This is a genomic window from Streptomyces sp. NPDC012466 (assembly GCF_042955215.1).
GTDB lineage: Bacteria > Actinomycetota > Actinomycetes > Streptomycetales > Streptomycetaceae > Streptomyces.
In genome coordinates this window covers 1-56751 of record NZ_JBIBEQ010000010.1, presented here as the reverse complement: position 1 = coordinate 56751, position 56751 = coordinate 1, and the positions used below count along the sequence as shown (strand labels likewise).

The following is a 56751-nucleotide window of genomic DNA, read 5'->3' as shown; positions in this document are numbered from 1 at the left end:
TCGGCCCCCTGTGTGGACCGTGTCTCCGCCGGCGAGCACCGAGAACTGGCCGACGAGTTCTGCGATTTCATGACCGGCCGCACGAACACGTACATCCGCCGCCTGGAGAAGCAGATGGGCGAGGCGGCCGAGGACATGGAGTACGAGCGGGCGGCCCGGCTGCGTGACGACATCGAGGCCCTGAAGAAGGCCATGGAGAAGAACGCGGTCGTGCTCGCCGACGCGACCGACGCCGACCTGATCGCGGTCGCCGAGGACGAGCTGGAGGCGGCCGTCCAGATCTTCCACGTGCGCGGCGGGCGGGTGCGCGGCCAGCGCGGCTGGGTCACCGACAAGGTGGAGGAGATCACCACCGGTGCCCTCGTGGAGCACGCGCTGCAGCAGTTGTACGGCGAGGAGACGGGGGACGCCGTCCCCAAGGAAGTCCTGGTCCCGGCCCTGCCCGACCCCGTCGAGCCCGTCCAGGAGTGGCTCACGACGCGGCGCGGTTCGGGTGTCTCGCTGCGCATCCCGCAGCGTGGCGACAAGAAGGCCCTCATGGAGACCGTGCAGCGCAACGCGCAGCAGGCGCTCGTGCTGCACAAGACCAAGCGCGCCTCCGACCTGACCACGCGCTCACGCGCCCTGGAGGAGATCGCCGACGCCCTCGAGCTGGACAGCGCCCCGCTCAGGATCGAGTGCTACGACATCTCCCACCTCCAGGGTGACGACGTCGTGGCGTCCATGGTCGTCTTCGAGGACGGGCTCGCACGCAAGAGCGAGTACCGCCGCTTCCAGATCAAGGGCTTCGCCGGGCAGGATGACGTCCGCTCGATGCACGAGGTGATCACCCGCCGCTTCCGGCGCTATCTCGCCGAGAAGGAGAAGACGGGGGAGTGGGCCGACGGCGAGGCCGCGGGGAGCGCCGAGAACGGTGAGACCGCCGAGAGCCAGGGTCCCCTCACCAGTACGGACACTCTCACCGGCCCGGACGCCCTCGCCAGCGCGAACACCCTCACCGAGGACGACGGCCGTCCCAAGAAGTTCGCCTACCCGCCCCAGCTCGTGGTTGTGGACGGCGGCGCCCCCCAGGTCGCCGCCGCCCGGCGCGCCCTGGACGAGCTCGGCATCGACGACATCGCCGTGTGCGGCCTCGCCAAGCGCCTGGAGGAGGTCTGGCTGCCCGGCGACGACGACCCGGTGGTCCTGCCCCGCACCAGCGAGGGCCTGTATCTCCTCCAGCGGGTGCGGGACGAGGCCCACAGGTTCGCGATCAGCTACCAGCGCACGAAGCGGTCCAAGCGCTTCCGCTCCAGCCCCCTGGACGACGTCCCCGGTCTCGGGGACACGCGCAAGCAGGCACTGCTGAAGCACTTCGGCTCGTTGAAGAAATTGCGATCCGCCACCATCGACCAGATCTGCGAGGTCCCCGGCATAGGTCGCAAGACGGCCGAGACGATCGCCGTGGCACTCGCCCGGTCGGCCCCGGCCGCACCCGCCGTCAACACGGCGACTGGAGAGATCATGGAGGAGGAACCCGGCACCATGGGTTCCAGTGGGGAACCCGTGACGACGGGAGCCCCGGACGAACGACGGGGGCAGGAGACATGAATGTGAACGAGCACCACGGGCAGCAAGAACAGACCGGAGACGGAGCACAGGTGAGTACGGGCACGCCCAACGAGAAGGCCCCGGTCCCGGAAGCGGCCATCCCCGAGTTGGTGATCATCTCCGGCATGTCCGGAGCCGGGCGGTCCACGGCGGCGAAGTGCCTGGAAGACCTCGGCTGGTTCGTCGTCGACAACCTGCCGCCCGCGCTGATCCCCACCATGGTGGAGCTCGGCGCCCGCTCCCAGGGCAACGTGGCGCGGATCGCCGTCGTCGTCGACGTGCGCGGCCGCCGCTTCTTCGACAACCTCCGCGAGTCCCTCGCCGACCTGGAGGCGAAGAACGTCACCCGGAGGATCGTCTTCCTGGAGTCCTCCGACGAGGCCCTGGTCCGCCGCTTCGAGTCGGTGCGCCGCCCGCACCCCCTCCAGGGCGACGGCCGCATCGTCGACGGCATCGCCGCCGAACGCGAGCTGCTGCGCGAGCTGCGCGGCGACGCCGATCTGGTGATCGACACCTCCAGCCTGAACGTGCACGAGCTGCGCGCCAAGATGGACGCCCAGTTCGCCGGCGAGGAGGAGCCGGAGCTGCGGGCCACGGTGATGTCGTTCGGCTACAAGTACGGCCTGCCAGTCGACGCCGACCTCGTCGTCGACTGCCGCTTCCTGCCGAACCCGCACTGGGTCCCGGAGCTGCGCCCTTACACGGGCCTCAACGAGGAGGTGTCGGGCTACGTCTTCAACCAGCCCGGCGCCAAGGAGTTCCTCGACCGCTACACGGAGCTCCTCCAGCTCGTCGCCACCGGCTACCGCCGTGAGGGCAAGCGCTACGTGACCATCGCCGTGGGCTGCACGGGCGGCAAGCACCGCTCGGTCGCCATGTCGGAGAAGCTCGCCGCCCGGCTCGCCGCCGAGGGCGTGGAGACGGTGGTCGTACACCGGGACATGGGACGCGAATGACACGACGTACTCCGCGGCTGAGCCGGCTGCGCCGGGTGGTGCCCGAGGGCAACACGGGCGGCAAGGGCGGCCGGCCCGCCGAGGCCCGGGGCGGCAGACCGCGCCGCCGGGGCACCCAGCCCAAGGTCGTCGCCCTCGGCGGCGGCATGGGCCTGTCCGCCTCGCTCGCCGCGCTGCGCCGGATCACCGGTGACCTCACCGCCGTCGTCACCGTGGCCGACGACGGCGGCTCCAGCGGCCGGCTGCGCGACGAGCTGGGCGTGCTGCCGCCCGGCGACCTGCGCAAGGCGCTGGCCGCGCTGTGCGGTGACGACGACTGGGGCCAGACCTGGGCCCGGGTCATCCAGCACCGCTTCCAGTCCAAGGGCGACCTGCACGAGCACGCGGTCGGCAATCTGCTGATCGTCGCCCTGTGGGAGCAGCTCGGCGACCATGTCCAGGCCCTCGACCTGGTCGGACGGCTGCTGGGCGCCCAGGGGCGGGTGCTGCCGATGTCCGCCGTGCCGCTGGAGCTGCAGGCCCTGGTCAAGGGCCACGACCCGGCCCGCCCGGAGGAGGTCGACACGGTCCGTGGCCAGGCGACCGTCGCCCTCACCCCGGGCGAGGTGCAGTCCGTGCACCTGGTGCCGTGCGACCCGCCGGCCGTGCCCGAGGCGGTCGCGGCCGTCCTCGACGCGGACTGGGTGGTGCTCGGCCCCGGCTCCTGGTTCTCCTCGGTCATTCCGCACCTGCTCGTGCCCCAGTTGCTGGACGCGCTCTCGCAGACGAAGGCCCGCCGGGTACTCTCCCTGAACCTCGCGCCGCAGCCCGGAGAAACCGAGGGCTTCTCCCCGCAGCGTCATTTGGAGGTTTTGGGACGACACGCCCCTAAACTCGCCCTGGACGTGGTGCTGGCCGACGAGGCCGCCGTGCCCGACCGTGACTCCCTGACCGATGCCGCCAAGCGGTTCGGGGCCGCGGTCGAGCTGGCGCCGGTGGCCCGGCCCGACGGCACCCCGAGGCACGACCCGGAGCTGTTGGCCGCCGCGTACGACCGTATTTTTCGGATGCATGGAAGGATCGGCCCATGGCGATGACGGCAGCGGTGAAGGACGAGATCTCCCGGCTCCCCGTCACCCGGACCTGCTGCAGAAAGGCGGAGGTCTCCGCCATTCTGCGGTTCGCCGGCGGCCTTCACCTGGTGAGTGGTCGGATTGTGATCGAGGCGGAGCTGGACACGGCGATGGCGGCCCGCCGGCTCAAGCGGGACATCCTGGAGATCTTCGGGCACAGCTCCGAGCTGATCGTGATGGCTCCGGGCGGGCTGCGCCGCGGTTCGCGCTACGTGGTGCGTGTGGTGGCGGGCGGCGACCAGCTCGCTCGCCAGACCGGCCTGGTCGACGGGCGGGGCCGCCCGATCCGCGGCCTGCCCCCGCAGGTGGTCTCGGGGGCCACCTGCGACGCCGAGGCCGCCTGGCGCGGCGCGTTCCTGGCGCACGGCTCGCTCACCGAGCCCGGCCGCTCCTCCTCCCTGGAGGTGACCTGCCCGGGCCCCGAGGCCGCGCTCGCCCTGGTCGGCGCCGCCCGGCGCCTCCAGATCCCCGCGAAGGCCCGCGAGGTCCGCGGCGTGGACCGGGTGGTCGTCCGCGACGGTGACGCGATCGGCGCCCTGCTCACCCGCCTCGGCGCGCACGAGTCGGTGCTGGCCTGGGAGGAGCGCCGGATGCGCCGCGAGGTGCGTGCCACGGCGAACCGGCTCGCCAACTTCGACGACGCCAACCTGCGCCGCTCGGCCCGCGCGGCCGTCGCCGCCGGTGCCCGGGTGCAGCGCGCCCTGGAGATCCTCGCCGACGACGTGCCGGAGCACCTGGCCGCCGCCGGCCGGCTGCGGATGGAGCACAAGCAGGCCTCCCTGGAGGAGCTGGGCGCGCTCGCCGACCCGCCGCTGACCAAGGACGCCGTCGCCGGCCGGATCCGCCGCCTGCTGGCCATGGCCGACAAGCGAGCCTCCGACCTCGGCATCCCGGGCACGGAGGCCAACCTCAGCGAGGACCTGGCCGACCATCTCGTGGGCTGATGTCACCGACCTGATCCCACAGACCGTCATCACACCGGTGCCGACGCCCACTTGGGTGGTCGGCACCGGTGTTTGCGTGTCGGTGAGGCGCCCTTGACTCGATCATGGTCTGTCATGAGCCTGGCATCTGTTCGCTGCTGTGGCGGACCCACGCTAGGGGGGTTCATGAGACGTAGAGCGAGATCGATCCTCGCTGTCGGCGCGCTCCTGATCGGCGGAGCGAGCTTCGCACCCATTGCCCAGGCAGAACCGGGTGGTTCGACCCCGTCCGACCCGGACGAAGTCAAGGTCTTCCGCGCCGACGTCACCCGCAAGCAGGTACCCCTGCTGCTGGCGGCCGGCCAGGACGGTCACGAACTGAGCGAGCGAGTGCCCGAGAAGGGCACCGCGACCGTCGAGGTCTACCTGACGGACCAGCAGGCGAAGAAGCTGGAGAAGCAGGGCGTCGACCTCACCGTGCATGAACTCTCCACCCGGGCCGAGGCCCGCGTCGAGGACGCCGCCGAGGGTGTGTTCCGCCCGTACAGCGGCAAGGGCGGCCTGCGCGAGGAACTCCTGCGCACCGCACAGGAGAACCCGGACCTCACCAAGGTCGTCTCCATCGGCAAGACCATCAAGGGCCAGGACATCCTCGCGCTGAAGCTCACCAAGGGCGCGAAGAAGACGAAGGACGGCTCCAAGCCCTCCGTCCTCTACCTGTCCAACCAGCACGCGCGCGAGTGGATCACGCCGGAGATGACACGGCGTCTGATGCACCACTACCTGGACAACTACAAGAAGGACCGGCGCGTCAAGAAGATCGTCGACTCCACCGAACTGTGGTTCCTGCTGTCGGCCAACCCCGACGGCTACGACTACACCTTCGCGGACCCGGCGAACCGCCAGTGGCGCAAGAACCTGCGGGACGTCAACGGCGACGGCACCATCACCACCGGCGACGGCGTCGACCTCAACCGCAACTTCGCCTACAAGTGGGGCTACGACGACGAGGGGTCGTCCCCCAACCCCACCAGCCAGACCTACCGCGGCGGCGGCCCGAACTCCGAACCGGAGACCCAGGCCCTGGACGCCTTCCAGAAGCGGATCGGCTTCACCTACGGCATCAACTACCACTCCGCCGCCGAACTCATCCTCTACGGGGTCGGCTGGCAGGTGGCCACGCACACCCCGGACGACGTCCTGTACGAGGCGCTCGCCGGCACGCCCGACAACTCCGCGATCCCCGGCTACCACCCGCAGCTCTCCTCCGAGCTGTACACCACCAACGGCGAGGCGGACGGCCACGCGGCGAACGTCAACGGGCTGGCGATGTTCACCCCCGAGATGTCGACCTGCCAGACCGTCTCGGACCTCGACCCGAACGACGAGTGGAAGGCGGCCGACTGCCAGTCGGTCTTCACCTTCCCGGACGACGAGAGGCTGATCCAGCAGGAGTTCGCCAAGAACGTCCCGTTCGCGCTCTCCGTCGCCGAGTCCGCCGCCCGTCCCGACCGGCCGTCCTCGTCGGTCGGCCTGAACGCCGCCGACTTCACCCCGGCCGCGTTCACCACGTCGTACTCCCGCGGCGCCGACCAGGAGGTCTCCGTCGTCGTACGCAAGGCGGTGCGCGACAAGGAGCTCAAGTACCGCGTCAACGGCGGCCGCACCCTGGACATGGCGCTCAAGCCCTGGAAGGGCGGCGAGACCTACGGCGGTGAGGACAACCTCTACTTCGACGAGTACCGGGCCAAGGTCAAGGACGGCGAGCCGGGCGACAAGGTCGAGGTCTGGTTCACCGGCGAGGCGAAGGACGGCAAGAAGCTCTCCAGCGAGCGCTTCACCTACACCGTCGCCGAGCGGCCCCGGGCGAACACCCTCGTCGTCGCCGAGGAGGGCGCGGCCGCCACGCAGGCGCAGACGTACGTGGACGCGCTCAAGGCGAGCGGCCGCAAGGCGATCGTCTGGGACGTCTCGAAGCAGGGCGCACCCGACGCGCTGGGCGTGCTGAGCCACTTCGACACCGTCGTCCACTACACGGGCGCGAGCGTCCCGGGCATCGCCACCCAGCTCCAGCTGCGGGCCTTCCTCAACGAGGGCGGCCGGCTCATCGAGGCCGGTGAGCAGGCCGGCGGCAACGTGGACCTCGGCGGCGGCGCGCTGTCGAACGACTTCAGCCAGTACTACCTGGGCGCCTACACCCGTACCGCCACCCCCGGTGCGACCGGCTTCACCGGCACCGGCGAGCTGGGCGGCGTCACCAGCCCGCTCGGCGCGGCCCCCGGCAACCCGCTCGACAAGGCCGGCACCTACAGCGTGACCTCGGACGAGCTCGGCACCGACGAGTTCCCGCAGTTCGCGAGCAAGGGCGCCGGGCGGTTCGCCGGCACGGTCAACCCGTACGGCCCGTTCGCGGGCTCGTCGATGGCCGCCGCCGTCCACACCGACGACGCCTACAAGCGCCTCACCCGCACCGTGGACCTCACCGGTATCACCGCGGCCGACAAGCCCACCCTGCGTACCCAGCTGCTGTGGGACACGGAGTCCGGCTACGACCACGCCATCGTCGAGGCCCACACCCCGGGTGCCGACGACTGGACCACCCTTCCCGAGGCGGGCGGCGCCACCAGGAGCGCCGTGCCCACGGAGTGCCAGGGCGGGTTCTACGTCAACGAGCACCCCTGGCTCAAGCACTACCTGACCGTGGCGGCCGACGGCTGCACCGCGACCGGCACCACCGGCACGTGGAACAGCCTCACCGGCGCCTCCAGCGGCTGGCAGCAGGTGAACTTCGACCTGAGCGCCTACGCCGGCAGGACGGTGGAGGTCTCGATCGCTTACGTCACCGACCCGGGCAGCGGCGGGCACGGCGTCCTCGCCGACAACGCCTCGCTCGTCGTCGGCGGCACGGCGAAGGACACCGAGGGCTTCGAGTCCTCGCTCGGCGCCTGGAAGGTGGCCGGACCGCCCGAGGGCAGCCCGGCCGTCCTCAAGGACTGGGCACGCACCGGCGCCCTGTTCCAGACGTACGGCGCCGTCACCACGGACGACACCGTGCTGCTGGGCTTCGGCCTGGAGCACGTCGGCGGCGCTGCCGACCGGGCGGCACTGATGAGGAAGGCGCTCGCTTCCCTGGACGGGTGATTTCCCTGGTCAACAGGGAACACGTCCCCCGGCGACATCGAGTGGTCCCGCTCTCGGTGGTGGGCGGTCCGTACCCCTACTGGCGGGTACGGACCGCCCTGCCGTGTATGAGGCATCTGGATGTCACTACCAGGGCTTGCGAGAGGTAGGGTCGTAGGCGGTCGGGGACATCCCAAACAGAGCTCGCCGGCACCTCGTGGCCGGCGTACCAACGAGGAGATCGGTTCGTGACGATCCGCGTAGGCATCAACGGCTTCGGTCGTATCGGTCGCAACTACTTCCGCGCGCTGCTGGAGCAGGGTGCAGACATCGAGATCGTGGCTGTCAACGACCTGGGTGACACCGCGACCACCGCCCACCTGCTGAAGTACGACACCATCCTGGGCCGTCTCAAGCAGGAGGTCACGCACACCGCCGACACGATCACGGTCGACGGCAAGACCATCAAGGTGCTCGCCGAGCGCAACCCCGCCGACATCCCGTGGGGCGAGCTGGGCGTCGACATCGTCATCGAGTCGACCGGCATCTTCACCAAGAAGGCCGACGCCGAGAAGCACATCGCCGGTGGCGCGAAGAAGGTCCTCATCTCGGCTCCGGCCAAGGACGAGGACGTCACCATCGTGATGGGCGTCAACCAAGACACGTACGACCCGGCGAACCACCACGTCATCTCCAACGCCTCCTGCACCACCAACTGCGTGGCGCCGATGGCGAAGGTCCTCGACGAGAACTTCGGCATCGTCAAGGGCCTGATGACGACGGTGCACGCCTACACCAACGACCAGCGCATCCTGGACTTCCCGCACAAGGACCTGCGTCGCGCGCGTGCCGCCGCCGAGAACATCATTCCGACCACCACGGGTGCCGCCAAGGCGACCGCGCTGGTCCTGCCGCAGCTCAAGGGCAAGCTGGACGGCATGGCCATGCGCGTCCCGGTCCCGACCGGCTCGGTCACCGACCTGGTGCTGGAGCTCGGCCGCGAGGTCACCAAGGAAGAGGTCAACGCCGCCTTCCAGAAGGCCGCGGAGGGCGAGCTCAAGGGCATCCTCGAGTACACCGAGGACCCGATCGTCTCCTCCGACATCGTGAACGCCCCGGCGTCCTGCACCTTCGACTCCTCCCTGACCATGGTCCAGGAGGGCAAGAACGTGAAGGTCATCGGCTGGTACGACAACGAGTGGGGCTACTCCAACCGCCTCGTGGACCTTACGGTCTTCGTCGGCAACCAGCTCTGATCAACCGAGCAGGCACGGCCATGTGACAGCAGGGCTCGGGCGGCGCGAGGATGCGCCGTCCGAGCCCTGAGTCACGTACAGATCAGAGCTGTTCGATCAAGAGCGCTTTCGAGCGATCACGAGCTCTTTCAGGAGAGTCCCCTCATGAAGACGATCGACGAACTCCTCACCGAAGGGGTCGCAGGCAAGCGGGTCTTCGTCCGCGCCGACCTGAACGTGCCGCTGGACGGCACGCGCATCACCGACGACGGCCGCATCCGCGCCGTGCTGCCCACGGTCAAGGCCCTCGCCGACGCGGGCGCCCGGGTGGTCGTCGCCTCTCACCTGGGCCGCCCCAAGGGCGCCCCGGACCCGGCCTTCTCCCTCGCCCCGGCCGCCGCGCGCCTCGGCGAACTTCTCGAGGCGGACGTGGCCTTCGCGACCGACACGATCGGCGAGTCCGCCCGTGCCACCGTCGCCGGTCTCGCCGACGGCCGGGTCGCGGTCGTCGAGAACCTGCGCTTCAACGCCGGCGAGACGAGCAAGGACGACGCCGAGCGCGGCGCCTTCGCCGACGAGCTCGCCGCCCTCGCGGACGTCTACGTCGGTGACGGCTTCGGCGCGGTGCACCGCAAGCACGCGTCCGTGTACGACCTCCCGGCCCGCCTGCCGCACTACGCCGGCTACCTCATCGCCACCGAGGTCGGCGTCCTGAGGAAGCTCACCGACGACGTCAAGCGGCCCTACGCGGTCGTCCTCGGCGGCGCCAAGGTGTCCGACAAGCTCGCCGTCATCGACCAGCTGCTCGGCAAGGCCGACCGCCTGCTCATCGGCGGCGGCATGGTCTTCACCTTCCTCAAGGCCAAGGGCCACGAGATCGGCACGTCCCTGGTGCAGGAAGACCAGCTCCCCGTCGTCCGGGAGTACATCGAGCGCGCCGAGAAGAACGGCGTCGAACTGGTCCTGCCCGTGGACGTCGTGGTCGCGCCGGAGTTCCCGGACCTCAAGACCAAGGCTCCGGCCAGGCCCAGCACCGTCGCCGCGGACGCCATGCCGGCCGGCCAGATGGGGCTGGACATCGGCCCCGAGTCCCGCAAGCTGTACGCCTCGAAGATCGTCGACGCCGCCACCGTCTTCTGGAACGGCCCCATGGGCGTCTTCGAGCACCCCGATTTCGCCGAGGGCACCAAGGCGGTCGCCCAGGCCCTCCTCGACTCCCAGGCCTTCACGGTGGTCGGTGGTGGCGACTCCGCCGCGGCCGTGCGCATCCTGGGCTTCGACGAGAACGCATTCGGCCACATCTCGACCGGTGGCGGCGCCTCCCTCGAATACCTCGAGGGCAAGACGCTCCCCGGCCTCGCCGCACTGGAGGACTGACCTACATGAGCACGCGCACGCCGCTGATGGCGGGCAACTGGAAGATGAACCTCAACCACCTCGAGGCCATCGCCCACGTCCAGAAGCTCGCCTTCGCCCTGGCCGACAAGGACTACGAGGCCGTCGAGGTCGCCGTCCTGCCGCCCTTCACCGACCTGCGCTCCGTGCAGACCCTGGTCGACGGCGACAAGCTCAAGATCAAGTACGGTGCCCAGGACATCTCGGCGCACGACGGCGGTGCCTTCACCGGCGAGATCTCCGGCCCCATGCTGGCCAAGCTGAAGTGCACGTACGTCGCCATCGGCCACAGCGAGCGCCGCCAGTACCACGCCGAGACCGACGAGCTGGTCAATGCCAAGCTGAAGGCCGCCTACAAGCACGGCCTGACGCCGATCCTGTGCGTCGGTGAGGAGCTGGAGATCCGCGAGGCGGGCAACCACGTCTCCCACACCCTCGCCCAGGTCGAGGGCGGTCTGAAGGACCTCCCGGCCGAGCAGGCCGAGACCGTCGTGATCGCCTACGAGCCCGTCTGGGCCATCGGCACCGGCAAGGTCTGCGGCGCCGAGGACGCCCAGGAGGTCTGCGCGGCGATCCGCGGCAAGATCGCCGAGCTGTACTCGCAGGAGCTGGCCGACAAGGTCCGTATCCAGTACGGCGGCTCGGTCAAGGCCGGCAACGTCGCGGAGATCATGGCCCAGGCCGACATCGACGGTGCCCTGGTCGGCGGCGCCTCACTGGACGCCGACGAGTTCGTCAAGATCGTGCGCTTCCGCGACCAGTGAGTATGCGGTAGCGGCGATCCGTCGTACCCTTGCGGGGTCCAGCGCTGTGCTGGGCCCCGCGTCGTCCGTCCGAATCCGAGGAAGTTGGTCCAGCCGTGGTTTTGGGGTTCTCGATCGCCCTGATCGTCTTCAGCCTGCTGCTGATGCTGCTGGTGCTGATGCACAAGGGGAAGGGCGGCGGCCTCTCCGACATGTTCGGTGGCGGCATGCAGTCCTCCGTCGGCGGCTCCTCGGTCGCCGAGCGCAACCTCGACCGGATCACCGTCGTGATCGGTCTGCTGTGGTTCGCGTGCATCGTCGTGCTCGGCATCCTGATGAAGGTGAACAACTGACCGAGCCGCAATCCGCACGGAACTCGTACGTAAGGCCCCATGTTCGGTACGCGCAGCTGAGCGCGGCCTATCATGGGGCTTGCGTCTAGGTGTGAGGGTTGTAACTCCAATCACTGGACGCGCGTTGGGCCTTACGTAGACTGAGGCGCTCGCAGCGAAGCGGAACGCCGACTCGCTTCGCGGCACCATCACGCAGGGAGTTACGACCGTGGCAAGTGGCAACGCGATCCGGGGAAGCCGGGTCGGGGCGGGGCCGATGGGCGAGGCCGAGCGCGGCGAGTCCGCGCCGCGGCTGCGCATCTCCTTCTGGTGCTCCAACGGACACGAGACCCAGCCGAGCTTCGCCAGCGACGCGCAGGTGCCCGATACCTGGGACTGTCCCCGCTGCGGCTTTCCGGCAGGCCAGGACCGGGACAACCCGCCGGACCCGCCGCGCACCGAGCCCTACAAGACGCACCTGGCGTACGTACGGGAGCGGCGCAGCGACGCGGACGGCGAGGCGATCCTCGCCGAGGCGCTCGCCAAACTGCGGGGCGAGATCTAGACATCGAGACCGGCCGGGCACCAGCGGGTGCCCGGCCGGAGTCGCCTCCCCGCCTTCGCCGCCGACCGATTGTCAGTGGTGCCCCCTACGGTTTGTGCATCGGACGAACCACGAGGGGGAGCGGTGGCGGCGGTCGAGGTGGGGAGCAGGTGCGCGCCCGCGTGGCGCGGGGGCTTCGGACGGTTGTGGAGCGCCGCCGTGCTGTCCAGCTTCGGCGACGCGCTGCGGACGGCCGCGCTGCCCCTGCTGGCCGTCACCCTGACCGACGATCCGCTCCTCATCGCCTCCGTCACGGCCTGCGGCTATCTGCCCTGGATCGTCTTCGGCCTGCTCGGCGGGGCCGTCGCCGACCGGGTGGACCAGCGGCGGGCCATGTGGACGGTGGACGCATTACGCGGGCTGCTGGTCGCCGCCTTCGCGGTGGCCGTCGCGCTCGGACACGCCTCGATCGGCCTGCTCATCGTGCTGGCCGTCGCCCTCACCACCCTCCAGACCCTCTTCGACAACGCCGCCACGGCGCTGCTGCCCGCCCTGGTCGACCGGGACGCGCTCGGCAGCGCCAACGCCCGCCTGATGACCGGTCAGCGCATCGCCGGCGGACTCGTCGGCGGGCCCGTCGTGCCCCTGCTGCTGGCAGCCGGGACGGCCGTGCCGTTCGCGGCCGACGCCGTGACCTTCCTCGTCGCCGCCGCGCTGATCGCCTCCCTGCCGGCCGCCGGGCCCGACCGGAAGCCGAGACCTACGGGCAGCACGCTGCGCCGGGAGATCGCGGAGGGGCTGCGGACCCTGTGGCGCGACCGTGCCCTGCGCGCCCTGTGCGCCGCCACGGCCCTGTGCAACATCGGCATGGGCACCCAAATCGCCATGCTGGTCGTCCTCGTCACCGACTGGCTCCGAGCCGGCCCCGCCGGATACGCGGCGGCGGGCGCCGCCTTCACCCTGGGCAGCCTGGCCGGGGGAGTGGTGAACGGCCGGCTGGTGGCGCGGCTCGGCCGGCTGCGGTCGGTGCTGCTCGCCGGCTCGGTGCAGACGGCGCTCCTCGTCATCATGGGCACCGTACGCAGCCTGGCCGTGCTGGTGGGTGCTCTGGCCGTCTTCGGGCTCCTCGGCATGGTGTGGAACGTCAACACGACGACCCTCATGCAGGAGCGCAGCCCCGCCGGGCTCCTGGGCCGGGTCAGCTCGGCCTTCCGCACCCTGGCCTTCGCCGGAGTACCCCTCGGCGCGCTGCTGGGCGGAGCCGTCGCCGCCGCCTGGGGGCCGAACACCCCGCCCTTGCTGACGGCCGCCTTCTTCGTCCTCGCCGTCATCGCGCTGATACCCGTGCTCAAGGTGAACGTATCTGTTGTCGAGCCGGAGGACGGCGCCACGACAGCCGATGCCACGCGCTGATCAATTAGGTTGGGAGCGGCAGCGGGGCAAGGTACGCAGGCAGGACAGGAAAGAAGGCTGAAGTCCGAGATGAACGCAGACGGCCGCACCAGGCTCAACCAGACGTCCGAGTGGGCGGCACTGGCCAAGCACCGTGAGGAACTGGGCGAAGTCGGGTTGCGCGAGCTGTTCGCCGCCGACTCCGGCCGCGGCACCGCGTACACCCTCCGGGTGGGCGACCTGTACATCGACTACTCCAAGCACCTCGTCACCGACGACACCCTGCGGCTGCTGCGCGAACTGGCCGCCGCCACCGACGTCTTCGGGCTCCGGGACGCCATGTTCCGTGGCGAGAAGATCAACACCACCGAGAACCGGGCCGTGCTGCACACCGCGCTGCGCGCCCCGCGGGACGCCGTCATCGAGGTCGACGGCGAGAACGTGGTGCCGGATGTGCACGCCGTGCTCGACAAGATGGCGGACTTCGCGAACCGGGTGCGTTCGGGCGAGTGGACCGGCCACACCGGCAAGCGGATCCGGAACATCGTCAACGTCGGCATCGGCGGCTCCGACCTCGGTCCGGCGATGGCGTACGAGGTGCTGCGCGCCTTCACCGACCGCTCGCTGACGGTGCGTTTCGTGTCCAACGTGGACGGCGCCGACCTGCACGAGGCGATCCGGGACCTGGACCCGGCACAGACGCTGTTCGTCATCGCCTCCAAGACGTTCACCACCATCGAGACGGTCACCAACGCCACCTCCGCCCGCTCCTGGCTGCTGGACGCGCTCGGTGACGACGCCGCCGTCGCCAAGCACTTCGTCGCGCTGTCGACGAACGCCGAGAAGGTCGCCGACTTCGGCATCGACACGGCCAACATGTTCGAGTTCTGGGACTGGGTCGGCGGCCGCTACTCGTACGACTCCGCGATCGGGCTGTCCCTGATGATCGCGATCGGCCCGGACCGCTTCCGGGAGATGCTCGACGGGTTCCGGATCGTCGACGAGCACTTCCGCACCGCGCCCGCCGAGTCCAACGTGCCGTTGCTGCTGGGCCTGCTGGGCATCTGGTACGGCAACTTCCACGACGCCCAGTCGCACGCGGTGCTGCCCTACAGCCACTACCTCTCGAAGTTCACCGCCTACCTCCAGCAGCTCGACATGGAGTCCAACGGCAAGTACGTCGGCCGGGACGGGCGCGAGGTGGAGTGGCAGACCGGGCCGGTGGTGTGGGGCACGCCGGGCACCAACGGGCAGCACGCCTACTACCAGTTGATCCACCAGGGCACCAAGCTCATCCCGGCCGACTTCATCGGCTTCGCGCGGCCGGTCGGCGAGCTGAGCGGGCAGCTCAAGGCGCAGCACGACCTGCTGATGGCCAACTTCTTCGCCCAGACGCAGGCGCTCGCCTTCGGCAAGACCCCGGACGAGGTGCGGGCCGAGGGCGTGCCGGAGGAACTGGTGCCGCACAAGACGTTCCTGGGCAACCACCCGACGACGACGATCCTCGCTCCCGAGCTGACGCCGTCCGTCCTCGGCCAGTTGGTCGCCCTCTACGAGCACAAGGTGTTCGTGCAGGGCGCGGTGTGGAACATCGACTCCTTCGACCAGTGGGGCGTGGAGCTGGGCAAGGTCCTCGCCAAGCGCGTCGAGCCCGCGCTGACCGAGGGCGCGGAGGTCGAGGGCCTGGACGCCTCCACCGAGGCCCTGGTCGCCACATACCGGGAGCTGCGCGGACGGCAGTGACCATCGCGGACGGAAAGCGGGCGGCAACGCGCCGTCCGCTTCCCGTAGAATCCCGGTCGATCATCACGGCGAGTGCTCGGGGGAGCGCGAAGTGGCACGCACACGCGGAAGTTGGACCGGCGGCACGCTGACGGCCCGGTCCCTGCTCAAACCCCAGGACGTGGCGCGGGCGGTGTTCCACCCCGCGTGGATTCCGCAGCCGCTCGATCCGTCGGTGGAGCGGCTCAAGAGGCTCCGCGTCATCGCCGGGGCGGTCGCGTCCCTCGGGGTCTTCACTTTCATCGAGGGCGGCTTCGACTTCACGGAACTGCTGGAGAACGCGATGACGGCCTCCGTCGTCCTGCTCTTCCTCACCCCGCTGACGGTCGGGGCGATGCTCTGGGTCTGGCGGCGCGGCGGCACCGTAGGGCAGTTGCGGGTGCCGCTCCTCAACTCCCTCAAGTTGCTCCTGCTGTTCGTCGGCTGTGTCGCGGCGCTGCTGTTGCTGGTGCGGACGACGAACGCGGCCGGCAGCATGGTGATGATCCTGACGGTCGGCCTGACCATGATGTGGATGCTCATCTTCACGGCCTACGGAGCGGTGCGGGTCTCCGGCAACTTCTTCGGCACGGCTGCCGTGCACCGGTGCCTGCCGCCGCTGCTCGCCGTGGTGACCAGCTGGCTGATGGCCATCCCGGACCTCGTCACCGGCGATCTGCACGGTCTCAGCCTCACCCTCGGCATCGTCTTCATCCTGGGCGCGCCGGTGACGGTCACCGCCATCTCGCTGCTGGAGATGGGGCGGCTCAAGCGGCGCTACGGGATCCGGCTGAAAGCCCATCCCGCCACTCTGGCACCGGCGCCCGGGCCGGTCCCGCCGATGCCTCCGGGCATGCCTCCGGCGGGAGCGCCGTACCTGCCCCCGCAGGGGAACCCGTACGGCCACCCGTATGCGCCGGGCGCGCAGCACCCGTACGCCCCGCACCCGCAGCCGACGTACACCCCGCAGCACCCCTACGGCGGCTGACCGGCGCGAGGTCAGGCCACGGCGCTCAGCGTGTCCGCGAGCCGCCGCCGTGCCGCCCGCGCGGCGGGCACGGCGGCCAGGGCCGCCGCGCAGAGCACCGCTGCCGCGCCGAGCAGCAGCATGAGCACGGGGGACGGGCCCTGGGCGATTCCGGCGCCGATGCCGCTGGATCTTCCCTGGGCGTCGATCAGCCAGTGGGCGAGCGGCAGCCCCAGGGCGGTGGCGGCGAGGACGGCCGCCAGGGCGGTGAGGCCGGTGGCCGTGACCGTGATCGCCGTGATCTGCCGGGGAGACAGGCCGATCGCCTTCAGGGCCAGCAGATCCCGTTCGCTCTCGCGGACGGTGCCGCCGATCGCGGTCAGCAGCTCGATGAGCCCGATGAGGGCGAGCACGGCGATCAGCCCGGCCACGACCGCGCGCAGCGGGGACAGCCCGTCCGCCGGATTGGTCACCGTGTGCACGTCGAGGTGGCCGCGCCCGGCCGTGGTGAGCCGGTCGGCGACCTCCCGCGGGTCGGCGCCGGGGTCCAGGCGGAGCTCGTAGAGGGTGGGGCCGAGTGCGGGGTCGTTCGCGCGGAGCGTGTCGAGGGACGTGGAGATGACCCGGCCGGCGTTCTCCGGCTCGATGCTGCGGCCCACGATGTGCAGGATCTGCGGCTGGTCGCCGACGGTCATCCGGACCCAGTCGCCGACCCGTACGTCCAGCAGGTCGAGCAGCCCCTGCCCGGCCACGGCCTCGTCGGCGCCGCGGGCGGGGCGGCCCTCGGCGAGGGTGTACGGGTAGGGGTCCTGGTCGGTGCCGAGGCCACGCAGTGCGATGGTCGCCGTCTGGCCGGGCACCAGGGCGGCCGTCTCGACGCCCGGGTAGGCGGCGGCCACCTCCGGGTCGCGTTCCAGCAGTGTACGGGTCTGCTCCTCGCCGCGGCCGGTGTCGGCGCGGACGCTGAGCGTGGTGGGCAGGCCGATGCGCTCGGGCTCGCTGTGGAAGCGGTCGATAGTGGTCCAGGCGCTCATCGCCACCACGATCAGCAGCAGCGGCAGCGCCAGGCGGGCGACGGTGGCCAGGGACCGGGGGCGGCGGGTGAACGCCTTGTGCCAGCCCAGCACCAGCGCGGGCGGGACGCGCACTCCCAGGGCCCGGCGTGCCACGCCGGACAGCCGCCCGCCCGAGGTCGCGGCCGGCCTCGGCACCGGCACCGGCGGCACGCGCCCGGCCCGCCAGGCGGCCAGCCCGGTGGTCGCGCCGATGAACAGCACCGCGCCCGCGGGGACCACGAGCAGCGCCACGGTGTGTCCGGGCAGCCCCTGCCACACGCCCACCGCGTCCCCGAGCCGCCCGGGGATCCGGCTGCCCAGGGCCTCGGCGAGACCGGCGGCGGCCACGGCGCCCAGCAGGGCGTACGCGAGGTGCTGGAGCAGGAAGATCCGGACCACCTGGCCGGGGGTGAAGCCGATGGCCTTCAGGACGGAGAGGTCCCTCAGGTGGCCGCGGATACGGGTGCCGATCGCCCCGTGCACGGCGAACCCGGCCGCGACCAGCGCGCCCAGCCCGAACAGGCCCAGCACCTGACCGAGCAGCCGGTTGTCGCCCTGCGCCTCGGCGCGAGCCTGCTGCCAGGTGGAGACCTCGCCGATCGCCCCGGACCCCAGCACGGTCACGGCACGCTGGACGAGGTAGGAGGTGTCGCCCGGGTCCGTCAGCCGCAGCCCGATCACCTGGCCGCCGGGGTCCGGCACGGCCGACGGCAGTGCCCAGACCAGGCCCGGCTGCTCACCGGGCCGGTAGCGCGGCTCGGCGCTGTCGGCGAGGCCCACGACGGTCAGCTCGCGGGCGGTTCCGGGCACCGTGAGGGTGTCGCCGGGCTCGGCCAGCAGGGCGCGGGCGAGGCGGCTCTCCAGGACCACGCCGTTCGGGGCCGAGGGGTCGAGCCAGTGGCCGGAGACGATCGGGGGGCGGCCGACGGAGGGCCGCTCGGGGGTGGCGCGCAGCTCGACGGAGGCGCGGCTGCCGCGCGAGGAGACCGTGGTGGAGGCGGTGGGGTAGGGACCGGCAACAGAGTCGACGCCGTCCAGCGCGGCCAGCCTCCCGGTGTCGGCCGCCGCGTCGGTGTGCAGCCACACATGTGCGCCGTGCGACTGTGTGAAGACGCGCTGCCAGGGGTTGGTCGCGTAGCCGAACAGGGCCGTGGCCAGCAGCAGCGAGGCGACGATGCCCGCGGTGGCGAGGACGAGGAACAGTGCCTCGCCGCGGTGCGTGCGCAGATCGGAGTGGGCCCAGCGCAGGGTGGCTCGCATACGGGTCAGCCCTTCCGGGGATCGTCGTACACCCGCATGTCAGTCCTTCAGCTCCAAAACACCGGATATCCCGGAGCGGCGCGGGGGAGTGGCGGTGCCGTCGAGTTCCGCGTCGTCGGCGATCCGGCCGTCGAAGAAGCTGATCACCCGGTCCGCTGCGCTCGCCAGCCGGGCGTCATGCGTGACCAGCACGATCGTCTGCCCGCGCTGGTGGAAGCGGGTCAGCAACCGCATCACCTCGCGGGTGCCCTTGCTGTCGAGGCTGCCGGCGGGCTCGTCCGCCAGCAGCAGCGGCGGGTGGTTGACCAGGGCCCGGGCCAGGGCGACGCGCTGCTGCTCACCACCGGACAGCTCGCCCGGCATGCTGCGCTCCTTGCCCGTCAGGCCCAGCTCGGCCAGCAGCGCCTCCCGCTCGGCGCGCGCCTGCTTCGGCGGGGTCCCGGCGAGGAGGGCGGGCAGCTCCACGTTGTCGGCGACGGACAGGTTCGAGACGAGGTTGAAGAACTGGAAGACGATCCCGATCCGCTTCCTGCGCTCGATCGCCCAGCGGGCCTCGCTGTAGGTGTCGGTGGACTCGCCGTCGAGCCAGATGTGGCCCGCGTCCGGCCGCTGGAGCCCGCCCAGCAGATGCAGCAGTGTCGACTTGCCGGCGCCGGACGGGCCGGTGATCGCCACGAACTCGCCGGGCCGGACGCACAGGTCGACCCCGCGTACGGCGTGGGCGGGCGCGCCCTCGCCGTGGTGGGTCTTCACCAGCCCCTCGGCGCGCAGCACAGGAGCGGGGCGGTCGTCGCTCACTCCAGCTCCTCCAGCTCTTCCTGGCACCGTTCCAGCCAGTCGAGGTCGGCCTGCAGGTGCAGCATCGCGCCTTCGATCAGCAGGTGGGCGATGCGGTTGTCGCGGTCTTCGGCGGCGGCCAGCCTCGACAGCTGCCGCATGGTGTTCAGGTACTGGCGCCGCTGCTGGTTGATCAGGGTGATCTGCTCGGCGAGGCCGGTCTGCGGGGCGAGCGCCAGTTTCATGAAGAACTCGTCCCGTACCCGCGGCTCGTCCTCGGGCGCCTCGAACCAGGCGCGCAGCGCCTCCCGCCCGGCCTCGGTGAGGTGGTAGACCTTTTTGTTGGGCCGGCTGGACTGTGCCACGTCCTCGCCCTCGATCAGTCCCGACTTCTCGAGGCGGCCGAGGGTCACATAGATCTGGCCGACGTTCGGCTGAGGGTACGCGGAGCCCAGCAGTTGCTCAAGGTCCTGCTTGAGCTCGTAGCCGTGGGCGGGCCCGCGGGCGAGGAGGGCCAGGAGGGGCAGGCGCACGCGTGCAGTCCTCCTGTCTGGTCCAATGTGCTCCAGGCCCTAGTATCGCCCATACCTAACAGGTATACATGGCCTCGGATTCCGGGCAAGGGTGCCCAGCGCCGGTGTACAGGGAGGAACCTATGCGGTGGATCCATGCCGCGGGTAGGGGCCTTCTCGTTCTCGTCGTGGTCCTGACCGGGTATGTCGCCGCCGGAGCGCAGGCGGGCGAGCCCTCCGGGGGCGCCCGGGGGCCGCTCACCCTGGCCACCGCCGGAGACCTCACCGGGTACCTCGGCCCCCTCCTGGAGGGCTGGAACCGTACGCACCCCGGGGAGAAGGTCGATCTCGTCGAGCTGCCGGACTCGGCCGACGAGACGCAGGCCCAGATGGCCACCGATCTGCGCGACGGCGACCGCAGCCGGTTCGACGTGCTCAACATCGACGTCAACTGGACGCCGGAGTTCGCCGCGGCGGGCTGGATCCGCCCCCTGCCCCGGGACCGCTTCCCGCTGAAGACCTTCCTCCAGCCGGTCGTGGACACGGCGACCTACGACGGGCAGCTCTACGCCGTCCCGTACGTCACCAACGCCGGCCTGCTCCTGTACCGCAAGGACGTCCTGGCGAAGGAGGGCGTCGAGCCGCCGCGCACCTGGGCGGAGCTGGAGCGGTACGCGAAGACGATCGCCCCGAAGCACGGCCTCGACGGGTACGCCGGACAGTTCCTGCCCTACGAGGGCCTCACCGTGAACGCGGCCGAGGCGGTCTACTCGGCGGGCGGCTCGATCCTCGGCGACGAGGGCGAGCGCGTCACCGTCGACTCGGCGGCGGCTCGCAGGGGCATCGGATTCCTGGCGCGCGGGGTGCGCGAGGGCTGGATCCCGAGGGAAGCGCTGACGTACAAGGAGGAGGAGTCCAAGCAGGCCTTCCAGGACGGCCGGCTGCTCTTCCTGCGGAACTGGCCGTACGCCTACGTCGGCGCCTCCGCCCCCGGCTCCAAGGTCGCCGGGAAGGTCGGCGCCGTGCCCCTGCCCGGGCCCGACGGGCCGGGGACGAGCGTCCTCGGCGGCTCCAACCTGGCCGTCAGCGCGCACACGCGGCACCCCGACTCGGCGGCCCGCCTGATCGCGTACCTCACCAGCGAGCGCGTCCAGCGCCAGGTCCTCACCCGCGGCGCGCTGCCGCCCGTACGGGCCGATCTCTACAAGGACCCCGCGCTCATCCGCCGGTTCCCGTACCTGCCGACCCTGCGCACGAGCGTCCTCGCGGCCGAGCCGCGCCCCAAGAGCCCGCGCTACGACCAGGTGAGTCTGGTCGTGCAGGCGGTCGTGCACGACGCGATGGCGGGGCACCAGACGCCCGCGGCGGCGGTGCGGCGGCTGGCGCGGGAGCTCGCGCTCGTCTCACGCCGGTAACGCAGACGCGCTCGGCGGCGGTCTCCCTACTTACTTGTTAGGTAACGCAGGGGTCTCATCTTGCTTGATTGTGCCCGGTAAGTCCTGATTAGGGCACCTCAACCTGCGGGTAGCTTCTGCCTTTTCATTGACACCCTCTCGACACGCCTACTTAACATGCATGCATAACCGCTGCCCTCCTCAGAGACAGGTCGATGGGTTGAACAGGCACCACTGGTGGCGTGACGCAGTGATCTATCAGGTGTACGTCCGCAGCTTCCTCGACAGCACCGGCGACGGCGTCGGCGACCTCGCCGGCGTCCGGGCCGGACTGCCGTACCTGAAGAAGCTCGGCGTCGACGGGATCTGGCTGAGCCCCTTCTATCCCTCGCCGCAGCACGACCACGGCTACGACGTGGCCGACTACTGCGACGTCGACCCGCTCTTCGGCGACCTCGGCGAGTTCGACCAGCTGGTGGGGGCCGCGCGGCGGCTCGGCGTCAAGGTGCTGCTCGACATCGTCCCGAACCACTGCTCCAGCGAGCACCCCTGGTTCCGCGAGGCGCTCACCTCGGCTCCCGGCAGCCCGGCCCGCGCCCGCTTCCACTTCGCCGACGGCCGCGGCCCGGACGGCTCCGAGCCGCCCAACAACTGGCACGCCATGTTCGGCGGCCCCGCCTGGAGCCGGGTGACGGAGCCCGACGGCCGGCCCGGGCAGTGGTACCTGCACATGTTCACGCCCGAGCAGCCCGACTGGAACTGGCGCAACCCCGAGATCACCGCGGAGTTCGACCGGATCCTGCGCTTCTGGCTGGAGCGGGGCGTCGACGGTTTCCGCATCGACGTCGCCGCCGGCCTCTTCAAGCACCCGCAGCTGCCCGACTCCGACGACCCGGAGGCCGACGCCCGCACCCGCGACTCGGTCAACCCGCTCGCCTGGAACCAGCCCGAGGTCCACGACGTGTGGCGCCGCTGGCGCTCCATATGCGAGGAGTACACCGAGCGCGACGGCTGCGAACGCCTCCTCGTCGGCGAGGTCTCCGTCCCCACCGCCCGCGAGCACGCGCGCTACGTCCGCCCCGACGAACTGCACCAGGCCTTCTTCTTCGACCTGCTCAGCGCGCCCTGGGACCCGGACGCCTTCCGCAAGGTCATCTCCGAGGCCATGCAGGACATCGCCGGCACCGGCTCGACGGTCACCTGGGTCCTCAACAACCACGACCAGGTCCGCACCGTGACCCGCTACGGCGAACCGGCCACGGACGGCAGCGGCCTCGGGGCCGCCCGCGCCCGCGCCGCCGCGCTGCTGATGCTGGCGCTGCCCGGCGCCGCGTACATCTACCAGGGCGAGGAGCTCGGCCTGCCCGAGGTCGTGGACCTGCCCGACGACGTCCTCACCGACCCGATCTTCCGCCGCACCGGCAGCCGGGCCCGCATCCGCGACGGCTGCCGGGTTCCGCTGCCCTGGTCGGGCCAGGCCTCGCCGTTCGGCTTCACCCCGGGCGCGGAGAGCGCCAAGCCGTGGCTGCCGCAGCCCGAGTACTTCGCCGAGTACGCCACCGACCGCGCCCTCGCCGACACCCGCTCCTTCTGGCACCTGTACCGCGACGGTCTCCAACTGCGCTCCGCCCTGCCCCAGTTGGGCGAGGGCACGCTGCGCTGGCTGGACACCCCGCCCGGCGTTCTGGCCTTCGAACGCGGCGACCTGGTGTGCGCCGTCAACTTCGGTACCGCCCCCACCCCCGCGCCGGTCCCCGGCTCCCCCCTGCTCGCCAGCGGCCCCTGCCCGCCCGGAGTGCTCTCCGGCTCGACGGCCGCCTGGTGGATCCGTACCTGAACGCCCCGCAAGTCAACTCCCCGAAGGGACATCAACGATGATGCGACGACGTACCACCCTGCTCACCGGCTGCACCACCCTCGTCCTGGCGCTCGGCGCGACCGCCTGTGGCGGCGGACCCGTCTCGGCCGGCGGCGGCGACAAGGCGCTCAGCGGCCAGTCGATCACCGTGGCCGGCGTCTGGTCCGGCACCGAGCAGAAGAACTTCCAGAAGGTGCTGGACGCCTTCACCGAGAAGACCGGCGCCAAGACGCAGTTCGTGTCCACCGGCGACAACGTCTCCACCGTCGTCGGCAGCAAGATCGAGGGCGGCAACGCCCCCGACGTCGTGATGGTTCCGCAGGTCGGCGTGCTCAAGCAGTTCGCGCAGAACGGCTGGCTCAAGCCGCTGTCGAAGAAGACCGAGCAGGCCGTCGACGCGGGGTTCGCCCCCGTGTGGAAGAAGTACGGCAGCGTCGACGGCACCCTGTACGGCCTGTACTTCAAGGCCGCCCACAAGTCGACCGTCTGGTACAGCCCCGAGGCACTCGAGCAGGCCGGGGTGAAGCCCCCGAAGAGCTACGACGAGATGCTGAAGGCCGGGCAGACCGTGTCCGACTCCGGTCTCGCCGCGTTCTCCGTCGCCGGTCAGGACGGCTGGACCCTCACCGACTGGTTCGAGAACGTCTACCTCTCCCAGGCCGGGCCCGAGAAGTACGACGCCCTCGCCGCCCACAAGCTGAAGTGGACCGACGCGTCCGTCGTCGACGCCCTCACCACGCTCGGCAAGCTCTTCAAGGACAAGCAGCTCATCGCCGGCGGCCAGAAGGGCGCCCTGAACACCGACTTCCCCGGCTCGGTGGAGAAGGTGTTCGGCCCGGAGCCCGATGCCGGCATGGTCTACGAGGGCGACTTCGTCGCGGGCGTCGCCAAGGACCAGTTCGGCAAGAAGGTCGGCGAGGACGCCGACTTCTTCCCGTTCCCGGCGGTCGGCGGCGGCGAGGCGCCGGTCGTCAGCGGCGGTGACGCCGCCGTCGTCCTCAAGGACGGCAAGAACCAGAAGGCCGCCCAGGCCCTCCTGGAGTACCTGGCGACCCCCGAGGCCTCGGCCGTCTGGGCCGAGGCGGGCGGCTTCCTCTCCCCGAACAAGAAGCTCGACCTCGCCTCCTACGGTGACGACGTCACCCGCGCCACCGCCAAGTCCCTCGTCGACGCCGGGGATTCGGTCCGCTTCGACATGTCCGACCAGGCCCCGGCCGCGTTCGGCGGCACGAAGGGCACCGGCGAGTGGAAGCTGCTCCAGGACTTCCTGCGCGACCCGTCCGACCCGAAGGGCACCGCGGCGAAGCTGGAGGCCGCGGCGGCCAAGGCGTACCAGGACTGATACGCCATGACAGCCACCCTCGTGAAGGACACGAGCTCCCCACCGCCCGGCCCGGTCGCCGACCGCACCCGGCGACTGCGCCGGCGCGGGAAGATCATCGCCCTGCTGTTCGTGCTGCCCGCACTGCTGCTGCTCGGCGCGCTCGTCGTCTACCCCGTGCTGTTCAGCATCGGCCGCAGCTTCTTCGACGCCTCCGGGACGAGCTTCGTCGGCGGCGACAACTACGCCGAGATGTTCCGCGACCCGGCGACCCTCAAGGCCGTCCGCAACACGGCCGTCTGGGTCGTCGTCGCCCCGGCCCTGCTCACCGGCCTCGGACTGATCCTCGCCGTGCTGGTGGAGAAGGTCCGCTGGGCCACGGCCTTCAAACTGCTCCTCTTCATGCCGATGGCGGTCTCCTTCCTCGCCGCCGGCATCATCTTCCGGCTCGCCTACGACGAGGACCCCGACAAGGGCGTGCTCAACGCCGCGGTGGTCTCCGTCCACGACGCCTTCAAGGGGGAGTCCTCCTACCCGACGGCCCGGGCGCGTGACGGCCAGGGCCTGACGAAGGACAAGGACGGTTCGTACCGCACGAGCGCGAGCGCGTCCCCCGGGGACGCGATGACGCTGGGCCTGGTCGGCGTCCAGCCCGCCGACCTGCCCGGCGGCGCCCGGCCCGCCTTCGCGGCGGCGGAGCGGAAGGCCGGCCCCGACGAACTGCGCGGGGTCGTCTACCTGGACTTCGTGCCCGGCGGGGGAGGGGAGCAGGGCAAGGTCGACCGGGGGGAGAAGGGACTGCCGGAGATGAAGGTCGAGGCGGTCCGCGACGGCGAGACGATCGCCACGACCACCACGGCCGCCGACGGTTCCTTCCGCTTCGAGGGCCTCGCATCGGGCTCCTACCAGGTGAAACTGCCGTCGTCGAACTTCGCCCAGCCCTACGAGGGCGTCTCCTGGCTCGGCCCGGCGCTGGTCACCCCGGCGATCATCGGCGCCTACCTGTGGATCTGGACCGGCTTCGCCATGGTGCTGATCGGCGCGGGACTGTCGACGCTGCCGCGGGACGCCCTGGAGGCGGCGCGGATGGACGGCGCGAACGAGTGGCAGATCTTCCGGCGGATCACGGTGCCACTGCTGGCCCCCGTCCTGTCGGTCGTGTTCATCACCCTCGTCATCAACGTGATGAAGGTCTTCGACCTCGTCTACATCATCGCCCCCGGGCCCGTGCAGGAGGACGCGACCGTGCTCGCGACGCAGATGTGGCTTGTGTCGTTCGGCGGCGGCAACAACCAGGGGCTCGGCAGCGCCCTCGGCGTGCTGCTCCTGCTGCTGGTCGTCCCGGCCATGGTGTTCAACGTCCGCCGTTTCCGAAGGGGGCAGCGATGAACGCGGTTCGGCGCGGACTGGGCAGCGGGGTCGTCCAGGCCTTCCTCGTCCTGGTGGGCCTCGTGTGGATGACGCCGCTGGCGGGGCTGTTCCTGTCCTCGCTGCGCTCCTCCGAGGACACGGCGAAGGGCGGCTGGTGGACGGTGTTCTCCAGCCCCGGGCAGCTGTCCCTCGACAACTACTCGTCGCTGCTCGGGAACGCCGGCATCACCCAGGCGTTCTGGAACACGGTGCTGATATCGGTTCCTACGACGGTGCTGGTCGTGGTGGTCGCGGCCCTCGCGGGGTACGCCTTCGCGTGGCTGGACTTCCCCGGGCGGGAGGCGATCTTCCTGGTCGTGGTCGCGCTGCTGGTGGTGCCGGTGCAGATCGGTCTGCTGCCGGTCGCCAAACTCTTCGGGCAGCTGGGCCTGTTCGGCACGATCCCCGGCGTCGTGCTCTTCCACGTGGCCTACGGTCTTCCCTTCGCGGTGTTCCTGCTGCGGAACTACTTCGCCGAGATGCCGAAGGAGATGCTGGAGGCGGCGCGCATGGACGGCGGCACCGAGTGGCGCATCTTCACGCGGCTCGTCCTGCCCGTGGGACGGCCCGCGATCGCCTCCCTGGCCATCTTCCAGTTCCTGTGGGTGTGGAACGACATGCTGGTGGCACTGCTGTTCGCGGACAGCGCGTCACAGCCGCTGACCGTGGAACTCCAGTCGCAGATCCGCCAGTTCGGCAGCAACATCGACGTCCTGGCACCCGGGGCGTTCGTGTCCCTGGTCGTCCCTGTCGTCGTGTTCTTCGCGTTCCAGAGGCACTTCGTGCAGGGCGTGATGGCGGGGTCGGTCAAGTAGCCGCCGCCCGTACACGACGAGAGGGCTCCGCCCCGAACCCCACCTGCCGGGGGTCGGGGCGGAGCCCTCTGCGCTGCCTAGGCCGAAGCCGGCGGGTACAGGGAACGCGGCAGCCCGGAAGCCGCGGCGGCGTCCAGCAGCCACAGCGTTCGGCTCCGGCCGTACGCGCCCGCCGCCGGGGCCTGGATCTCGCCCGCGCCCGAGAGGGCGATCGCCGCCGCCCCGGCCTTGTCCTCGCCGGCGGCCAGCAGCCACACCTCACGAGCCGCACGGATCGCCGGCAGGGTCAGCGTCACCCGGGTCGGCGGCGGCTTGGGCGCGCCGTGGACGCCGACCACCGTGCGGTCGGTCTCCCTGACCGCCGGCAGTTCCGGGAACAGCGACGCGACGTGCGTGTCCGGGCCCACGCCCAGCATCAGCACGTCGAACGTGGGCACGGGCCCGTGGTTCTCCGGGCCCGCCGCCGCTGCCAGCTCCTCCGCGTACGCGGCGGCCGCCGCGTCCACGTCGGTGCCGTAGGGGCCGTCCGACGCGGGCATCGCGTGCACCCGCTTCGGGTCGAGCGGCACCGAGTCGAGGAGAGCCTCCCTCGCCTGGGTGACGTTGCGGTCCGGGTCCCCCTCGGGCAGGAACCGCTCGTCACCCCACCAGAGGTCGAGCCGGCTCCAGTCGATCGCGTCCCGGGCGGGCGCCGCGGCCAGGGCGGCCAGCAGGCCGTTGCCGTTGCGGCCGCCCGTCAGGACCACGGACGCCGAGCCCCGGGAGGCCTGCGCGTCCACGATCCTGGTGATCAGCCGGGCCGCCGCGGCCTGCGCCATCAGCTCCTTGTCGCGGTGCACGACCAGCTGCGGTGCCGTACTCACTTCACCTCCGCCTTCCGGACCGGCTCCAGCGCGGGCGGTTCCTGCTTCACCGGTGCCTGCGCCGTCGCTTCCGCAGCGGGTGCTTTCGCAGCCGCTTCGACGGGAGCGGGGAGGGCGAGTCCTGCTCGCCCCTCACTTTTGGGCACCGAGCCCGAGGACTTCAGCCGGTCCACCCCGTAGCGCAGGGCGGACGCGTACGTGTCGTCCGGGTCCAGCCGCCGCAGCTCCTCCGCCATCAGCTCGGCGGTCTCCCGGCGCTTGAGCGCCACCGCCCGGTCCGGCTGGCCCTCGATGGAGAGCGTCGCGAGGGAGCCGTCGGCACGGTCCAGCTTGATGGGGCCGCAGTTGGTGTCCATCCGGACCGCCGTCAGGCCGGGGCCGCCGGACAGCGAGCGCTTCACGGGGACGTCCAGCCGGTCCGCGAGCCACATCGCCAGCAGCTCACAGCTCGGGTTGAACTCCTCGCCCTCCACCTCGACGGCCCGGACCTCGCAGGCCACCTGGTCCAGGGCCGCCGCCAGCATGGAGCGCCAGGGCGTGATGCGGGTCCAGGACAGGTCCGTGTCGCCGGGGGTGTAGGTCCCGGACCGGGTGGCCAGGTCCCGTACCGGCTGCTCGGAGGCGTACGTGTCGGTGACGCGGCGCTGGGCGAGGGCACCCAGGGGGTCCTTCGCCGGGTCGAGCGGCGCGTTCACCGGCCACCACACCACCACCGGGGCGTCCGGCAGCAGCAGCGGCAGCACCACCGACTGGGCGTGGTCGACGACCTCGCCGTACAGCCGGAGCACCACCGTCTCGCCGGAACCCGCGTCAGCGCCGACCCGGACCTCCGCGTCGAGACGGGACTGCGTACGGTCGCGGGGCGAACGGGAGACGCGCTTGATGACCACGAGCGTGCGGGCGGGATGCTCGTGCGAGGCGTCGTTCGCGGCCTTCAGCGCGTCGTAGGCGTTCTCCTCGTCCGTCACGATGACCAGCGTGAGCACCATGCCGACCGCCGGGGTGCCGATCGCCCGGCGGCCCTGCACCAGCGCCTTGTTGACCTTGCTGGCCGTGGTGTCCGTCAGGTCTATCTTCATGGCCGGCGCCAGCTCCGTCCGTGTCGCTCGAGCATTTCGTCCGCCTCGACGGGCCCCCAGGTACCGGCCTGGTACTGGGCGGGCTTGCCGTTCTTGTCCCAGTACTCCTCGATCGGGTCGAGGATCTTCCAGGACAGCTCGACCTCCTCGGTGCGCGGGAAGAGGTTCGAGTCACCGAGCAGAACATCCAGGATGAGACGCTCGTACGCCTCCGGGCTGGACTCCGTGAAGGACTCGCCGTAGGCGAAGTCCATCGACACGTCCCGGATCTCCATCGACGTGCCCGGCACCTTCGAGCCGAAGCGGACCGTCACGCCCTCGTCCGGCTGGACGCGGATGACGATCGCGTTGGAACCCAGCTCCTCGGTGGCGGTGGAGTCGAAGGGGGAGTGCGGGGCCCGCTGGAAGACGACCGCGATCTCCGTCACCCGGCGGCCCAGCCGCTTGCCGGTGCGCAGGTAGAAGGGGACGCCCGCCCAGCGGCGGTTGTCGATCTCCAGCTTGATCGCGGCGTACGTGTCGGTCTTCGACGAGGCGTTGATGCCGTCCTCGTCGAGATAGCCGATCACCTTCGCGCCGCCCTGCCAGCCGGCCGAGTACTGGCCGCGCACGGTGTCCCGGCCCATGTCCTTCGGCAGCTTCACGGCGCCGAGGACCTTGGTCTTCTCGGCGGCCAGCGCGTCCGCGTCGAAGGAGGCCGGCTCCTCCATGGCCGTCAGGGCCATCAGCTGGAGCAGGTGGTTCTGGATGACGTCACGGGCGGCGCCGATGCCGTCGTAGTAGCCGGCCCGGCCGCCGATGCCGATGTCCTCGGCCATGGTGATCTGCACGTGGTCCACGAAGGACCGGTTCCAGATCGGCTCGAACATGGTGTTGGCGAAGCGCAGCGCCAGGATGTTCTGGACGGTCTCCTTGCCCAGGTAGTGGTCGATGCGGAAGACCTGGTCCGGGGCGAAGACCTCGTGGACGACCTTGTTGAGCTCCTCGGCCGAGGCGAGGTTGTGGCCGAACGGCTTCTCGATGACCGCGCGGCGCCAGGAGCCGCCCGTCTGGTCGGCCAGCTGGTGCTTCTTCAGCTGCTGGATGACCACCGGGAAGGCCGACGGCGGAACCGAGAGGTAGAAGGCGAAGTTGCCGCCCGTGCCCTGTGCCTTGTCGAGCTCGTCGATCGTGGAGCGCAGCCGCTCGAACGCGTCGTCGTCGTCGAAGGTGCCCTGCACGAAGCGCATGCCCTGGATGAGCTGCTGCCAGACCTCCTCGCGGAAGGGCGTGCGGGCGTGCTCCTTGACCGCGTCGTGCACTTCCTGCGCGAAGTCCTCGTGCGCCCACTCGCGGCGGGCGAAGCCCACCAGCGAGAAGCCCGGCGGCAGCAGACCCCGGTTGGCGAGGTCGTACACGGCGGGCATGAGCTTCTTGCGGGACAGGTCGCCCGTGACGCCGAAGATGACCAGGCCCGACGGCCCCGCGATACGCGGGAGCCGTCGGTCCGCGGGGTCACGCAGCGGGTTGCTGCTCGACACCTGTTCAGCCCTCCGAAGGGGCGAGGCGCTTGAGCTCGGCCTCGGTCGACTTCAGCAGGTCGGTCCAGGACGCCTCGAACTTCTCGACGCCCTCCTCCTCCAGCAGCCGGACCACGTCGTCGTACTTGATCCCGAGCTTCTCGACCGCGTCGAGGTCGGCCCGGGCCTGCTCGTAGGTGCCGGCGACGGTGTTGCCGGTGATCTCGCCGTGGTCCTCGGTGGCGAACAGGGTCGCCTCGGGCATGGTGTTCACCGTGTTCGGCGCGACCAGGTCGGTGACGTACATGGTGTCGCTGTACGCCTTGTCCTTCACGCCGGTCGACGCCCACAGCGGACGCTGCTTGTTGGCGCCCGCCTTCTCCAGCGCGTTCCAGCGGTCCGAGGAGAAGACCTCCTCGTACGCCTGGTAGGCCAGACGGGCGTTGGCGACGGCGGCCTTGCCACGCAGCGCCTTGGCCTCGTCGGTGCCCAGCGCGTCGATCCGCTTGTCGATCTCGGTATCCACGCGGGACACGAAGAACGACGCCACGGAGTGGATCTGCGACAGGTCCAGGCCGCGCTCCTTGGCCTTCTCCAGGCCGGTCAGGAACGCGTCCATGACCAGGCGGTAGCGCTCCAGCGAGAAGATCAGCGTGACGTTGACGCTGATGCCCAGGCCGATGGTCTCGGCGATGGCCGGGATGCCCGCCTCGGTCGCCGGGATCTTGATGAGCGTGTTGGGCCGGTCCACCAGCCAGGCGAGCTGCTTGGCCTCGGCGACCGTCGCCCGCGTGTTGTGCGCCAGGCGGGGGTCGACCTCGATCGAGACCCGGCCGTCCTTGCCGCCGGTGGCGTCGAAGACCGGGCGCAGCACGTCGGCGGCGTCACGGACGTCCGCCGTCGTGATCATGCGGATGGCCTCTTCGACCGTGACCTCGCGGGCGGCGAGGTCGGTCAGCTGCGTGTCGTAGCCGTCACCCTGCGAGATCGCCTTCTGGAAGATCGACGGGTTGGTGGTGACGCCCACGACGTGCTGCTGGTCGATCAGCTCGGCGAGGTTGCCGGACGTGATCCGCTTGCGCGACAGGTCGTCCAGCCAGATCGCCACGCCTTCCTCGGAGAGGCGCTTGAGTGCGTCTGTCATGGAAATTCCATCTCCTACGTGTCGTATATGAGCGTCAGCGCTGGGCTGCGGCGATCGATTCCCGCGCGGCGGCGGCCACGTTCTCGGCGGTGAAGCCGAACTCGCGGAAGAGCACCTTGCCGTCGGCCGAAGCACCGAAGTGCTCCAGGGAAACGATGCGGCCGGCGTCCCCCACGTACTTGTGCCAGGTGAGGCCGATACCGGCCTCCACCGCGACACGGGCCCGGACGGACGGCGGCAGGACGCTGTCCCGGTACCCCTGGTCCTGCTGCTCGAACCACTCCACGGACGGCATGGACACGACGCGCGTGGGCACGCCGGCGCCCTGGAGCTGCTCGCGCGCCTCGACGGCGACGTGCACCTCCGAGCCGGTCCCGATGAGGATCACCTCGGGTTCGCCACCCTCGGCCTCGAACAGGACGTAACCGCCCTTGGCCGCGTCCTCGTTGGGCTCGTACGTCGGCACGCCCTGCCGGGTCAGCGCCAGGCCGTGCGGCTGGCCCTTGCCGAACTCCTTGGTCCAGCGCTTGAGGATCTCGCGCCAGGCGATGGCGGTCTCGTTCGCGTCGGCCGGGCGCACGACGTTCAGGCCCGGGATCGCGCGCAGCGAGGCGAGGTGCTCGACCGGCTGGTGGGTCGGGCCGTCCTCGCCGAGGCCGATGGAGTCGTGCGTCCACACGTACGTCACCGGCAGGTGCATCAGCGCCGACAGCCGCACCGCGTTGCGCATGTAGTCGGAGAAGACCAGGAACGTGCCACCGTAGATCCGGGTGTTGCCGTGCAGCGCGATGCCGTTCATCTCGGCGGCCATCGCGTGCTCGCGGATACCGAAGTGGATCGTGCGGCCGTACGGGTCCGCCTCCGGCAGCGGGTTGTCCGCCGGGAGGAAGGAGCTGGTCTTGTCGATGGTGGTGTTGTTGGAGCCGGCCAGGTCGGCCGAGCCGCCCCACAGCTCGGGGATGACTCCGCCGAGCGCCTGGAGGATCTTGCCGGAGGCGGCACGCGTGGCCACGCCCTTGCCGACCTCGAAGACCGGGATCTTCTCCTCCCAGCCGGTGGGCAGCTCACCCTTGGCGACGCGGTCGTACTCCGCGGCGCGCTCGGGGTTGTTGTCCCGCCACTGCTGGTACGCCTTCTCCCACACCGCGCGGGCCGCCTGGCCCCGCTCCAGCGCCCTGCGGGTGTGCGTGATGACCTCGTCGGAGACCTCGAAGCTCTGCTCCGGGTCGAAGCCCATGACCCGCTTGGTCGCCGCGACCTCGTCGTCGCCCAGCGCCGAGCCGTGCGCGGCCTCGGTGTTCTGCGCGTTCGGGGCCGGCCAGGCGATGATCGAGCGCATCGCGATGAACGACGGCCGGTCCGTGACGGCCTTGGCCTTCTGGACCGCCTCGAAGATCGCGGCCGGGTCCAGGTCGCCGTTCTCCTGCGGCTCCACGCGCTGCACGTGCCAGCCGTAGGCCTCGTACCGCTTCACCGTGTCCTCGGACACGGCCGTCTCGGTGTCACCCTCGATCGAGATGTGGTTGTCGTCCCACAGCAGGATCAGGTTGCCGAGCTTCTGGTGGCCCGCGAGGGAGGACGCCTCGGCGGAGATGCCCTCCTGGAGGCAGCCGTCACCGGCGATGCAGTAGATGAAGTGGTCGAAGGGGGACTCGCCCTCGGCGGCCTCCGGGTCGAACAGACCGCGCTCGTAGCGGGCGGCCATCGCCATGCCCACCGCGTTGGCGACACCCTGGCCGAGCGGGCCGGTCGTCGTCTCCACACCGGTCGTGTGCCCGTACTCGGGGTGACCGGGGGTCTTCGAGCCCCAGGTGCGGAAGGACTTCAGATCGTCCAGCTCCAGGCCGAAGCCGGCCAGGTACAGCTGGGTGTAGAGGGTCAGGGACGAGTGGCCGGCGGACAGCACGAAGCGGTCCCGCCCGACCCAGTCGGCGTCCGCCGGGTCGTGCCGCATCACCTTCTGGAAGAGGGTGTAGGCGGCAGGTGCCAGGCTCATCGCCGTACCCGGATGGCCGTTACCGACCTTCTGTACGGCATCGGCGGCCAGGACACGCGCGGTGTCGACGGCCCGCTGGTCCAACTCGGTCCACTCGAGGTCTGTGGTGGTCGGCTTGGTGCTCACCCTGGGTCAGGGCTCCTCTCCACATGTCGGATGCCGGTGTATCGGGGCGCCCACCGGCCGCAGTCGAGCCTACCCCCGTCGGACGTGCGTTTTTGCGGGTCACTCCAGAGTGCCGGGACTGATCCCGGTCCGCCTCCTGACTGGGCCGTACCGCATTCGACAGGTGAATACGGAGCCGCTCATCCGGGTGCTCAATCGAGCTTCGGCGCGCCCTTCGGAAGGTGCCCGCCAACACGAGTGGACCCCCGCGAATGTCCGAGTCTGGGCAACGTCTAAAGTGGCGTGGTACGCGCGAGCCTTTACCGGGACTTCACAGGGTGAGGCTTGCTGGGATGTCTCTGTAGGGGTGTGCGTGACGGCCGTTGAATCCCGTCCAGCGGGGATGATCGGGGCGGACCAGAGCCCGGCCCACCGGCCGTTCGGGGCCCGTGTCAAGGCGTTCGTGGCTCTCACCAAGCCGCGGATCATCGAGTTGCTGCTGATCACCACGGTGCCGGTGATGTTCCTGGCGCAGCAGGGCGTGCCCGACCTGACCCTGGTGCTGCTGACGTGCCTGGGCGGATACATGTCCGCGGGCGGCGCCAACGCGCTCAACATGTACATCGACCGCGACATCGACGCGCTCATGGACCGCACCTCGCAGCGCCCGCTGGTGACCGGCATGGTCAGTCCGCGCGAGTGCCTGGTCTTCGGCATCACGCTGGCCGTCGCCTCGACGCTGCTGTTCGGTCTCACGGTGAACTGGCTGAGCGCCTGGCTCGCCCTCGGCGCGCTCCTCTTCTACGTCGTCGTCTACACGATGATCCTCAAGCGCCGTACCTCGCAGAACATCGTGTGGGGCGGCATCGCGGGCTGCCTGCCGGTGCTGATCGGCTGGTCCTCGGTCACGAACTCGATGTCGTGGGCGCCGGTCATCCTCTTCCTCGTCATGTTCTTCTGGACGCCGCCGCACTACTGGCCGCTGTCCATGAAGGTGAGGGAGGACTACGCACGCGTGGGCGTGCCGATGTTGCCGGTGGTCGCCTCCAACAAGGTGGTCGCCAAGCAGATCGTGATCTACAGCTGGGTCATGGTCGCCGTCTCGCTGCTGCTGACCCCGCTCGGCTACACCGGCTGGTTCTACACGTCGGTGGCGCTGCTGGCGGGCGGCTTCTGGCTCTGGGAGGCGCACGGCCTGCAGAACCGCGCGAAGGCGGAGGTGACGGGCGCGAAGCTGAAGGAGATGCGCCTGTTCCACTGGTCGATCACGTACGTGTCGCTGCTGTTCGTGGCCGTCGCGGTCGACCCGTTCGTTCCCGCCCTGACCCACTGACACCCTGACGTACGTCACAGGCCCCTGGCCTCGCCAGTCGATCTACTCGTGAGTAGCATCCTGGCCATGGCAGACACGCAGCAGGTTGACCCGAAGGCCGAGCGCAAGGTGGCCCGGCTGGCCAAGCAGATCTCCTCCTTCTCCAAGGCCCACGGCGGCGCCGAGGGCCAGGTCGCCTACCTCGGCGAGCGCGGCGCCCGCATCGTCCTGGTCGGCGAGGACGGCAACTGGGGCGACCTGGTCGCCCCCTCGTACGAGATCGCCGAGAAGGCCGTGGAGAAGTCGGGCATCACGGCCCACGAGTCCTTCGACGGCGAATTCGCCGCCAAGGTCAAGACGGGCCGCTACGAGTGGTCGCGCATGGCGGGAATCCAGGTCGGCGGCCCCAAGAACGGCTGAGCAACCGGCCTTCTTGTGTCTGGGGGCGCGGGGCTGTGTCGATGTGCGGCTCCGCCGCACGGGCGCGATCAGCCACCGACAACCCGTGGCCGCCAGAACACCCGCACCCCCCGTCGCGACCGCGACCTGAACCCGGTTCACCCGTTAAGACCTCTGGAACAACAGGGTCCACACCGGGAGGCCCGGATGATCGAAACGCCGTCCCTAGTGGACCAGTACTGCCACGGAGTGCTGCGCACAGAGCTGGGCCTCGGCACCTTCGAGGCCCACCTCAGCCGCAGCGAGGGCCCACCCGCCCCCGGCACCACCCTCTTCGACACCCAGACCGGCTTCGCCGTCAGGCGCTGGTGCCCACCCCTGCTCGGCCTGGAACCCCACTGCACGCCCGCCCGCTATCTGGCCCGGCGCCGTGAACTGGGCGTCCTGGAGTCCGGCCGCCGGCTCCTGCGCGGCAGCGGCATCACCACGTACCTGGTCGACACGGGGCTTCCCGGCGACCTGACGGAACCGGGCGAGCTGGCCTCCGCGGGAGCCGCCGAGGCCCGCGAGATCGTGCGCCTGGAACTCCTCGCCGAGCAGGTCGCCGACACCTCCGGCACCGTCGAGTCCTTCCTCGCCAACCTCGCCGAGTCGGTGCACGCGGCCGCCGCCGACGCCGTCGCCTTCACCTCGGTCGCGGGCGTACGGCACGGCCTCGCGCTCGCACCGGAGCCGCCCGGCCCGGGGGAGGTGCGCGGGGCGGCCGGCCGCTGGCTCGCCGGGCGCGGCGTGGGCGGGGAGCTGAGCGACCCGGTACTGCTCCGGCATCTGCTGTGGAGCGCGGTCGCCTCGGGGCTGCCGCTCCAGCTGCACGCGGGGCTGGGCGCCCCCGGTCTGCGGATCGACCGTACGGACCCGGTGCTGCTGACGGACTTCGTGCGGGCCACGGCCGGCCTGGGCACGGACCTCGTCCTGCTGCACGGCTACCCGTACCACCGCCACGCCGCCCATCTCGCCGGTGTCTTCCCGCACGTCCACGTCGACTGCGGCGCCGCCCTGGTCCGCACGGGCGCCCGGGCCTCGACCGTCCTCGCGGAGATCCTGGAGCTGGCCCCCTTCGGCAAGATCCTGTTCTCCACCGGCGCGCAGGGGCTGCCCGAACTGCACGTGGTGGGCGCCCGGCTGTTCCGCGAGGCCCTGGGGCGGGTGCTCGGAACCTGGGTCGCCGAGGGGGCGTGGTCCCTGGCCGACGCCCAGCGGGTGGCGGGCCTGCTGGCGTCGGCAAACGCGCGGCGGGTCTACGGGCTCGACTAGGCCTTGGCGGACCGGGCCTTGCCAGGCTAGGCCTTCGTCAGGCTCGCCTCGGCGGCCGGGCCGGGCACGTCGGCCGTCGGCTCCGGCCGTTCGCGCAGCGACAGCACCACCCGCAGCACCCAGATCCACATCACGGCCGAGCCGAGCATGTGCAGGCCCACCAGGACCTCGGGCAGGTCCGTGAAGTACTGGACGTAGCCGATGACGCCCTGCGCGAGCAGGATCAGGAACAGCTCACGGGTGCGGTTCAGCGGGTGCCTCGGCGCGTCGACCGCCTTGAGGACGAACCACAGGGCGAACGTCAGCGTCACCACGATCCACGCCAGCACGGCGTGCAGCTTGCTCACCGTCTCCCAGTCGACCGGCATCCGTTCGACCTCGCTGGAGTCCCCCGCGTGCGGGCCCGCGCCGGTGACGACCGTGCCGACCAGGATGAGCAGGACGGCCGCCGCGATCAGGAACCACACCAGCTGCTGCACGGCCTTGCCGACCAGCGGGCGCGGGGCCGCGTCGCCCTCCCGGGTGCGCTGCCACATCACCGTGGCCACCGCGATGAGCGCGGACGTCGCCACGAAGTGGGCCGCGACCGTGTACGGGTTGAGACCGACCAGCACCACGATGCCGCCGAGCACCGCGTTGCTCATCACGATCCAGAACTGTGCCCAGCCCAGCCGGACCAGGCCGCGCCGGTACGGCTTCTGCGAGCGCGCGGCGATGATCGCCCAGCCGACGGCGGCGCACAGCACGTACGTCAGCATGCGGTTGCCGAACTCGATGGCACCGTGGAAGCCCATCGCGCTGGTGGCTGTGAGCGAGTCGGCGGTGCACTTGGGCCAGGTCGGGCAGCCCAGGCCCGAGCCCGTCAGCCGTACGGCGCCGCCGGTGACGACGATGATCACCGACATCAGGAGCGCGGAGAGCGCCGCGCGCCGGACCGTCCGGGGTTCCGGGGTCCAGCGCTCGGCGATGAAGGCGAGCGGGTTGCGCACCACCGCTCGGGAGTCGGCGCGGGTCAGCTTTGGCACGCGCACCATCGTAGGGGTCATGCTTGTGCACGAATTCACGTGGGGTCGTCAACGTACCGTTTCACCTGGTCAGCGCCCGCTGGGGGGAACCGTCAGGGCGTCCAGCCGTTCCCGCGCCGCGGCGGTGAGCGGGTGCCCGGGACCATACGCCCGCTCATAGCACGCCACGGCGGCACCGAGCATCTCGACGCCCCGCTCCCGATCGCCCTGCGCCACCAGGGTCTCCGCCAGGTCGCACTCGGCGTCGGCTACGTACGGGTGCTCCACGCCCATTGCGGCGGCCGCCATCCGGCGGGCCTCGACGAGACTCTCGCACGACTCCTCCAGCGCACCCGAGTCGCGGTGCAGCCGGCCCAGCCGGATCAGCGTGCCGACGACGTCCGGGTGGTCGCCGAGCGGGCCGCGAACCGCGAGGGCGTGCCGAAGCGCCGTGTGCGCCTCGCCGAGGCGGTCGAGTCGTCGCAGCGTCTCCCCGAGATGGTTGTCCACGTCGGCGACGGCCGGGTGCGTCTCGTCATGCGCGGCGGTGAGCAGGGCGCGGGCTTGCACCAGCCGGTCATGGGCCCTGCTCGGCTCGTCCTGGTCGAGGGCGATGAGCGCCAGATGCTTGTGGGCGGTGGCAAGGTCGATGGGGCGCGTGCCCTCGGTGCCCTCCCGAACCGTGAGGGCGCGGCGGTAGCAGTCCCGTGCCGCGTCGAGGTCCCCGCGGCGCCGCTGAGCGTCGCCCAGGACCATCAGGCAGTCGGCAGTGTCGGGGTGCTCCTCGCCGTGCGCGAGGACGGTCACCTCCAGAGCCCGGTGGGCGGTCTCCAGGGCCTGCCCGAACCGGCCCTGCTCCCGCTGGATACGGCTCAGCAACAGCAGCGGCCGGACCACCCGCGGATGGCCCGGGCCGTAGACGTCGGTGAGCAGCCGCACGGCCCGCTCGGCGGAGTGGTGTGCGTCTCCCAGGGCGGCGAGCGCGTACTGCGTACGGCCGAGTGCGGTCATCACGTCGGCGAGGCGGGCGCGGTCGCCGTTCCTCACCGCCTCATGGGCCTCCAGGGACTGGCGCAGCAGCTCCACAGCGTGGCCGTAGTCGCCGCGCACGTGCAGGTAGTTGCCCGCGCGGTGCAACAGGCGGCCGAGTGCGGCGGACTCGCCGGTACCGCTCGGGCCGCTGCCGTGCCGCACCGCCGACAGCACATGAGGGAGCAGCCGGGCACACTCGGGCCTGCTCTCCGGGTCGGTGGGATCGGCGGGGAAGGCGGACTCCACCAGCAGAACGGCCGCGTCTGCGTAACGCCGGTGCCCGGCCGGGTCCAGGGTGGAGCGCAGATAGTCCTGGACCTGCCGGGAGACGCCCAGGTCACCGTGGTCGTCGGCCCGGACCAGCGAGAAGGACAACAGGGGGCGCAGCAGTGCGTTGACCGTGAGGCCGCCGCTCAGCCGCTCGCCCAGAGGCGGCGGCAGGGCACCGGCGTGCTGCTCCGACAGCAGCGCGCGCGGAATGCGGTCGGCGGCGAGGAAAGCGAGCAGCAGCGCGAGCGAGCGGGCGTCCGGCTGCTGCTCGCACGCCCGCTCCAGGGACATGCCCCAGGTCGCCGTCATCTCGGGCCGGTACCAGGACTCCTGCGACAGCAGGGGCGCCGCGGAGGGCTGCCGGTGCAGCACCCGTTCGAACTCGGCGAGGGTGGTGCCGCTCTCCTGCGTGTAGGCGGCGGCCTGTTCCAGTACGAGGGGGAGGCGGCCGAGCGCGCGGGCGACGGTCCTGACGGTGGCCGCGGGAGTCCGGTGGTCGTTGCTGCGTCTGCGCAGGAACGCGACGGCGTCCGCCTCGTCGAACACGTCCAGAGCGAGGACGTCCGTGATGCGGCCCCCGTGCCAGGTGCGCACGTACGAAGTGAGCAGGACGTCCCCGTTGGTGAGAGGCGGCCAGCAGGCGTCCAGGTCGGCGGCGTCCACGGCGTTGTCGAACACCAACAGCCAGCGACTGCGAGCACCCAGCGCCCGCCACAGGGCGCCGAGGGTCACGCCGGGATCTTCGTCCACGGGCACGCCGAGGCGGCGGGCGAGCAGCGTCAGCGCGTCGATGACCTGCACTCGCGATTCCGCCCTGATCCACCAGATGACGTCATAGTGCGAGGCGTAGCGGTGTCCGTACTCGACTGCCACCTGCGTCTTGCCGATGCCGCCGACACCCACCACGGCGCAGGAGCGCGGCGCGGTCAGCGGGTGCGGCCCGAGAAACAGGGCGCCGATGTGGTCCATGACGTCGGCGCGGCTGGTGAACAGCACGTTGCGGGGCGGCAGGTTGGTGACGGCCGAGTCGAGGCCGGGGCACGGCGGCAGCTCCGGACGGTCCGCCGGCCCGTCGGCCGGAGCGAGCGCGTCAAGGCGGTCCAGTAGGCGGCCCGCGACGGCCTCCCGAGGGAGTCCGACGAGACTGAGCAGGCTTTCCTCCGCCGAGCCGTCCGGGACGGCACACTCCTCCACCTGTACATACAGGTGCGGACCGGACGGCGCGAGCAGCGTCGGCCAGGCGGCGGTGGCGGCGGAGACGATCACTATGATCAGCGCGGCCTGGCGCGGACCAGGCGGCCGCTCGTCCCACTGCTCCCACACCGCCTGACGTCCCGAGCGCTCCAGGACATCCGTCAGCCAGGCCGCCCAGGTCGTGTCACCGGCCGCGGCGCGCACCACCACGCGGGGGCGCGGTGCGGCGTTGGTGGCTGGCGGACGCGGCGCCTGCCGCGCGTCGTCCCGGGGCAGGGTGAACACGATGGCACCGGCCGCCGCAACGGCGGAGGCGGCGGCCGCCGGATAACGCCACCACTCTTCTCCGGGAAGGGTGGCGAGCGCGGTCGCGTAGCTGCCCAGTGCGGCCGGAAGACCGATCAGCCACGGCCACCCCCGCCGCCACAACCGGCTCCGCGACGGATCCCCGGCCGTGCCCGTCTCCCCCATGGCGCTCCCCTCAACGTCCCGACTGCACAGGGGGATTGTCCCGGATTCCGGTCAGTGCGCCACCCAGTGCCGAAGGTCGGGAAGCAGATCGGGATCGAGCGGAGCCGACACCCGGAACTCGCGAACCACGGCGGCCGAGCCCGCCGCTACCAGGCGCAGCAACGCGATGAGGCGGTGATTCCCGTCGAGCACCAGCCGCCGTTCCTCGCCGAGGTCGAGGGTGGGAAGACAGAGCGGCAGCGGACGTCCGGCGAGGGCCTGTTCGAACCGGCCGACCCGCAGGCGCTGCTCCTCGGTCAGGCCCCGGCCGGTCACGGCCAGCTCCGCGCTGTTCAGCGGGCGGGCGTCGAGGGCCCGGTAGTCGGTGGGCCGGCCGGCCGGGTCCGCGTACCAGGGGGCGTAGTAGGCGCGTGGCGGCGGCAGCCGGTCCAGGGTGACGTCCTCACGGACGACGCGTGCGGCATCGGCCTGGTGCAGCGCGGCCAGCCGCGGCCAGTCGAGGGCCACCCGGATGCCGCCCTGTCCGGGGGCGAACAACCGCCTGAAGGCCGGCCAGGAGACCGCGCGCGATGCCATGCCCTTCCCCCTCCGTACGTCAGCGCCGTTCGCCGACTCCGCTCACTCCCAGCGGAAGAACTTCCCGGCCGCCGCCAGCCCCACGACCGCCCAGACGGCCAGGATCCCCAGGTTGCCCCAGGGCATCCCGGCGCCGTGCTGGAGCACGTCCCGGAGTCCGTCGGACAAGGCCGAGATCGGCAGCAGGCCGAGCACGTCCTGCACGCCGGAGGGGAACTTGTCGAGCGGCACGATGACGCCGCCGCCGACGAGCAGCAGCAGGAACACCAGGTTGGCCGCCGCCAGCGTCGCCTCGGCCTTCAGCGTCCCGGCCATCAGCAGGCCCAGGCCCGAGAAGGCCGCCGTGCCGAGGACCAGGAGCAGCACGACGGCGACCGGGTTGCCCTGCGGCGACCAGCCGAGCGCGAAGGCGATCGCCGTCAGCAGGATCACCTGGAGCACCTCGGTGACCAGGACGGACAGGGTCTTCGCCGTCATCAGGCCCCAGCGGGGCAGGGGCGAGGAGGCCAGCCGCTTCAGCACGCCGTAGCGGCGCTCGAAGCCGGTCGCGATGGCCTGGCCGGTGAACGCCGTCGACATCACGGCGAGCGCGAGGATGCCGGGTGCGAGGAAGTCGACCGCCTCGCCGGCGCCGGTGTCGACGATGTCCACGGTGCTGAACAGCGCCAGCAGCAGGGTCGGGATCACCACCGTCAGCAGCAGCTGCTCCCCGTTGCGCAGCAGCATCTTGGTCTCGAGCGCGGCCTGGGCCGCGATCATGCGGTGGAGGGGCGCCGCGCCGGGCTTCGGCGTGTACATCCCCGTGCCGGTGGCGGTCACGAGCGCAACTCCTTGCCGGTGAGCTCCAGGAAGACGTCCTCCAGGGTGTGCCGTTCGACCGAGATCTTCTCCGGCATCACGCCGTGCTGGGCGCACCAGGAGGTGACCGTCGCGAGCAACTGGGGGTCGACCTTGCCGACGACCCGGTAGGAACCCGGTGTCAGCTCGGCGGCCGAGCAGTCGGCGGGCAGGGCCTTCAGCAGCGAGCCCACGTCCAGGCCGGGCCGGCCCGAGAAGCGCAGCGTGTTCTCCGCGCCGCCCCGGCACAGCTCCTCCGGGGAGCCCTGGGCGATGACCCGGCCCGCGTCGATGATCGCGACGTCGTCGGCGAGCTGCTCGGCCTCGTCCATGTAGTGGGTGGTGAGGATCACCGAGACGCCGTCGGCGCGCAGATCCCGGACCAGGTCCCAGGTGGCGCGGCGGGCCTGCGGATCGAGTCCGGCGGTCGGCTCGTCGAGGAAGACCAGTTCGGGTCGCCCGACCACGGCCATGGCCAGCGCCAGCCGCTGCTGCTGACCGCCCGACAGCCGCCGGTACGTCGTACGGCCGCAGGAGCCGAGCCCCAGTCGCTCGATCAGCGCGTCCACGTCCAGGGGGTGCGCGTGCAGCTTCGCCACGTGCCGGAGCATCTCGTCGGCGCGGGAGCCCGAGTAGACGCCGCCGGACTGGAGCATCACGCCGATGCGGGGCCGCAGGCCGGCGGAGTCCGCGACCGGGTCGAGACCCAGGACGCGCACCGTGCCGGAGTCCGGCTTCCGGTACCCCTCGCAGGTCTCGACCGTGGTCGTCTTGCCCGCCCCGTTGGGGCCGAGCACGGCGGTCACACCCGCCCGGGCCACCAGGTCGAGCCCGTCCACCGCGGTCTTCGGGCCGTACCGCTTCACCAGGGCCTGGACCTGGACCACGGGCTCACTTCGCATGGGTCCAGAGTCTAGGTACGCGCGCGGTGGCCCGGACCACGGGGTGCGGCTACTCCTCCTCACGCGGCCGGTGGACCGCCAGCCACCGCTCGGCGAAGGCGACCGCGTCCGCCACCGGGAACAGCCGCGCCTCGGCCGCGCCCACCTTGCCGCGGACGACGGGACGGTCCCGTTCGAAGTCGTAGCCCAGCTCGTCGAAACGGTCCGAGCTGATCGACACCTCGGTCACGGTCTCCCAGCCGTCCGGACCCGGTCGGCCCACCGCGACGCGCGGGGAGGGTATCCGGTACTCGGCCAGGTGGAAGCTCGTGCAGGAGGCGTAGCCGGCGCCGAGCAGCAGCACGCGGGCGCCCATCGCCTCCAGCTTCGCCAGCGGGCTGCGCTCGCCGAGACGGCAGTCGGGCGCATGCCCGTCGAGGATGTCCGCCGCGCGCGGGCCGAGCGCCGCGAACGAGGTCTGCGGATGCGCGCTGCGCAGCGCGCCGGGCCACGTGCGCACAGTCTCCGGGAGGACGCCGACCCCGCGGGCGGGCGTGATCCGCGGGTCGTAGGCGGGCATGGTGGCGCGGATGGCCGTCCACCACTGCGGGGGCACGGGCGGGTTGCTCCACAGGGCCGGGTCGGAGAGGTCGCCGGTCTGGGTGGGGACCACGAGGGTGCCCTCCGGGCCGAGGGCGTCGAGCAGTCCTTGTACCACCGCTACGGGGCCGCCGTTGACCCAGCCGAGGGCGCTGAGGGAGGAGTGCACGAGGAGGGTCTCGCCGGGGCGTACGCCGAGGTCGCCGAGCTGCGTCCGGAGCGTCTCGCGGGTGACAAGAGGGCCGGTCGGAGGGGGTGTGGGCATGGTTCCGGAGTGTCCCCGAAGCGGCTGCCCCATGCCACCGGTTTGATCGATCAGAGATCGTTTCCGCAGGTCAGATTAGGTATGCCTAAGTGACGTAGGGCACCGTCGGATGGACGCGGGCGGCTTGCCCGGTCCGGAGGAATTACGCAACAATGGCGTTGTGAAAAACGTCGGCGAGGCACCTCACGAGGAGCTGGCGACCGGGGAGCGGTCCACCCGCAACCGCGTCGCGCGGTCCATCCTGGACCACGGCCCCTCGACCGTCGCCGAGCTCGCCGAGCGGCTGGGCCTCACCCAGGCGGCCGTGCGCCGGCACCTCGACGCCCTCGCGGGTGACGGTGTCGTGGAGGCACGCGAGCAGCGGGTGTACGGCGCGCGCACCCGAGGCAGGCCGGCCAAGGTGTTCGCCCTGACGGACTGCGGCCGGGACGCCTTCGACCAGTCGTACGACAAGCTCGCGGCGGACGCCCTGCGCTGGATCGCCGACCGCGAGGGCGGCAACGAGGCGATCGCGGCCTTCGCCCGCGCCAGGATCGCCGCGCAGGCGGGCGCCTACCGCCGCGCGGTCGAGACCGCCCCGCCCGAGAAGCGGACCGAAGCGCTGGCCAAGGCCCTGAGCACCGACGGGTACGCTGCTACGGCGCGCAGTGCGCCCCACCCCCAGCTGGGTGAACAGCTCTGCCAGCACCACTGCCCGGTCGCCCACGTCGCCGAGCAGTTCCCGCAGCTGTGCGAGGCGGAGACGGAATTTTTCGCGGAGCTGCTCGGTACGCACGTTCAGCGGCTCGCCACCATCGCGCACGGCGACGGCGTCTGCACGACGTTCATCCCCAAGATTTCCCACAACGCATCTGCAAGCACGGCCGGGAGGAACCCCGCATGACTCTCCCCACGGAGACTGCCCACCCCGAGCTCGAGGGCCTGGGCAAGTACGAGTACGGCTGGGCCGACTCCGACACGGCCGGCGCCTCTGCCAAGCGCGGCATCAACGAGGACGTCGTCCGGGACATCTCCTCCAAGAAGAACGAGCCGGAGTGGATGACCAAGCTCCGCCTCAAGGGCCTGCGCCTGTTCGAGAAGAAGCCCATGCCGAACTGGGGCTCGGACCTCTCCGGCATCGACTTCGACAACATCAAGTACTTCGTGCGCTCCACGGAGAAGCAGGCGGAGTCCTGGGAGGACCTGCCCGAGGACATCAAGAACACGTACGACAAGCTCGGCATCCCCGAGGCGGAGAAGCAGCGCCTCGTCGCCGGTGTCGCCGCGCAGTACGAGTCGGAGGTCGTCTACCACCAGATCCGCGAGGACCTGGAGGAGCAGGGCGTCATCTTCCTCGACACCGACACCGCGCTGAAGGAGCACCCGGAGCTCTTCAAGGAGTACTTCGGGACCGTCATCCCCGTCGGCGACAACAAGTTCGCGTCGCTGAACTCCGCCGTGTGGTCGGGCGGCTCCTTCATCTACGTGCCGCCGGGCGTGCACGTGGAGATTCCGCTCCAGGCCTACTTCCGCATCAACACGGAGAACATGGGCCAGTTCGAGCGGACCCTGATCATCGTCGACGAAGGTGCCTACGTGCACTACGTCGAGGGCTGCACCGCCCCGATCTACAAGTCGGACTCGCTGCACTCCGCGGTCGTCGAGATCATCGTCAAGAAGAACGCCCGCTGCCGCTACACGACCATCCAGAACTGGTCGAACAACGTCTACAACCTGGTCACCAAGCGCGCCGTCGCCTACGAGGGCGCGACCATGGAGTGGATCGACGGCAACATCGGCTCCAAGGTGACGATGAAGTACCCGGCCGTCTACCTCATGGGCGAGCACGCCAAGGGTGAGACGCTGTCCATCGCCTTCGCGGGCGAGGGCCAGCACCAGGACGCGGGCTCCAAGATGGTCCACATGGCGCCGAACACGTCGTCGAACATCGTGTCGAAGTCCGTGGCGCGCGGCGGCGGCCGCACCTCCTACCGCGGTCTCGTCGAGATCGGCGAGGGTGCCCACGGCTCGAAGTCCAACGTCCTGTGCGACGCGCTGCTCGTCGACACCATCTCCCGCTCCGACACCTACCCCTACGTGGACGTCCGCGAGGACGACGTGTCCATGGGGCACGAGGCGACCGTCTCCAAGGTCTCCGAGGACCAGCTCTTCTACTTGATGAGCCGGGGGCTGAGCGAGTTCGAGGCGATGGCGATGATCGTGCGCGGCTTCGTCGAGCCCATCGCCAAGGAGCTCCCCATGGAGTACGCGCTGGAGCTCAACCGGCTGATCGAGCTGCAGATGGAGGGCGCGGTCGGCTGACCCGCCCCCTCGACAGCAGACGTCCCACTCAGGAAAGAGAGCACTACGACAGCCATGGCTGAGGCCCAGAACATCCCCGTGGGGTCGACGACCGCGGGTTCGATCGCGGTCGCCGCGGAGTCGACCGTCGCCACGCGCATGAGCGCGCCGCCGTCCTTCGACGTGGCGGACTTCCCCGTCCCGCACGGCCGCGAGGAGGAGTGGCGCTTCACCCCGCTGGAGCGCCTGCGCGGCCTGCACGACGGCACCGCCGTCGCCACCGGCAACGGCGTGAAGGTCGACGTCCAGGCCCCCGAGGGCGTCACCGTCGAGGCCGTCGGCCGCGACGACGCGCGGCTCGGCAAGGCCGGCGCCCCGGTGGACCGCGTCGCCGCCCAGGCCTACTCGGCCTTCGAGAAGGCCTCGGTCGTGACCGTCCCCAAGGAGACCGTCCTCACCGAGCCCATCCGCATCGCGGTGCACGGCGAGGGCGGCACGGCCTTCGGCCACCAGGTGATCGAACTGGGCGCCTTCGCCGAGGCCGTCGTGGTCATCGACCACACCGGTGACGCGGTGCTCGCCGCCAACGTCGACTACCTCCTGGGCGACGGCGCCAAGCTCACCGTCGTGTGCGTCCAGGACTGGGACGACAAGGCCGTCCACGTCGCCCAGCACAACGCGCTCGTCGGCCGCGACGCCTCCTTCAAGTCCGTCGTCGTCACCTTCGGCGGCGACGTCGTCCGGCTGCACCCGCGCGTGCGGTACGCCGGGCCCGGCGGTGAGGCCGAGCTGTTCGGCCTGTACTTCACCGACCGGGGCCAGCACCAGGAGCACCGCCTCCTGGTCGACCACAACGTCCCGCACTGCAAGTCCAACGTCGTCTACAAGGGCGCCCTCCAGGGCGACGACGCGCACGCGGTGTGGATCGGTGACGTGCTCATCGAGGCCGCGGCCGAGGGCACGGACACGTACGAGATGAACCGCAACCTGGTCCTCACGGACGGGGCGCGCGTGGACTCCGTACCGAACCTGGAGATCGAGACCGGCGAGATCGTCGGCGCCGGCCACGCCTCGGCGACCGGCCGCTTCGACGACGAGCAGCTCTTCTACCTCATGGCGCGCGGCATCCCGGAGTACGAGGCCCGCCGCTTGGTGGTCCGCGGATTCTTCGCCGAGCTGGTCCAGCAGATCGGCCTCCCCGACATCGAGGAGCGCCTGCTCGCCCGGATCGAGGAGGAGCTGGAGGCGGCCGTCGCATGACCTTCGTACGCGTCTGTGGACGGGGCGAGCTGGAGGAGGACACCCCCAAGCGGGTGGAACTCGACGGCACGCCCGTGTCCATCGTGCAGACCGAGGGCGAGGTGTTCGCGATCCACGACATCTGCTCGCACGCGAACGTCTCCCTGTCGGAGGGCGAGGTCGACGACTGCCACATCGAGTGCTGGCTGCACGGCTCGCGCTTCGATCTGCGCTCCGGCAAGCCCGACGCCCTCCCGGCGACGCGCCCCGTCCCCGTATACCCCGTAAAGATCGATGGGGACGACGTGCTCGTCTCCCTCACCCAGGAGTCCTGAGGCATCCATGGCAACGCTTGAAATCCGAGACCTGCACGTCACCGTCGAGGCCGACAACGCCACGAAGGAGATCCTCAAGGGCGTCGACCTCACCGTGAAGCAGGGCGAGACGCACGCCATCATGGGCCCCAACGGCTCCGGCAAGTCGACCCTCGCCTACTCCCTCGCGGGTCACCCGAAGTACACGATCACCGGCGGCACCGTCACCCTCGACGGCGAGGACGTCCTGGAGATGTCCGTCGACGAGCGCGCCCGCGCGGGCCTGTTCCTCGCCATGCAGTACCCGGTCGAGGTCCCGGGTGTCTCCGTGTCGAACTTCCTGCGCACCTCCGCCACCGCCGTCCGCGGCGAGGCCCCCAAGCTGCGCACCTGGGTGAAGGAGGTCAAGGAGGCCATGGAGCGCCTCAACATGGACCCCGCCTTCGCCGAGCGCAACGTCAACGAGGGCTTCTCCGGCGGTGAGAAGAAGCGCCACGAGATCCTCCAGCTGGAGCTCCTCAAGCCGAAGATGGCGATCCTCGACGAGACCGACTCCGGCCTCGACGTCGACGCCCTGCGCGTCGTGTCGGAGGGCGTGAACCGCGTCCGCGAGACGGGCGAGGTCGGCACCCTGCTGATCACCCACTACACGCGCATCCTGCGCTACATCAAGCCCGACTTCGTCCACGTGTTCTCCGCCGGCCGGATCGTCGAGTCCGGCGGCGCCGAGCTCGCCGACAAGCTGGAGAACGAGGGCTACGAGGGCTATGCGAAGCTCGACGGAGTCGACACGAAGGGTGGCGTATCCGCGTGACACTGCTGCCGGGCCTCCTCGACACCGAGGCGATCCGCAAGGACTTCCCCATCCTGGACCGCCAGGTCCACGAAGGCCGGAAGCTCGTGTACCTGGACAACGCGGCGACCAGCCAGAAGCCGCGCCAGGTGCTGGACGCCCTGAGCGAGTACTACGAGCGCTACAACGCCAACGTCCACCGCGGTGTGCATGTGCTCGCCGAGGAGGCCACGGCGCTGTACGAGGGCGCGCGCGACAAGGTCGCGGAGTTCATCAACGCGCCTTCGCGCGACGAGGTGATCTTCACCAAGAACGCCTCGGAGTCGCTCAACCTCGTGGCGAACATGCTGGGCTGGGCCGACGAGCCCTACCGCGTGGACTCCGAGACCGAGATCGTCATCACGGAGATGGAGCACCACTCCAACATCGTGCCGTGGCAGCTGCTCGCGCAGCGCACGGGCGCGAAGCTGAAGTGGTTCGGCCTCACCGACGACGGCCGCCTGGACCTGTCGAACATCGAGGAGGTCATCACCGAGAAGACGAAGATCGTCTCCTTCGTGCTGGTCTCCAACATCCTCGGCACCCAGAACCCCGTCGAGGCGATCGTGCGCCGCGCCCAGGAGGTCGGTGCGCTGGTGTGCATCGACGCCTCCCAGGCCGCGCCGCACATGCCGCTGGACGTCCAGGCCCTCCAGGCCGACTTCGTGGCCTTCACCGGCCACAAGATGTGCGCCCCGACCGGCATCGGCGTCCTCTGGGGCCGCCAGGAGCTGCTGGAGGACCTGCCCCCGTTCCTCGGCGGCGGCGAGATGATCGAGACGGTGTCGATGCACTCCTCGACCTACGCCCCGGCGCCCCACAAGTTCGAGGCGGGCACACCCCCGATCGCCCAGGCGGTCGGACTCGGCGCGGCGATCGACTACCTCAACTCGATCGGCATGGACAAGATCCTCGCCCACGAGCACGCCCTCACCGAGTACGCGGTCAAGCGGCTGCTGGAGGTGCCCGACCTGCGCATCATCGGCCCCACCACGGCCGAGGAGCGGGGCGCGGCGATCAGCTTCACCCTCGGGGACATCCACCCGCACGACGTGGGCCAGGTCCTCGACGAGCAGGGCATCGCGGTCCGGGTCGGACACCACTGCGCCCGGCCGGTCTGCCTGCGGTACGGAATTCCTGCGACCACGCGAGCGTCGTTCTATCTGTACTCCACGCCGGCCGAGATCGACGCACTGGTCGACGGCCTGGAGCACGTACGGAACTTCTTCGGCTGAGGGGCGTGCTGAACGGTGAAACTGGACTCCATGTACCAGGAAGTCATCCTGGACCACTACAAGAACCCGCACGGGCGGGGCTTGCGGGATGGCGACGCCGAGGTGCACCACGTCAACCCGACGTGCGGTGACGAGATCACACTGCGCGTGAAGTACGACGGCACCACGATCGAGGACGTCTCGTACGAGGGCCAGGGCTGTTCGATCAGCCAGGCGAGCGCGTCCGTACTGAACGACCTCCTCGTCGGCAAGGACCTCTCCGACGCGCGGAAGATCCAGGAGACCTTCCTGGAGCTGATGCAGTCCAAGGGGAAGCTCGAACCCGACGACGCGATGGAGGACATCCTGGAGGACGCGGTCGCGTTCGCCGGGGTGTCCAAGTACCCGGCCCGGGTGAAGTGCGCCCTGCTGAGCTGGATGGCCTGGAAGGACGCTACGGCCCAGGTGCTGGGCGGAGCCGACGCCGAGAAGGAGACGACGGCATGAGCGAGACCGTTGAGATGAAGCCGGCCTCGGAGGAAGAGGTCCGCGAGGCGCTGTACGACGTCGTCGACCCCGAGCTGGGCATCGACGTCGTCAACCTGGGCCTGATCTACGGCATCCACATCGACGACGCGAACATCGCGACGCTCGACATGACCCTGACGTCGGCGGCCTGCCCGCTGACGGACGTCATCGAGGACCAGGCGAAGTCCGCCACGGACGGCCTCGTGAACGAGCTGCGCATCAACTGGGTCTGGATGCCGCCGTGGGGCCCCGACAAGATCACGGACGACGGGCGCGAGCAGCTGCGGGCTCTCGGGTTCAACGTCTGAGATCCACGGACACACAGGAGGGCGGCACCCTTTGCGGGGTGCCGCCCTCCTGTGTGTGTCAGCTCAGCCCGGCCACCATCCGGAACGACACGTCCGAGCGGTACTGGTGGCTGTTCTCGTAGGGGTCCAGGCGGAGCTGGAAATCACGGTGGCGCAGGAAACGGCCCGGGTAGTTGACCGATTCCAGCGCGAGCGCGCCCGACGGGGACCAGGAGCGGGGGCAGAACGTGGCGTCCTGGCGGAAGAGGGACGAGCCGTCGTTCGTGTTCGCGACCAGGACGAAGCTGCGGTGGCGCAGATAACGGCCGTCGGCGGTGGTGAAGGAGTAGCAGGAGGAGTCGGCGAGGCCGGTGACACGCTGGAAGGTGGCGTCCTCGCGCTGCTCGGGGCCTGAGCCGATCCGGTCCAGGCGCACGTAGCCGTCGCGCACCCGCCAATAGCGGTCGGGGAAGTTGACCGAGCGTATGGATGTGCCGTGCGAGGCCGGCGTCTTCGGGGGCTTCGACGAGCCGGAGGACGGTTTCGGCGGCTTCGGCGACTTCTTCGCGGGCTCCGGGCTCGGGGCGGCGCTGGATGCGCTGGTGGTGGGGGTGGGGCTGGGGGACGAGTGGACGCGGCCCGCCCCGGCCTCATGGGTGCCGCCCTTGGAAGGCGTCGCGAAGGAGATCAGGCCGCCCGGGGCCGAACCGCTCAGGGTGGTCGGCTCCGCCGCCCGGTGTTCCGGCTCGCCCGACTCGCTGTTCATCACGGTGATGGCCGTGGCGCACGCGGTGATCGTCGCCAGGGCCAGCGCGCCCGCCAGCCAGAGTCGTCGGGTCCCCGGTGCCCGGGTGGTGTCCGGGCCCCAGCCGCTCTCCCAGGGGCGGTCCTGCGGCGGCCGGGACTTCTGTTCTGACATGCGCTGTTCCTCCGGCGGGGCACCCTTGACGGCGGCGCAGTTGTGGTGGCCCGGTGTGTGATCGGTGACACCGTAGTGGACACGTGGGGCGGCTGGGACGCGTTTTGTGAGAGCGGTTTCTCACCGATATCCAGGACCGTGCTGTGTACGGGTGTACACATGATGTGTACGCTCGTACACATGGGTTATCTGCTGCTGGCCGGGGCCATCGCCGCCGAGGTGGGCGCGACCACTGCCATGAAGTACAGCGACGGCTTCAGCAGGCTCGGGCCGTCACTGCTGACGGTCCTCGGCTACCTCGTCTCCTTCGGGCTCCTCGCGCAGACGCTGAAGACCGTCTCGGTCGGCACGGCCTACGCGATCTGGGCCGGGGTCGGCACCGCCGCCATCGCCGCGATCGGCATGGTCTACCTCGGGGAGGGGATGACCGTCGCCAAGGCCGCCGGGATCGCGCTGATCATCCTGGGGGTCGTGGTGCTGAACCTGGGCGGTGCCCACTGATGCCCCGGCGACACGACCCCGAGCGGCGGCAAAGGATCATCGACGCGGCGATCCGGGTGGTGGGGGACAAGGGCATCGCCGGGCTGAGCCATCGCACGGTCGCCGCCGAGGCGGACGTGCCGCTCGGCTCGACGACGTACCACTTCTCGACCCTCGACGAACTGCTCGTCGCCGCGCTGCGGCAGGCCAACGAGGGCTTCGCCAAGGTGGTCGCCTCGCGGGGCGGCCTGGAGGACCCCCGTACCGATCTGGCCGCCGAACTCGCCGCGTGGATGGGGGAGTGGCTCGCGGGCGACCGTACGGGGGTGGAGCTGGAGTACGAGCTCTACCTGGCCGCCCTGCGCCGGCCCGCCCTGCGCCCGGTCGCCGCCGAGTGGGCCGAGGGTCTCGCCGAACTGCTGTCCCGGCGTACCGACCCGGTGACGGCCCGGGCCCTGGTCGCGCTGCTCGACGGGATCTGCCTGCAGGTGCTGCTCACGGAGGCACCGTACGACGAGGCGTACGCGCGCGAGGTGCTGCGCCGGGTGATCCCGTGAGGTGACGTCGCGGCGGACCGGTACCACGGTCCTGCGACCTGCCGGACCCGCCGTGAACTCTTCGGCGAGCAGCGCCGCGACGGGGTGGTGGTCGGCGGCAACGCGTACCTGGCCAGGACGGTGGTGGACGGGGCCGGACAGCGGTCCTGACCCCGGCCCGGCGGCGACAAGGTGAGGCCGACGGTGGTGGTCGCCCCCGCCACGAGGGGAGCACGGGCGGCCGCCGAGCCGTTTCCGCAGGGCCCGGTCGACCGGCTTGTCGCCGAGGGCGTCGTCCTCGCCGATGTGGCGCGCAGAGGTGCGCCGGGGCCTCGGCCGAGCAGGGCGGGGCTCCGCCGTTCCGTGCGCACCCCGGCCTGGTGGCTCGCACCCTGAGACGCCCCGCGCCCGAGTTAGCCCCGACGCGCCCCGGCCGGTTAGGTTGCCCTCATGACCGACACGACTGCTCCTCGCACCACCGGCGCCGTGGCCGCCGGCCTCGCCACGATCGCCGCCGACGGCACCGTTCTGGACACCTGGTTCCCCGCGCCCGAGCTGGCCGACCAGCCCGGCCCGTCCGGCACCGAGCGGCTCTCCGCCGAGCGGGCCGCGGAGCTGCTCGGCGGTGGCGCCACCGCGGCGATCGGCCCGGACGCCCGCCGGGGCGTCGAGGTGGTCGCGGTCCGCACGGTCATCGCCTCGCTCGACGAGAAGCCGATCGACGCGCACGACGCCTACCTGCGTCTGCACCTCCTCTCCCACCGCCTGGTCAAGCCGCACGGCCAGAGCCTGGACGGCATCTTCGGCTTCCTCGCCAACGTCGCCTGGACCTCGCTCGGCCCGGTCGCCGTCGACGACCTCGAGAAGGTCCGGCTGAACGCGCGCGCCGAGGGCCTGCACCTCCAGGTGACCTCCGTGGACAAGTTCCCGCGCATGACGGACTACGTGGCCCCCAAGGGCGTGCGGATCGCCGACGCCGACCGGGTCCGCCTCGGCGCGCACCTCGCCGAGGGCACCACGGTCATGCACGAGGGCTTCGTCAACTTCAACGCCGGCACACTCGGCACCTCGATGGTCGAGGGCCGCATCTCCGCCGGTGTCGTGATCGGCGACGGCTCGGACATCGGCGGCGGCGCCTCCACGATGGGCACCCTCTCCGGCGGCGGCAACGTCATCATCTCCGTCGGCGAGCGCTGCCTCATCGGAGCCGAGGCGGGCGTGGGCATCGCCCTCGGCGACGAGTGCGTCGTCGAGGCCGGCCTGTACGTCACCGCCGGCACCCGCGTCACGATGCCCGACGGCCAGATCATCAAGGCCCGCGAGCTGTCCGGCGCCTCCAACATCCTCTTCCGCCGCAACTCGGTCACCGGCACGGTCGAGGCCCGGCCGAACAACGCGGTGTGGGGCGGCCTGAACGAGATCCTGCACAGCCACAACTGACCTCCGGGCCGTCCCGTACGGATGACCCGGCGTGACCTCGCGGTGGTTTCGGCAGATGAACGGGTGGACGCAGTGTCCGATCAGACGCCGAACCGACGAAATGAGGACCGGGGCATGAGGAACGATCGGGGGCGGGCCGTGGCACGCCGGCTGGCCGGGGTGGTCGCGGCGCTGGCGGTGTGCTGGCTGCCCGCGGGGGCCGCGCACGCCGACGAGACCAACACGGGCTCGCACAACGGCCACCGGGTCGGTCTGATCAACGTCAACGTCGGCCAGATCGACGACCCGGCGGAGGACGTCCTGGAGCACACGCTGCTGTTCGGCGACGGGTACGCCTGGAACTGAACAGACAGAACAGAAAGAGCAGACGGGACGGCCCGTGACGCAGGCGACTGCGGCACGGGCCGTCCCGTCTCGTCCGGAGCGCCGTCCGTTCCCGTGCCGCGCGCTTCAAGGTTCGTGGTGCGGTGATCAGGTCCCGGTGAGGGCCGCGTGGAGCGACAGCAGGGTGTCGGTCGTGGCCGGGCCGGCGGGCCGGAGCGGGGCGCGGACCGGGCCGGCGGGGAGGGCCAGGGCGTTCAGCAGTGCCTTGGCCGTGACGGTGCCCGGCAGGCCCGCCGCCATGATCGCCTCGATGAGGGGCGTCGCCTCGTGCTGGAGGCGGGCCGCCCGGGCCGTGTCGCCCGCGTCGAACGCGTCCAGGACGGCCCGGAGACGGGCCGGGATCACGTTCGCGACCGTGCTGACGTAACCCGTGCCGCCGACGGCGTACAACGCGAGGTTGTGTTCGTCGCACCCCGCGTAGTACGCCAGGTCCGTGCGGGCCAGTACCTTCTGGGCGCCCAGGAAGTCGGACGAGCAGTCCTTCACCGCGACGATCCTGGGATGTCCGGCGAGGCGGAGGACGGTCTCCGGTTCGATGCGGACGCCGGTGCGGGCCGGGATGTCGTAGAGCATGAGCGGGAGTTCACAGGCGTCCGCGATCTCCCGGAAGTGGGCCTCGATCGCGTCCTGTGGGGGCCTGCTGTAATACGGCGCCACCACCAAGAGGCCGTCCGCGCCCGCCTTTTGCGCCTCCCTGGCCAGTTCGACGGTGTGCCGGGTGTCGGGCGTGCCGATGCCGGCGACGACCTTCGCGCGGTTGCCCACCGCCTCTCTCACGGCAGCGACGAGGGCCGACTTCTCGGCGTCCGTGGTGGTGGGTGACTCGCCGGTCGTGCCGGAGAGGACCAGGCCGTCGCAGCCGTTGGCCACCAGGTGGGCGGCGAGGTGCTGGGCGCCGTCGAGGTCCAGGGTTCCGGAGGGCGTGAAGGGAGTGATCATGGCGCACAGCGCGCGGCGGAAGACGGGTGCGGGTGGTGGGGTCATGGGGGTAGTGTCGGCGCGCCAATTGTGTAGCTCCACTTAATTTTTCTTACGGGTATCTGTAAGTTTTGTTTAGGTGTCCGAGCGAGGGTCGGCGGGCCGGTGTGCTCGCAGTCCTTGCCGGGGTCGCGCGGTCGCAGGCCTGGGGGCCTCGGGGGAGGCGCGGGGGTAGCGGGCGGGCGGTCCGGGTACCCGGGTGTTCCTGACTTCGAGAGGAGGCGGAACACGTGACCGGGACCATGGATCACCGGGCCGTGCACGACGAGCGCCACTCCGTGGGCGAGCTCGTCGGGCAGGCCGCAGAGCAGCTCTCCACACTCGTACGGCAGGAAGTGGCTCTCGCCAAGCAGGAGCTGGCCGAGAAGGGGCGGCGAGCCGGGCGTGGCGGCGGGCTGCTCGGGGCGGCGGGCGCCGTCGGGTACGCCGGGCTGCTCGCACTGGCCGGTACGGGTGTCGCCGCGCTCTCGCTGGTGCTGCCCGTCTGGGCCGCGGCGCTGATCGTGACGGCGGTGCTGTTCGTGATCGCGGGGGTGCTGGCGGCGATGGGGCGGGGGCAGCTGCGGAAGGCCGCACCGCCCACGCCCGAGAAGGCTCTCGGCAGTGTCAGGGCGGACGTGGAGGAGATCAAGGAGAGGGCGCATCGATGACGGACGCGACGAGTGGGGCGAAGGGGCCCGATGAGCTGCGGCGGCAGATCGAGCGGACGCGCGGTGAACTCGGCAACACGGTGGAGGAGCTGGCGGGGAAGGCGGACGTGAAGGGGCGTGCGCTGGCGCGGGCGGCCGATCTGCGGGACAAGGCCGGGGCGATGACGGTGCAGTTGCGCAGCACGGCCGCGCAGGCGGGGCACACGGTGCACGACAAGGCGACGCACGCCGGGCCTCGCCCCGTGCGGACCGTGGTCCAGGCAGGGATGCGGAACCCGGGACCGGTGCTGGTGGCCGGGGCGGCAGGGGCCGTCGTGGCCGTCGGCGTGTTGCGGTGGAGGCATACGCACGGGCACCGCTGAATGGAGCACTCCGCGGGGTGCCCTTTCGTGGTGCGGGTTTCGGTCGTCGGCGTGCGGGTTGCCGCGCCTGCGCGCCGCTGGGTCGGATCCGCCCGCTCCGGTAAGTCGCCGTGCACGGGACCCCCTTGACCTCAAGTTTGGTCGAGGTTGAAAGGTGGGGTGTGTTCGTGACCGGCGCTACGACTGGAGTGTTCATGAGCCGTCGAACCGAGCAGCACCCCGACCTCACCGACCCGCGTGCCGGTGCTCCCTTCTTCAGCACCTGGCGGGTGGGCACCCCCGAGCGGCAGTGGCAGACCGTGGAGGCCATCGGACGCACCTGGGAGCGGCGGCCCTGGCCGGCCGGGGATCTGCTGGCGTATCACGTGTACGTGGGGGACGACGGGTCCACCCTGATGCACTACTCGCAGTGGACCGGCGAACAGGCCTACGAGTCTTTCGTCAAGGTGCACCGGCAGGAACGCGTCGACGAGATCGACACCGCCGTGCCGGGGATCGAGCGGGTAGGACTCGGGCGGTACCGGCGCTACCGGAGCCGTGAGCGCGCTGCCGGGGACACACGGGCGCCGGGCCTGATCGTGACCGTACGGGTCGACTTCGAGGGCGGGGCGGAGGGACGCCGCGAGGAGTGGGTCGACCTCGTGCTGAAGGCCCTGGACGGCGACCCGGAGGGGCACGCCGGGCTGGTCTCCGCGCACTTCCACCTCGGCACGGACGGCGGGCACGTACTGAACTACGCGGAGTGGGAGAGCGCCGAGGCCTATGACCGGGCGCTGACCGCCCCGACGAGCGAAATATGGGAACGGGTGCGGGCGCACCCGGGAGTGAAGGGGAGCGCCGGCAGCCGGTACGAGCACGCTCTGGGGCTGGTGCCGGACTGATCGGCATGTGGGGGGGCGGGCGGGCCCCCCGGGCCGCCCGCCCCCCCCCCCCCGGGGGGGGGGGGGGGGGCCGGCCCGGGGGGGGGGGGGGGCGGGGGGGGGGGGGGTGGGGAC

The 56751-nt window shown here is 70.9% G+C and carries 52 protein-coding genes (1 of these 52 only partly in view); 36 read left to right on the top strand and 16 right to left on the bottom strand.

Going from position 1 to position 56751, the window contains the following annotated elements; genetic code table 11:
- The 13 genes from uvrC to ACFY9E_RS31585 form a co-directional block, all read left to right on the top strand.
- Window positions 1–1590 carry the 3' portion of an excinuclease ABC subunit UvrC gene (gene uvrC, locus ACFY9E_RS31645; RefSeq protein WP_390989693.1) on the top strand. It extends 537 nt beyond the left edge of the window, so the window shows 1590 of its 2127 coding nt (coding positions 538–2127); its start codon lies off the left edge, out of view; its stop codon occupies window positions 1588–1590.
- On the top strand, window positions 1587–2546 hold the full coding sequence (rapZ, locus tag ACFY9E_RS31640; RefSeq protein WP_390989692.1) for an RNase adapter RapZ: 960 nt from the start codon (window positions 1587–1589) through the stop codon (window positions 2544–2546). Before uvrC ends, rapZ begins: the two co-directional genes overlap by 4 nt.
- Window positions 2543–3622 carry a uridine diphosphate-N-acetylglucosamine-binding protein YvcK gene (gene yvcK, locus ACFY9E_RS31635; protein WP_390989690.1) on the top strand — a complete coding sequence of 360 codons (1080 nt, stop codon included), beginning with the start codon at window positions 2543–2545 and terminating at the stop codon, window positions 3620–3622. The genes rapZ and yvcK overlap by 4 nt, the downstream gene beginning before the upstream one ends.
- Complete coding sequence (gene whiA / locus ACFY9E_RS31630; RefSeq protein WP_390989688.1) at window positions 3613–4602, top strand: DNA-binding protein WhiA; 990 nt, start codon at window positions 3613–3615, stop codon at window positions 4600–4602. The genes yvcK and whiA overlap by 10 nt, the downstream gene beginning before the upstream one ends.
- Before the next feature lie 165 nt (window positions 4603–4767).
- Entirely contained in the window at window positions 4768–7722 is a 2955-nt protein-coding gene (locus ACFY9E_RS31625) for a M14 family zinc carboxypeptidase (RefSeq protein WP_390989686.1), read from the top strand.
- Between the two features lie 227 nt (window positions 7723–7949).
- Window positions 7950–8957 carry a type I glyceraldehyde-3-phosphate dehydrogenase gene (gene gap, locus ACFY9E_RS31620; RefSeq protein ID WP_390989684.1) on the top strand — a complete coding sequence of 336 codons (1008 nt, stop codon included), beginning with the start codon at window positions 7950–7952 and terminating at the stop codon, window positions 8955–8957.
- 144 nt (window positions 8958–9101) lie between these two features.
- Window positions 9102–10313, top strand: coding sequence for a phosphoglycerate kinase (locus tag ACFY9E_RS31615; RefSeq protein ID WP_390989683.1), 1212 nt, complete (start codon window positions 9102–9104; stop codon window positions 10311–10313).
- A gap of 5 nt (window positions 10314–10318) precedes the next feature.
- Entirely contained in the window at window positions 10319–11095 is a 777-nt protein-coding gene (gene tpiA / locus ACFY9E_RS31610) for a triose-phosphate isomerase (protein WP_390989681.1), read from the top strand.
- A 95-nt stretch (window positions 11096–11190) separates the two neighbouring features.
- Window positions 11191–11427 carry a preprotein translocase subunit SecG gene (gene secG, locus ACFY9E_RS31605; protein ID WP_094052663.1) on the top strand — a complete coding sequence of 79 codons (237 nt, stop codon included), beginning with the start codon at window positions 11191–11193 and terminating at the stop codon, window positions 11425–11427.
- 208 nt (window positions 11428–11635) lie between these two features.
- Window positions 11636–11971, top strand: coding sequence for an RNA polymerase-binding protein RbpA (locus ACFY9E_RS31600; protein ID WP_003957010.1), 336 nt, complete (start codon window positions 11636–11638; stop codon window positions 11969–11971).
- 123 nt (window positions 11972–12094) lie between these two features.
- Window positions 12095–13363 (top strand): MFS transporter, encoded by a 1269-nt coding sequence (locus ACFY9E_RS31595; RefSeq protein ID WP_390989679.1) that lies wholly within the window; start codon window positions 12095–12097, stop codon window positions 13361–13363.
- A 69-nt stretch (window positions 13364–13432) separates the two neighbouring features.
- The gene (gene pgi / locus ACFY9E_RS31590) at window positions 13433–15085 is read left to right on the top strand and encodes a glucose-6-phosphate isomerase (protein WP_390989677.1); all 1653 of its coding nucleotides are present in this window, start codon (window positions 13433–13435) and stop codon (window positions 15083–15085) included.
- A gap of 91 nt (window positions 15086–15176) precedes the next feature.
- Entirely contained in the window at window positions 15177–16091 is a 915-nt protein-coding gene (locus ACFY9E_RS31585; protein WP_390989676.1) for a hypothetical protein, read from the top strand.
- A gap of 11 nt (window positions 16092–16102) precedes the next feature.
- Here the strand turns inward: ACFY9E_RS31585 and ACFY9E_RS31580 are convergent, their stop codons facing one another.
- From ACFY9E_RS31580 to ACFY9E_RS31570, 3 genes are read right to left on the bottom strand one after another with little or no spacing between them, the layout of a single operon-like run.
- Window positions 16103–18385, bottom strand: a complete 2283-nt coding sequence (locus ACFY9E_RS31580) for an FtsX-like permease family protein (protein WP_390989674.1) — start codon at window positions 18383–18385, stop codon at window positions 16103–16105.
- Window positions 18386–18424: 39 nt separating this feature from the next.
- On the bottom strand, window positions 18425–19183 hold the full coding sequence (locus ACFY9E_RS31575) for an ATP-binding cassette domain-containing protein (RefSeq protein ID WP_390989673.1): 759 nt from the start codon (window positions 19181–19183) through the stop codon (window positions 18425–18427).
- Window positions 19180–19695, bottom strand: coding sequence for a helix-turn-helix transcriptional regulator (locus ACFY9E_RS31570; protein WP_390989671.1), 516 nt, complete (start codon window positions 19693–19695; stop codon window positions 19180–19182). The genes ACFY9E_RS31575 and ACFY9E_RS31570 overlap by 4 nt, the downstream gene beginning before the upstream one ends.
- Before the next feature lie 122 nt (window positions 19696–19817).
- Here ACFY9E_RS31570 and ACFY9E_RS31565 point away from each other — a divergent pair, with 122 nt between their 5' ends.
- The 5 genes from ACFY9E_RS31565 (at window position 19818) to ACFY9E_RS31545 (ending at window position 26472) form a co-directional block, all read left to right on the top strand.
- A complete protein-coding gene (locus ACFY9E_RS31565) occupies window positions 19818–21089 on the top strand; it encodes an extracellular solute-binding protein (protein WP_390989669.1) in 1272 nt (423 codons plus the stop codon).
- Between the two features lie 160 nt (window positions 21090–21249).
- Entirely contained in the window at window positions 21250–22905 is a 1656-nt protein-coding gene (locus ACFY9E_RS31560; protein WP_390989667.1) for an alpha-amylase family glycosyl hydrolase, read from the top strand.
- A 37-nt stretch (window positions 22906–22942) separates the two neighbouring features.
- Window positions 22943–24268, top strand: a complete 1326-nt coding sequence (locus tag ACFY9E_RS31555; protein WP_390989665.1) for an extracellular solute-binding protein — start codon at window positions 22943–22945, stop codon at window positions 24266–24268.
- A gap of 6 nt (window positions 24269–24274) precedes the next feature.
- Complete coding sequence (locus ACFY9E_RS31550; protein WP_390989663.1) at window positions 24275–25636, top strand: ABC transporter permease subunit; 1362 nt, start codon at window positions 24275–24277, stop codon at window positions 25634–25636.
- The gene (locus ACFY9E_RS31545; RefSeq protein WP_390989662.1) at window positions 25633–26472 is read left to right on the top strand and encodes an ABC transporter permease subunit; all 840 of its coding nucleotides are present in this window, start codon (window positions 25633–25635) and stop codon (window positions 26470–26472) included. The genes ACFY9E_RS31550 and ACFY9E_RS31545 overlap by 4 nt, the downstream gene beginning before the upstream one ends.
- A 77-nt stretch (window positions 26473–26549) precedes the next feature.
- Here the strand turns inward: ACFY9E_RS31545 and pgl are convergent, their stop codons facing one another.
- The 5 genes from pgl to tkt are packed head-to-tail and all read right to left on the bottom strand — an operon-like array spanning window position 26550 to window position 33179.
- Entirely contained in the window at window positions 26550–27335 is a 786-nt protein-coding gene (gene pgl / locus ACFY9E_RS31540; RefSeq protein ID WP_390989660.1) for a 6-phosphogluconolactonase, read from the bottom strand.
- The gene (gene opcA / locus ACFY9E_RS31535) at window positions 27332–28414 is read right to left on the bottom strand and encodes a glucose-6-phosphate dehydrogenase assembly protein OpcA (protein ID WP_390989658.1); all 1083 of its coding nucleotides are present in this window, start codon (window positions 28412–28414) and stop codon (window positions 27332–27334) included. The genes pgl and opcA overlap by 4 nt, the downstream gene beginning before the upstream one ends.
- Window positions 28411–29934 carry a glucose-6-phosphate dehydrogenase gene (gene zwf / locus ACFY9E_RS31530; RefSeq protein WP_390989656.1) on the bottom strand — a complete coding sequence of 508 codons (1524 nt, stop codon included), beginning with the start codon at window positions 29932–29934 and terminating at the stop codon, window positions 28411–28413. The genes opcA and zwf overlap by 4 nt, the downstream gene beginning before the upstream one ends.
- Window positions 29935–29938: 4 nt before the next feature.
- Window positions 29939–31057: a transaldolase gene (tal, locus tag ACFY9E_RS31525; protein WP_390989654.1), complete on the bottom strand. Its 1119-nt coding sequence runs from the start codon at window positions 31055–31057 to the stop codon at window positions 29939–29941.
- 34 nt (window positions 31058–31091) lie between these two features.
- Window positions 31092–33179, bottom strand: a complete 2088-nt coding sequence (gene tkt, locus ACFY9E_RS31520) for a transketolase (protein WP_390989652.1) — start codon at window positions 33177–33179, stop codon at window positions 31092–31094.
- 382 nt (window positions 33180–33561) lie between these two features.
- On the opposite strand from tkt, the gene ACFY9E_RS31515 reads away from it, so the two are divergent.
- The 3 genes from ACFY9E_RS31515 to ACFY9E_RS31505 all read left to right on the top strand — a co-directional run bounded on the left by ACFY9E_RS31515 (window position 33562) and on the right by ACFY9E_RS31505 (window position 36183).
- On the top strand, window positions 33562–34491 hold the full coding sequence (locus ACFY9E_RS31515) for a heme o synthase (protein WP_390990250.1): 930 nt from the start codon (window positions 33562–33564) through the stop codon (window positions 34489–34491).
- Window positions 34492–34557: 66 nt separating this feature from the next.
- A complete protein-coding gene (locus tag ACFY9E_RS31510; protein WP_390989650.1) occupies window positions 34558–34890 on the top strand; it encodes a hypothetical protein in 333 nt (110 codons plus the stop codon).
- Between the two features lie 186 nt (window positions 34891–35076).
- Entirely contained in the window at window positions 35077–36183 is a 1107-nt protein-coding gene (locus ACFY9E_RS31505) for an amidohydrolase family protein (protein ID WP_390989649.1), read from the top strand.
- A 26-nt stretch (window positions 36184–36209) separates the two neighbouring features.
- Here the strand turns inward: ACFY9E_RS31505 and ACFY9E_RS31500 are convergent, their stop codons facing one another.
- Genes ACFY9E_RS31500 through ACFY9E_RS31475 form a run of 6 tightly spaced genes read right to left on the bottom strand, consistent with a single transcriptional unit; the run spans window position 36210 to window position 43313 of the window.
- A complete protein-coding gene (locus ACFY9E_RS31500; protein WP_390989648.1) occupies window positions 36210–37217 on the bottom strand; it encodes a COX15/CtaA family protein in 1008 nt (335 codons plus the stop codon).
- Window positions 37218–37277: 60 nt separating this feature from the next.
- A complete protein-coding gene (gene fxsT, locus ACFY9E_RS31495; RefSeq protein WP_390989646.1) occupies window positions 37278–40154 on the bottom strand; it encodes an FxSxx-COOH system tetratricopeptide repeat protein in 2877 nt (958 codons plus the stop codon).
- Window positions 40155–40205: 51 nt separating this feature from the next.
- Window positions 40206–40730: a hypothetical protein gene (locus ACFY9E_RS31490; RefSeq protein ID WP_390989644.1), complete on the bottom strand. Its 525-nt coding sequence runs from the start codon at window positions 40728–40730 to the stop codon at window positions 40206–40208.
- A gap of 42 nt (window positions 40731–40772) precedes the next feature.
- Entirely contained in the window at window positions 40773–41528 is a 756-nt protein-coding gene (locus tag ACFY9E_RS31485; RefSeq protein WP_390990247.1) for an ABC transporter permease, read from the bottom strand.
- 17 nt (window positions 41529–41545) lie between these two features.
- On the bottom strand, window positions 41546–42469 hold the full coding sequence (locus ACFY9E_RS31480; RefSeq protein ID WP_390989643.1) for an ATP-binding cassette domain-containing protein: 924 nt from the start codon (window positions 42467–42469) through the stop codon (window positions 41546–41548).
- 49 nt (window positions 42470–42518) lie between these two features.
- Window positions 42519–43313 carry an AAC(3) family N-acetyltransferase gene (locus ACFY9E_RS31475; protein ID WP_390989641.1) on the bottom strand — a complete coding sequence of 265 codons (795 nt, stop codon included), beginning with the start codon at window positions 43311–43313 and terminating at the stop codon, window positions 42519–42521.
- A 160-nt stretch (window positions 43314–43473) separates the two neighbouring features.
- On the opposite strand from ACFY9E_RS31475, the gene ACFY9E_RS31470 reads away from it, so the two are divergent.
- From ACFY9E_RS31470 to ACFY9E_RS31435, 8 genes are read left to right on the top strand one after another with little or no spacing between them, the layout of a single operon-like run.
- Window positions 43474–44196 (top strand): ArsR family transcriptional regulator, encoded by a 723-nt coding sequence (locus ACFY9E_RS31470; RefSeq protein WP_390989639.1) that lies wholly within the window; start codon window positions 43474–43476, stop codon window positions 44194–44196.
- Window positions 44193–45614, top strand: coding sequence for a Fe-S cluster assembly protein SufB (gene sufB / locus ACFY9E_RS31465; protein ID WP_062926168.1), 1422 nt, complete (start codon window positions 44193–44195; stop codon window positions 45612–45614). The genes ACFY9E_RS31470 and sufB overlap by 4 nt, the downstream gene beginning before the upstream one ends.
- A gap of 54 nt (window positions 45615–45668) precedes the next feature.
- Window positions 45669–46853 carry a Fe-S cluster assembly protein SufD gene (gene sufD / locus ACFY9E_RS31460; protein WP_390989637.1) on the top strand — a complete coding sequence of 395 codons (1185 nt, stop codon included), beginning with the start codon at window positions 45669–45671 and terminating at the stop codon, window positions 46851–46853.
- Entirely contained in the window at window positions 46850–47167 is a 318-nt protein-coding gene (locus tag ACFY9E_RS31455; RefSeq protein ID WP_390989635.1) for a Rieske 2Fe-2S domain-containing protein, read from the top strand. The genes sufD and ACFY9E_RS31455 overlap by 4 nt, the downstream gene beginning before the upstream one ends.
- A 7-nt stretch (window positions 47168–47174) precedes the next feature.
- Window positions 47175–47960 carry a Fe-S cluster assembly ATPase SufC gene (gene sufC / locus ACFY9E_RS31450; RefSeq protein ID WP_390989633.1) on the top strand — a complete coding sequence of 262 codons (786 nt, stop codon included), beginning with the start codon at window positions 47175–47177 and terminating at the stop codon, window positions 47958–47960.
- Window positions 47957–49213, top strand: coding sequence for a SufS family cysteine desulfurase (locus ACFY9E_RS31445; protein WP_390989632.1), 1257 nt, complete (start codon window positions 47957–47959; stop codon window positions 49211–49213). The genes sufC and ACFY9E_RS31445 overlap by 4 nt, the downstream gene beginning before the upstream one ends.
- A gap of 15 nt (window positions 49214–49228) precedes the next feature.
- Entirely contained in the window at window positions 49229–49699 is a 471-nt protein-coding gene (gene sufU, locus ACFY9E_RS31440; protein WP_033310795.1) for a Fe-S cluster assembly sulfur transfer protein SufU, read from the top strand.
- Complete coding sequence (locus tag ACFY9E_RS31435) at window positions 49696–50028, top strand: metal-sulfur cluster assembly factor (RefSeq protein ID WP_102911749.1); 333 nt, start codon at window positions 49696–49698, stop codon at window positions 50026–50028. The genes sufU and ACFY9E_RS31435 overlap by 4 nt, the downstream gene beginning before the upstream one ends.
- A gap of 58 nt (window positions 50029–50086) precedes the next feature.
- Here the strand turns inward: ACFY9E_RS31435 and ACFY9E_RS31430 are convergent, their stop codons facing one another.
- On the bottom strand, window positions 50087–50926 hold the full coding sequence (locus ACFY9E_RS31430) for an AbfB domain-containing protein (protein WP_390989629.1): 840 nt from the start codon (window positions 50924–50926) through the stop codon (window positions 50087–50089).
- Window positions 50927–51106: 180 nt separating this feature from the next.
- Here ACFY9E_RS31430 and ACFY9E_RS31425 point away from each other — a divergent pair, with 180 nt between their 5' ends.
- From ACFY9E_RS31425 to ACFY9E_RS31410, 4 genes are all read left to right on the top strand, one after another.
- The gene (locus tag ACFY9E_RS31425) at window positions 51107–51427 is read left to right on the top strand and encodes an SMR family transporter (protein ID WP_390989627.1); all 321 of its coding nucleotides are present in this window, start codon (window positions 51107–51109) and stop codon (window positions 51425–51427) included.
- On the top strand, window positions 51427–51963 hold the full coding sequence (locus tag ACFY9E_RS31420) for a TetR family transcriptional regulator (RefSeq protein WP_390989626.1): 537 nt from the start codon (window positions 51427–51429) through the stop codon (window positions 51961–51963). The genes ACFY9E_RS31425 and ACFY9E_RS31420 overlap by 1 nt, the downstream gene beginning before the upstream one ends.
- Window positions 51964–52392: 429 nt before the next feature.
- Window positions 52393–53382: a 2,3,4,5-tetrahydropyridine-2,6-dicarboxylate N-succinyltransferase gene (gene dapD / locus ACFY9E_RS31415; protein ID WP_161367357.1), complete on the top strand. Its 990-nt coding sequence runs from the start codon at window positions 52393–52395 to the stop codon at window positions 53380–53382.
- A 114-nt stretch (window positions 53383–53496) separates the two neighbouring features.
- Window positions 53497–53727 carry a hypothetical protein gene (locus ACFY9E_RS31410; RefSeq protein ID WP_390989624.1) on the top strand — a complete coding sequence of 77 codons (231 nt, stop codon included), beginning with the start codon at window positions 53497–53499 and terminating at the stop codon, window positions 53725–53727.
- Between the two features lie 126 nt (window positions 53728–53853).
- On the opposite strand, the gene dapA is transcribed toward ACFY9E_RS31410, so the two are convergent.
- Window positions 53854–54750, bottom strand: coding sequence for a 4-hydroxy-tetrahydrodipicolinate synthase (gene dapA, locus ACFY9E_RS31405; RefSeq protein ID WP_390989622.1), 897 nt, complete (start codon window positions 54748–54750; stop codon window positions 53854–53856).
- Window positions 54751–54974: 224 nt separating this feature from the next.
- Here dapA and ACFY9E_RS31400 point away from each other — a divergent pair, with 224 nt between their 5' ends.
- From ACFY9E_RS31400 to ACFY9E_RS31390, 3 genes are all read left to right on the top strand, one after another.
- Window positions 54975–55394: a phage holin family protein gene (locus ACFY9E_RS31400; RefSeq protein ID WP_390989621.1), complete on the top strand. Its 420-nt coding sequence runs from the start codon at window positions 54975–54977 to the stop codon at window positions 55392–55394.
- Window positions 55391–55756 (top strand): DUF3618 domain-containing protein, encoded by a 366-nt coding sequence (locus ACFY9E_RS31395; RefSeq protein WP_390989619.1) that lies wholly within the window; start codon window positions 55391–55393, stop codon window positions 55754–55756. Before ACFY9E_RS31400 ends, ACFY9E_RS31395 begins: the two co-directional genes overlap by 4 nt.
- A gap of 194 nt (window positions 55757–55950) precedes the next feature.
- Window positions 55951–56637: an antibiotic biosynthesis monooxygenase gene (locus ACFY9E_RS31390; protein ID WP_390989618.1), complete on the top strand. Its 687-nt coding sequence runs from the start codon at window positions 55951–55953 to the stop codon at window positions 56635–56637.
- Window positions 56638–56751 lie beyond the last annotated feature (114 nt).

Excerpts from the sequence above, each read along its gene's own strand:
- rapZ (WP_390989692.1), top strand. The coding sequence starts at position 1,587 with ATGAATGTGAACGAGCACCACGGGCAGCAAGAACAGACCGGAGACGGA.
- yvcK (WP_390989690.1), top strand. The coding sequence starts at position 2,543 with ATGACACGACGTACTCCGCGGCTGAGCCGGCTGCGCCGGGTGGTGCCC.
- whiA (WP_390989688.1), top strand. The coding sequence starts at position 3,613 with ATGGCGATGACGGCAGCGGTGAAGGACGAGATCTCCCGGCTCCCCGTC.
- ACFY9E_RS31625 (WP_390989686.1), top strand. The coding sequence starts at position 4,768 with ATGAGACGTAGAGCGAGATCGATCCTCGCTGTCGGCGCGCTCCTGATC.
- ACFY9E_RS31615 (WP_390989683.1), top strand. The coding sequence starts at position 9,102 with ATGAAGACGATCGACGAACTCCTCACCGAAGGGGTCGCAGGCAAGCGG.
- tpiA (WP_390989681.1), top strand. The coding sequence starts at position 10,319 with ATGAGCACGCGCACGCCGCTGATGGCGGGCAACTGGAAGATGAACCTC.
- pgi (WP_390989677.1), top strand. The coding sequence starts at position 13,433 with ATGAACGCAGACGGCCGCACCAGGCTCAACCAGACGTCCGAGTGGGCG.
- ACFY9E_RS31580 (WP_390989674.1), bottom strand. The coding sequence starts at position 18,385 with ATGCGAGCCACCCTGCGCTGGGCCCACTCCGATCTGCGCACGCACCGC.
- ACFY9E_RS31565 (WP_390989669.1), top strand. The coding sequence starts at position 19,818 with ATGCGGTGGATCCATGCCGCGGGTAGGGGCCTTCTCGTTCTCGTCGTG.
- ACFY9E_RS31560 (WP_390989667.1), top strand. The coding sequence starts at position 21,250 with ATGCATAACCGCTGCCCTCCTCAGAGACAGGTCGATGGGTTGAACAGG.
- ACFY9E_RS31555 (WP_390989665.1), top strand. The coding sequence starts at position 22,943 with ATGATGCGACGACGTACCACCCTGCTCACCGGCTGCACCACCCTCGTC.
- ACFY9E_RS31550 (WP_390989663.1), top strand. The coding sequence starts at position 24,275 with ATGACAGCCACCCTCGTGAAGGACACGAGCTCCCCACCGCCCGGCCCG.
- ACFY9E_RS31545 (WP_390989662.1), top strand. The coding sequence starts at position 25,633 with ATGAACGCGGTTCGGCGCGGACTGGGCAGCGGGGTCGTCCAGGCCTTC.
- opcA (WP_390989658.1), bottom strand. The coding sequence starts at position 28,414 with ATGAAGATAGACCTGACGGACACCACGGCCAGCAAGGTCAACAAGGCG.
- tal (WP_390989654.1), bottom strand. The coding sequence starts at position 31,057 with ATGACAGACGCACTCAAGCGCCTCTCCGAGGAAGGCGTGGCGATCTGG.
- ACFY9E_RS31515 (WP_390990250.1), top strand. The coding sequence starts at position 33,562 with ATGATCGGGGCGGACCAGAGCCCGGCCCACCGGCCGTTCGGGGCCCGT.
- ACFY9E_RS31510 (WP_390989650.1), top strand. The coding sequence starts at position 34,558 with ATGGCAGACACGCAGCAGGTTGACCCGAAGGCCGAGCGCAAGGTGGCC.
- ACFY9E_RS31505 (WP_390989649.1), top strand. The coding sequence starts at position 35,077 with ATGATCGAAACGCCGTCCCTAGTGGACCAGTACTGCCACGGAGTGCTG.
- ACFY9E_RS31500 (WP_390989648.1), bottom strand. The coding sequence starts at position 37,217 with ATGGTGCGCGTGCCAAAGCTGACCCGCGCCGACTCCCGAGCGGTGGTG.
- fxsT (WP_390989646.1), bottom strand. The coding sequence starts at position 40,154 with ATGGGGGAGACGGGCACGGCCGGGGATCCGTCGCGGAGCCGGTTGTGG.
- ACFY9E_RS31490 (WP_390989644.1), bottom strand. The coding sequence starts at position 40,730 with ATGGCATCGCGCGCGGTCTCCTGGCCGGCCTTCAGGCGGTTGTTCGCC.
- ACFY9E_RS31485 (WP_390990247.1), bottom strand. The coding sequence starts at position 41,528 with ATGTACACGCCGAAGCCCGGCGCGGCGCCCCTCCACCGCATGATCGCG.
- ACFY9E_RS31480 (WP_390989643.1), bottom strand. The coding sequence starts at position 42,469 with ATGCGAAGTGAGCCCGTGGTCCAGGTCCAGGCCCTGGTGAAGCGGTAC.
- ACFY9E_RS31475 (WP_390989641.1), bottom strand. The coding sequence starts at position 43,313 with ATGCCCACACCCCCTCCGACCGGCCCTCTTGTCACCCGCGAGACGCTC.
- sufB (WP_062926168.1), top strand. The coding sequence starts at position 44,193 with ATGACTCTCCCCACGGAGACTGCCCACCCCGAGCTCGAGGGCCTGGGC.
- sufD (WP_390989637.1), top strand. The coding sequence starts at position 45,669 with ATGGCTGAGGCCCAGAACATCCCCGTGGGGTCGACGACCGCGGGTTCG.
- ACFY9E_RS31455 (WP_390989635.1), top strand. The coding sequence starts at position 46,850 with ATGACCTTCGTACGCGTCTGTGGACGGGGCGAGCTGGAGGAGGACACC.
- sufC (WP_390989633.1), top strand. The coding sequence starts at position 47,175 with ATGGCAACGCTTGAAATCCGAGACCTGCACGTCACCGTCGAGGCCGAC.
- ACFY9E_RS31435 (WP_102911749.1), top strand. The coding sequence starts at position 49,696 with ATGAGCGAGACCGTTGAGATGAAGCCGGCCTCGGAGGAAGAGGTCCGC.
- ACFY9E_RS31430 (WP_390989629.1), bottom strand. The coding sequence starts at position 50,926 with ATGTCAGAACAGAAGTCCCGGCCGCCGCAGGACCGCCCCTGGGAGAGC.
- ACFY9E_RS31425 (WP_390989627.1), top strand. The coding sequence starts at position 51,107 with ATGGGTTATCTGCTGCTGGCCGGGGCCATCGCCGCCGAGGTGGGCGCG.
- ACFY9E_RS31420 (WP_390989626.1), top strand. The coding sequence starts at position 51,427 with ATGCCCCGGCGACACGACCCCGAGCGGCGGCAAAGGATCATCGACGCG.
- dapD (WP_161367357.1), top strand. The coding sequence starts at position 52,393 with ATGACCGACACGACTGCTCCTCGCACCACCGGCGCCGTGGCCGCCGGC.
- ACFY9E_RS31410 (WP_390989624.1), top strand. The coding sequence starts at position 53,497 with ATGAGGAACGATCGGGGGCGGGCCGTGGCACGCCGGCTGGCCGGGGTG.
- dapA (WP_390989622.1), bottom strand. The coding sequence starts at position 54,750 with ATGACCCCACCACCCGCACCCGTCTTCCGCCGCGCGCTGTGCGCCATG.
- ACFY9E_RS31395 (WP_390989619.1), top strand. The coding sequence starts at position 55,391 with ATGACGGACGCGACGAGTGGGGCGAAGGGGCCCGATGAGCTGCGGCGG.
- ACFY9E_RS31390 (WP_390989618.1), top strand. The coding sequence starts at position 55,951 with ATGAGCCGTCGAACCGAGCAGCACCCCGACCTCACCGACCCGCGTGCC.